This is a genomic window from Anaerofustis stercorihominis, assembly GCF_024623185.1.
Taxonomy (GTDB): Bacteria; Bacillota; Clostridia; order Eubacteriales; family Anaerofustaceae; genus Anaerofustis.
The window spans coordinates 1-57,671 of the sequence record NZ_JANJZK010000012.1 but is presented as its reverse complement, the minus strand read 5'-3'; the positions used below and the strand labels follow the sequence as shown (position 1 = coordinate 57,671).

61 protein-coding genes, 6 tRNA genes and 1 riboswitch (1 of these 68 running past the window's edge) are annotated in these 57,671 nt (G+C 32.3%); of the genes, 34 read left to right on the top strand and 33 right to left on the bottom strand.

From position 1 onward, the window contains the following. From NSA01_RS08040 to NSA01_RS08020, 5 genes are all read right to left on the bottom strand, one after another. On the bottom strand, positions 1-1,356 hold the 5' portion of the coding sequence (locus NSA01_RS08040; RefSeq protein ID WP_257480959.1) for a leucine-rich repeat protein. The gene continues 204 nt to the left of window position 1, outside the view; 1,356 of the gene's 1,560 nt are visible here — the first part of the coding sequence; it begins with the start codon at positions 1,354-1,356; its stop codon lies off the left edge, out of view. Positions 1,357-1,688: 332 nt separating this feature from the next. Continuing rightward, positions 1,689-2,339: a hypothetical protein gene (locus NSA01_RS08035; protein ID WP_257480958.1), complete on the bottom strand. Its 651-nt coding sequence runs from the start codon at positions 2,337-2,339 to the stop codon at positions 1,689-1,691. Between the two features lie 420 nt (positions 2,340-2,759). Beyond that, a complete protein-coding gene (locus NSA01_RS08030) occupies positions 2,760-3,752 on the bottom strand; it encodes a lipoate--protein ligase (protein ID WP_257480957.1) in 993 nt (330 codons plus the stop codon). A gap of 3 nt (positions 3,753-3,755) precedes the next feature. After that, on the bottom strand, positions 3,756-4,034 hold the full coding sequence (locus NSA01_RS08025; RefSeq protein ID WP_257480956.1) for a heme NO-binding domain-containing protein: 279 nt from the start codon (positions 4,032-4,034) through the stop codon (positions 3,756-3,758). Positions 4,035-4,081: 47 nt separating this feature from the next. Beyond that, entirely contained in the window at positions 4,082-4,636 is a 555-nt protein-coding gene (locus tag NSA01_RS08020; RefSeq protein WP_257480955.1) for a Sir2 family NAD-dependent protein deacetylase, read from the bottom strand. Between the two features lie 129 nt (positions 4,637-4,765). Here NSA01_RS08020 and NSA01_RS08015 point away from each other — a divergent pair, with 129 nt between their 5' ends. Further along, on the top strand, positions 4,766-5,722 hold the full coding sequence (locus NSA01_RS08015; RefSeq protein WP_257480954.1) for a Gfo/Idh/MocA family protein: 957 nt from the start codon (positions 4,766-4,768) through the stop codon (positions 5,720-5,722). A 47-nt stretch (positions 5,723-5,769) separates the two neighbouring features. Here NSA01_RS08015 and NSA01_RS08010 read toward each other — a convergent pair whose 3' ends face one another. From NSA01_RS08010 to nrdR, 4 genes are all read right to left on the bottom strand, one after another. Next, positions 5,770-6,948: a D-alanyl-D-alanine carboxypeptidase family protein gene (locus NSA01_RS08010; protein ID WP_257480953.1), complete on the bottom strand. Its 1,179-nt coding sequence runs from the start codon at positions 6,946-6,948 to the stop codon at positions 5,770-5,772. Positions 6,949-7,000: 52 nt separating this feature from the next. Continuing rightward, a complete protein-coding gene (spoIIM, locus tag NSA01_RS08005; RefSeq protein ID WP_039945052.1) occupies positions 7,001-7,633 on the bottom strand; it encodes a stage II sporulation protein M in 633 nt (210 codons plus the stop codon). A gap of 89 nt (positions 7,634-7,722) precedes the next feature. Beyond that, on the bottom strand, positions 7,723-8,262 hold the full coding sequence (locus NSA01_RS08000; RefSeq protein WP_007049789.1) for an NUDIX hydrolase: 540 nt from the start codon (positions 8,260-8,262) through the stop codon (positions 7,723-7,725). Beyond that, positions 8,262-8,726: a transcriptional regulator NrdR gene (nrdR, locus tag NSA01_RS07995; protein WP_007049790.1), complete on the bottom strand. Its 465-nt coding sequence runs from the start codon at positions 8,724-8,726 to the stop codon at positions 8,262-8,264. The genes NSA01_RS08000 and nrdR overlap by 1 nt, the downstream gene beginning before the upstream one ends. A gap of 305 nt (positions 8,727-9,031) precedes the next feature. On the opposite strand from nrdR, the gene NSA01_RS07990 reads away from it, so the two are divergent. From NSA01_RS07990 to NSA01_RS07970, 5 genes are all read left to right on the top strand, one after another. After that, the gene (locus NSA01_RS07990) at positions 9,032-9,940 is read left to right on the top strand and encodes a magnesium transporter CorA family protein (RefSeq protein ID WP_257480952.1); all 909 of its coding nucleotides are present in this window, start codon (positions 9,032-9,034) and stop codon (positions 9,938-9,940) included. Positions 9,941-9,959: 19 nt separating this feature from the next. Then, complete coding sequence (locus NSA01_RS07985) at positions 9,960-10,667, top strand: M48 family metallopeptidase (protein ID WP_257480951.1); 708 nt, start codon at positions 9,960-9,962, stop codon at positions 10,665-10,667. Positions 10,668-10,710: 43 nt separating this feature from the next. Beyond that, on the top strand, positions 10,711-11,523 hold the full coding sequence (gene proC, locus NSA01_RS07980; RefSeq protein ID WP_257480950.1) for a pyrroline-5-carboxylate reductase: 813 nt from the start codon (positions 10,711-10,713) through the stop codon (positions 11,521-11,523). Positions 11,524-11,599: 76 nt separating this feature from the next. Continuing rightward, positions 11,600-11,688: transfer RNA gene (locus NSA01_RS07975), tRNA-Ser, on the top strand. Positions 11,689-11,728: 40 nt separating this feature from the next. Next, positions 11,729-11,820, top strand: a tRNA-Ser gene (locus NSA01_RS07970). A 280-nt stretch (positions 11,821-12,100) separates the two neighbouring features. Here the strand turns inward: NSA01_RS07970 and NSA01_RS07965 are convergent. The 3 genes from NSA01_RS07965 to NSA01_RS07955 form a co-directional block, all read right to left on the bottom strand. Continuing rightward, entirely contained in the window at positions 12,101-12,745 is a 645-nt protein-coding gene (locus tag NSA01_RS07965; protein ID WP_257480949.1) for a D-Ala-D-Ala carboxypeptidase family metallohydrolase, read from the bottom strand. A gap of 120 nt (positions 12,746-12,865) precedes the next feature. Then, positions 12,866-13,711, bottom strand: a complete 846-nt coding sequence (locus NSA01_RS07960) for a DegV family protein (RefSeq protein ID WP_257480948.1) — start codon at positions 13,709-13,711, stop codon at positions 12,866-12,868. Further along, the gene (locus tag NSA01_RS07955; protein WP_257480947.1) at positions 13,712-14,170 is read right to left on the bottom strand and encodes a MarR family winged helix-turn-helix transcriptional regulator; all 459 of its coding nucleotides are present in this window, start codon (positions 14,168-14,170) and stop codon (positions 13,712-13,714) included. Positions 14,171-14,356: 186 nt separating this feature from the next. On the opposite strand from NSA01_RS07955, the gene NSA01_RS07950 reads away from it, so the two are divergent. From NSA01_RS07950 to NSA01_RS07940, 3 genes are all read left to right on the top strand, one after another. Continuing rightward, positions 14,357-15,082 carry a PspC domain-containing protein gene (locus NSA01_RS07950; RefSeq protein ID WP_257480946.1) on the top strand — a complete coding sequence of 242 codons (726 nt, stop codon included), beginning with the start codon at positions 14,357-14,359 and terminating at the stop codon, positions 15,080-15,082. Beyond that, entirely contained in the window at positions 15,075-15,410 is a 336-nt protein-coding gene (locus NSA01_RS07945; RefSeq protein WP_257480945.1) for a LiaF transmembrane domain-containing protein, read from the top strand. The genes NSA01_RS07950 and NSA01_RS07945 overlap by 8 nt, the downstream gene beginning before the upstream one ends. A 91-nt stretch (positions 15,411-15,501) precedes the next feature. Then, complete coding sequence (locus tag NSA01_RS07940) at positions 15,502-15,915, top strand: secondary thiamine-phosphate synthase enzyme YjbQ (RefSeq protein WP_257480944.1); 414 nt, start codon at positions 15,502-15,504, stop codon at positions 15,913-15,915. Positions 15,916-15,995: 80 nt separating this feature from the next. Here the strand turns inward: NSA01_RS07940 and NSA01_RS07935 are convergent, their stop codons facing one another. Further along, positions 15,996-16,376 (bottom strand): VOC family protein, encoded by a 381-nt coding sequence (locus tag NSA01_RS07935; protein ID WP_257480943.1) that lies wholly within the window; start codon positions 16,374-16,376, stop codon positions 15,996-15,998. A gap of 209 nt (positions 16,377-16,585) precedes the next feature. Here NSA01_RS07935 and NSA01_RS07930 point away from each other — a divergent pair, with 209 nt between their 5' ends. The 4 genes from NSA01_RS07930 (at position 16,586) to NSA01_RS07915 (ending at position 21,238) form a co-directional block, all read left to right on the top strand. Continuing rightward, positions 16,586-17,359, top strand: coding sequence for a ZIP family metal transporter (locus NSA01_RS07930; protein ID WP_257480942.1), 774 nt, complete (start codon positions 16,586-16,588; stop codon positions 17,357-17,359). 799 nt (positions 17,360-18,158) lie between these two features. Next, positions 18,159-19,508 carry a nucleoside triphosphate pyrophosphohydrolase gene (mazG, locus tag NSA01_RS07925; protein ID WP_257480941.1) on the top strand — a complete coding sequence of 450 codons (1,350 nt, stop codon included), beginning with the start codon at positions 18,159-18,161 and terminating at the stop codon, positions 19,506-19,508. Positions 19,509-19,583: 75 nt separating this feature from the next. Beyond that, on the top strand, positions 19,584-19,856 hold the full coding sequence (locus tag NSA01_RS07920) for an HU family DNA-binding protein (protein WP_257480940.1): 273 nt from the start codon (positions 19,584-19,586) through the stop codon (positions 19,854-19,856). A gap of 104 nt (positions 19,857-19,960) precedes the next feature. Then, positions 19,961-21,238: a hypothetical protein gene (locus NSA01_RS07915; protein ID WP_257480939.1), complete on the top strand. Its 1,278-nt coding sequence runs from the start codon at positions 19,961-19,963 to the stop codon at positions 21,236-21,238. A gap of 26 nt (positions 21,239-21,264) precedes the next feature. On the opposite strand, the gene NSA01_RS07910 is transcribed toward NSA01_RS07915, so the two are convergent. From NSA01_RS07910 to glmS, 3 genes are all read right to left on the bottom strand, one after another. Further along, positions 21,265-21,702 (bottom strand): nucleoside deaminase, encoded by a 438-nt coding sequence (locus NSA01_RS07910; RefSeq protein ID WP_257480938.1) that lies wholly within the window; start codon positions 21,700-21,702, stop codon positions 21,265-21,267. After that, positions 21,702-22,181 (bottom strand): QueT transporter family protein, encoded by a 480-nt coding sequence (locus NSA01_RS07905; protein ID WP_257480937.1) that lies wholly within the window; start codon positions 22,179-22,181, stop codon positions 21,702-21,704. The genes NSA01_RS07910 and NSA01_RS07905 overlap by 1 nt, the downstream gene beginning before the upstream one ends. Before the next feature lie 205 nt (positions 22,182-22,386). Further along, positions 22,387-24,216: a glutamine--fructose-6-phosphate transaminase (isomerizing) gene (gene glmS, locus NSA01_RS07900; protein WP_257480936.1), complete on the bottom strand. Its 1,830-nt coding sequence runs from the start codon at positions 24,214-24,216 to the stop codon at positions 22,387-22,389. Positions 24,217-24,801: 585 nt separating this feature from the next. Between glmS and NSA01_RS07895 the strand changes: the two genes are divergently transcribed. The 5 genes from NSA01_RS07895 (at position 24,802) to NSA01_RS07875 (ending at position 28,798) form a co-directional block, all read left to right on the top strand. Next, complete coding sequence (locus NSA01_RS07895) at positions 24,802-26,391, top strand: VWA domain-containing protein (RefSeq protein WP_257480935.1); 1,590 nt, start codon at positions 24,802-24,804, stop codon at positions 26,389-26,391. Positions 26,392-26,571: 180 nt separating this feature from the next. Then, entirely contained in the window at positions 26,572-27,084 is a 513-nt protein-coding gene (locus tag NSA01_RS07890; RefSeq protein WP_257480934.1) for a MarR family winged helix-turn-helix transcriptional regulator, read from the top strand. Beyond that, positions 26,993-27,979, top strand: a complete 987-nt coding sequence (locus NSA01_RS07885; RefSeq protein ID WP_257480933.1) for a cation diffusion facilitator family transporter — start codon at positions 26,993-26,995, stop codon at positions 27,977-27,979. The genes NSA01_RS07890 and NSA01_RS07885 overlap by 92 nt, the downstream gene beginning before the upstream one ends. Positions 27,980-27,989: 10 nt before the next feature. Continuing rightward, entirely contained in the window at positions 27,990-28,340 is a 351-nt protein-coding gene (locus NSA01_RS07880) for a metal-dependent transcriptional regulator (protein WP_257480932.1), read from the top strand. Between the two features lie 80 nt (positions 28,341-28,420). Beyond that, positions 28,421-28,798: a DUF4186 domain-containing protein gene (locus tag NSA01_RS07875; RefSeq protein WP_257480931.1), complete on the top strand. Its 378-nt coding sequence runs from the start codon at positions 28,421-28,423 to the stop codon at positions 28,796-28,798. Between the two features lie 75 nt (positions 28,799-28,873). On the opposite strand, the gene NSA01_RS07870 is transcribed toward NSA01_RS07875, so the two are convergent. The 7 genes from NSA01_RS07870 to NSA01_RS07840 all read right to left on the bottom strand — a co-directional run bounded on the left by NSA01_RS07870 (position 28,874) and on the right by NSA01_RS07840 (position 35,040). Next, positions 28,874-30,208, bottom strand: coding sequence for an MATE family efflux transporter (locus NSA01_RS07870; RefSeq protein WP_257480930.1), 1,335 nt, complete (start codon positions 30,206-30,208; stop codon positions 28,874-28,876). Beyond that, positions 30,205-31,062, bottom strand: a complete 858-nt coding sequence (locus NSA01_RS07865; protein ID WP_257480929.1) for a helix-turn-helix transcriptional regulator — start codon at positions 31,060-31,062, stop codon at positions 30,205-30,207. The genes NSA01_RS07870 and NSA01_RS07865 overlap by 4 nt, the downstream gene beginning before the upstream one ends. 170 nt (positions 31,063-31,232) lie before the next feature. Beyond that, positions 31,233-31,463, bottom strand: coding sequence for a KH domain-containing protein (locus NSA01_RS07860; protein WP_007051039.1), 231 nt, complete (start codon positions 31,461-31,463; stop codon positions 31,233-31,235). A 13-nt stretch (positions 31,464-31,476) separates the two neighbouring features. Then, on the bottom strand, positions 31,477-31,719 hold the full coding sequence (gene rpsP / locus NSA01_RS07855) for a 30S ribosomal protein S16 (protein WP_007051038.1): 243 nt from the start codon (positions 31,717-31,719) through the stop codon (positions 31,477-31,479). 69 nt (positions 31,720-31,788) lie between these two features. Beyond that, complete coding sequence (ffh, locus tag NSA01_RS07850; RefSeq protein WP_257480928.1) at positions 31,789-33,111, bottom strand: signal recognition particle protein; 1,323 nt, start codon at positions 33,109-33,111, stop codon at positions 31,789-31,791. 13 nt (positions 33,112-33,124) lie between these two features. Continuing rightward, positions 33,125-33,439 carry a YlxM family DNA-binding protein gene (ylxM, locus tag NSA01_RS07845; RefSeq protein WP_257480927.1) on the bottom strand — a complete coding sequence of 105 codons (315 nt, stop codon included), beginning with the start codon at positions 33,437-33,439 and terminating at the stop codon, positions 33,125-33,127. 272 nt (positions 33,440-33,711) lie between these two features. Next, positions 33,712-35,040, bottom strand: coding sequence for a RuBisCO large subunit C-terminal-like domain-containing protein (locus tag NSA01_RS07840; RefSeq protein ID WP_257480926.1), 1,329 nt, complete (start codon positions 35,038-35,040; stop codon positions 33,712-33,714). A gap of 355 nt (positions 35,041-35,395) precedes the next feature. Here NSA01_RS07840 and NSA01_RS07835 point away from each other — a divergent pair, with 355 nt between their 5' ends. From NSA01_RS07835 to NSA01_RS07805, 7 genes are all read left to right on the top strand, one after another. Continuing rightward, a complete protein-coding gene (locus NSA01_RS07835; protein ID WP_257480925.1) occupies positions 35,396-36,568 on the top strand; it encodes a polysaccharide deacetylase family protein in 1,173 nt (390 codons plus the stop codon). 96 nt (positions 36,569-36,664) lie between these two features. Then, positions 36,665-36,740 (top strand) — tRNA-Val (locus tag NSA01_RS07830). 6 nt (positions 36,741-36,746) lie between these two features. Beyond that, a tRNA-Gly gene (locus NSA01_RS07825) sits at positions 36,747-36,821 on the top strand. Positions 36,822-36,830: 9 nt separating this feature from the next. Then, positions 36,831-36,904 (top strand) — tRNA-Cys (locus tag NSA01_RS07820). A 35-nt stretch (positions 36,905-36,939) separates the two neighbouring features. Next, positions 36,940-37,028 (top strand) — tRNA-Leu (locus tag NSA01_RS07815). Between the two features lie 648 nt (positions 37,029-37,676). Continuing rightward, positions 37,677-38,396: a hypothetical protein gene (locus tag NSA01_RS07810; RefSeq protein WP_257480924.1), complete on the top strand. Its 720-nt coding sequence runs from the start codon at positions 37,677-37,679 to the stop codon at positions 38,394-38,396. A gap of 47 nt (positions 38,397-38,443) precedes the next feature. Continuing rightward, the gene (locus NSA01_RS07805) at positions 38,444-42,232 is read left to right on the top strand and encodes an InlB B-repeat-containing protein (RefSeq protein ID WP_257480923.1); all 3,789 of its coding nucleotides are present in this window, start codon (positions 38,444-38,446) and stop codon (positions 42,230-42,232) included. A gap of 53 nt (positions 42,233-42,285) precedes the next feature. Here the strand turns inward: NSA01_RS07805 and NSA01_RS07800 are convergent, their stop codons facing one another. Beyond that, entirely contained in the window at positions 42,286-43,080 is a 795-nt protein-coding gene (locus NSA01_RS07800; protein ID WP_257480922.1) for an enoyl-CoA hydratase/isomerase family protein, read from the bottom strand. A 43-nt stretch (positions 43,081-43,123) separates the two neighbouring features. Next, on the bottom strand, positions 43,124-44,476 hold the full coding sequence (locus tag NSA01_RS07795) for a butyryl-CoA:acetate CoA-transferase (RefSeq protein WP_257480921.1): 1,353 nt from the start codon (positions 44,474-44,476) through the stop codon (positions 43,124-43,126). Positions 44,477-44,641: 165 nt separating this feature from the next. On the opposite strand from NSA01_RS07795, the gene NSA01_RS07790 reads away from it, so the two are divergent. After that, positions 44,642-44,779 (top strand): hypothetical protein, encoded by a 138-nt coding sequence (locus tag NSA01_RS07790; RefSeq protein WP_257480920.1) that lies wholly within the window; start codon positions 44,642-44,644, stop codon positions 44,777-44,779. A 35-nt stretch (positions 44,780-44,814) separates the two neighbouring features. Then, positions 44,815-45,063: a hypothetical protein gene (locus NSA01_RS07785; protein ID WP_257480919.1), complete on the top strand. Its 249-nt coding sequence runs from the start codon at positions 44,815-44,817 to the stop codon at positions 45,061-45,063. An 81-nt stretch (positions 45,064-45,144) separates the two neighbouring features. On the opposite strand, the gene NSA01_RS07780 is transcribed toward NSA01_RS07785, so the two are convergent. Then, positions 45,145-45,738, bottom strand: a complete 594-nt coding sequence (locus NSA01_RS07780) for a hypothetical protein (protein WP_257480918.1) — start codon at positions 45,736-45,738, stop codon at positions 45,145-45,147. Positions 45,739-45,740: 2 nt separating this feature from the next. Continuing rightward, entirely contained in the window at positions 45,741-46,694 is a 954-nt protein-coding gene (locus NSA01_RS07775) for a 3'-5' exoribonuclease YhaM family protein (protein ID WP_257480917.1), read from the bottom strand. Positions 46,695-46,793: 99 nt separating this feature from the next. Here NSA01_RS07775 and NSA01_RS07770 point away from each other — a divergent pair, with 99 nt between their 5' ends. The 4 genes from NSA01_RS07770 (at position 46,794) to NSA01_RS07755 (ending at position 50,367) form a co-directional block, all read left to right on the top strand. Then, positions 46,794-47,795 carry a DnaD domain-containing protein gene (locus NSA01_RS07770; RefSeq protein ID WP_257480916.1) on the top strand — a complete coding sequence of 334 codons (1,002 nt, stop codon included), beginning with the start codon at positions 46,794-46,796 and terminating at the stop codon, positions 47,793-47,795. A 2-nt stretch (positions 47,796-47,797) separates the two neighbouring features. Further along, positions 47,798-48,742 carry an ATP-binding protein gene (locus NSA01_RS07765; RefSeq protein WP_257480915.1) on the top strand — a complete coding sequence of 315 codons (945 nt, stop codon included), beginning with the start codon at positions 47,798-47,800 and terminating at the stop codon, positions 48,740-48,742. A 93-nt stretch (positions 48,743-48,835) separates the two neighbouring features. Beyond that, positions 48,836-50,179, top strand: a complete 1,344-nt coding sequence (locus tag NSA01_RS07760; protein WP_257480914.1) for a butyryl-CoA:acetate CoA-transferase — start codon at positions 48,836-48,838, stop codon at positions 50,177-50,179. A gap of 8 nt (positions 50,180-50,187) precedes the next feature. After that, positions 50,188-50,367, top strand: coding sequence for a DUF6440 family protein (locus tag NSA01_RS07755; RefSeq protein WP_257480913.1), 180 nt, complete (start codon positions 50,188-50,190; stop codon positions 50,365-50,367). 22 nt (positions 50,368-50,389) lie between these two features. On the opposite strand, the gene NSA01_RS07750 is transcribed toward NSA01_RS07755, so the two are convergent. From NSA01_RS07750 to NSA01_RS07725, 6 genes are all read right to left on the bottom strand, one after another. Continuing rightward, positions 50,390-50,833 carry a helix-turn-helix domain-containing protein gene (locus tag NSA01_RS07750; RefSeq protein ID WP_257480912.1) on the bottom strand — a complete coding sequence of 148 codons (444 nt, stop codon included), beginning with the start codon at positions 50,831-50,833 and terminating at the stop codon, positions 50,390-50,392. 122 nt (positions 50,834-50,955) lie between these two features. Continuing rightward, complete coding sequence (locus tag NSA01_RS07745) at positions 50,956-51,609, bottom strand: energy-coupled thiamine transporter ThiT (RefSeq protein ID WP_257480911.1); 654 nt, start codon at positions 51,607-51,609, stop codon at positions 50,956-50,958. A gap of 37 nt (positions 51,610-51,646) precedes the next feature. Next, positions 51,647-51,745: riboswitch (TPP riboswitch) on the bottom strand. Positions 51,746-51,802: 57 nt separating this feature from the next. Continuing rightward, positions 51,803-52,048 carry a helix-hairpin-helix domain-containing protein gene (locus tag NSA01_RS07740; protein WP_257480910.1) on the bottom strand — a complete coding sequence of 82 codons (246 nt, stop codon included), beginning with the start codon at positions 52,046-52,048 and terminating at the stop codon, positions 51,803-51,805. 4 nt (positions 52,049-52,052) lie between these two features. Further along, the gene (locus NSA01_RS07735; protein ID WP_257480909.1) at positions 52,053-52,715 is read right to left on the bottom strand and encodes an isochorismatase family cysteine hydrolase; all 663 of its coding nucleotides are present in this window, start codon (positions 52,713-52,715) and stop codon (positions 52,053-52,055) included. Between the two features lie 74 nt (positions 52,716-52,789). After that, the gene (locus NSA01_RS07730; RefSeq protein WP_257480908.1) at positions 52,790-53,032 is read right to left on the bottom strand and encodes a hypothetical protein; all 243 of its coding nucleotides are present in this window, start codon (positions 53,030-53,032) and stop codon (positions 52,790-52,792) included. Positions 53,033-53,040: 8 nt separating this feature from the next. Further along, the gene (locus tag NSA01_RS07725) at positions 53,041-53,316 is read right to left on the bottom strand and encodes a NifU family protein (protein WP_257480907.1); all 276 of its coding nucleotides are present in this window, start codon (positions 53,314-53,316) and stop codon (positions 53,041-53,043) included. A 159-nt stretch (positions 53,317-53,475) separates the two neighbouring features. Between NSA01_RS07725 and NSA01_RS07720 the strand changes: the two genes are divergently transcribed. The 3 genes from NSA01_RS07720 to NSA01_RS07710 all read left to right on the top strand — a co-directional run bounded on the left by NSA01_RS07720 (position 53,476) and on the right by NSA01_RS07710 (position 57,503). Further along, positions 53,476-54,891, top strand: coding sequence for a sigma-54 interaction domain-containing protein (locus tag NSA01_RS07720; protein WP_257480906.1), 1,416 nt, complete (start codon positions 53,476-53,478; stop codon positions 54,889-54,891). A 264-nt stretch (positions 54,892-55,155) separates the two neighbouring features. Further along, complete coding sequence (locus NSA01_RS07715; RefSeq protein ID WP_257480905.1) at positions 55,156-55,530, top strand: RidA family protein; 375 nt, start codon at positions 55,156-55,158, stop codon at positions 55,528-55,530. Positions 55,531-55,979: 449 nt separating this feature from the next. Further along, a complete protein-coding gene (locus tag NSA01_RS07710) occupies positions 55,980-57,503 on the top strand; it encodes an ABC-F family ATP-binding cassette domain-containing protein (protein ID WP_257480904.1) in 1,524 nt (507 codons plus the stop codon). Positions 57,504-57,671: the final 168 nt, after the last annotated feature.

Below are 57,671 nucleotides of genomic sequence, written 5' to 3'. Positions count from 1 at the left end.
ACTTATGATAGCTGTTTTCTTTTTAGTGCTTTTTACTTTTACCGTAGGATATTTCAATTTAATTGCTTTAAAAAAGAATTTATTATTCTTTGCATATTTCTGTGTCGTTGAATTCAGTAATCCGTAAAATTTGATTTTTCCGCTGTTTCCGTAGAAGCAAAGGTCACCAAATTTGACATTAGGACTATGCACTATGACTTTTTTTAAGCTTCCTTCAGTTAAGTTTCCTTCTTCGATTTTAGCCACATTCCTGCTTACTACCAACTCCTGTAAATAAATATTGGATATAGAACCCATATATACTTTTTTTACACTATTTGGGATAGTATACTTCTTCGATCTTTTATTTGACGGATAACAAAGAAGCGTATCTTTTTCTTTGTTAAATAGAACTCCGCTTTTGGAGTAATAATTTTTAGATTTTTTTGATACCGAAATGGATCTTAAATTTTGAAACTCATTAAAAAAATGATAATATCCCTTGCCCAAATTATCAGACAAAGTAATATTTTCAAGATATTCATTACTAATAAAAGATAATTTTTTAACGGTATTAGGTATTTTATAAGACTTATCTTTTTTTGAGTTAGGATACATTATTAGGTAAGTCCTAGATTTATTATATAAGACTCCTCCATAAGACGAATAGTACTTATTAGAAGAACTTACATTTATCTTTTGAAGACTATCGAAAAAAGTAAAATAATCTTCTTCATTTTCATAAGGCAGATATTTTACGGATGATGGGATATTCAAAACTTTTATATAAAAATTATTAAAGCTTTCAATATTTTCAACTCCCGACGGAACATTAAAAGTGGTCACTTTCTTATTGAAAGCTATACCCACCAAGCTTTTCATATCTTTTGTGTATAAAACTCCGCCTTTAGATATATATCTTTGGTTACCGGAGTCTACGGTAATATTTGTAAGACCATAAAGATCACCCAATATACTAGAGTCTATATATTCTAAATTTTTAGGCAGTGAAAGACTTTTTACATATAAATCTTCCCTTTCGACTTCAAATGAGTTATCAATAAACTTTACCGGATAACCGCCTAAAGTATTTGGGATACTTATACTGTTTGAAGAACCGACATATGCAGTCACGGTAACACAGTTGTTATTCACTATATACCTAAAACCGCTTTCGATCGCAGATATATTTTTTTTACTTTCGGATTTCTTTGATTTTTCAGCTTTGATTTTCGATACTTGAGCATCTGCATTTTTTTGTATAGCCTTATTATTATAGCTTTCCTTGGCAAAAGAGCTTGTCCCTCCCATACAAGAAAAAAAGAAGGTCATGCACAAAAATAAACAGATAGCCTTCATTTTACTTAATTGTTTCATATTAAATTCCTCCTATAAAAATATGTATATATAGATTATATCACAAAGATGTAATCTTTTACATACTTTTAATAAAAAAGAAGCAGTTTATCCTACTGCTTCTTACTTTTATGCTTCCTGAGGCAAAGCTTCCTCATTTTCTTTTGTTATATCTGTTGCTTTACCGGTAGTTATTTCAGATGTTTTAGTATCATCTAAAGTATTATTCTCTTCTTTTGAAATGGAAATATATAATTCAGCTTTATCACCGGCTACTTTTTCACTTGCTTTTTCTTCATCTATACTTTCAGAAATGATCGTCTCTTTACTATGGATATCTTCTTTTACGGATTCTAAATCATCTTCCTTTGATTTTTTTTTCTTTCTGCTTTTTTCTTGGATTTTGCTTTATCATCTGTTTGTAGGATAAGCTCTCCTTCGGTTTGAGAAATCTCTTCGTTTACGATGTCCGAACTTTCTTTTTTGGGTTCATTTTTCTTTTTCTTGGTATCTGATTTTTCTTTATTTTTAAGTTCTTTATTTTCTTTTTTCTTTTCTTTATTATCTTTCTCTTTTGCTTCTTTTAAAGCTCTTTTTTCTTCTTTTTTATTTAGACGTTCCTGTTTTTTATTTTTATAAGCTTCTATTTGTTCCGCTGTAACGGAGAAATGTTTTTTTATAAGATTTTCCTCGTCTTCTTTATCGTACCCCGTATACCCTTCCAAAAGAGTATTTTTAATAAATATCCTATTATAAATAAGAGCAAAGACGATATTTGAAATGAAAGTGACGCCCAAAAATCCGTAAAGAGTACGAGACGATGTTATTATAGGTAATTTACTTACTATATAATTCAAAACGACATGGAATACGAACATTATCCCCGTCCATAAAAAGTCAGCTCTGTATAAAGGTACGAAAGGTCCGAAAATAAGCGTGGTAAAACTAAATCCCGCTTTACATACCTTTACTCTATCGTCCTCATTTTTTAGTCTGATTTTCATGTAACGTTCCTCCAACATTGTTATCCTACCTTATAATATCATAAATTTGTCATAATTTGCAGAAAAAATTGACTTTATGCTCAATAATTTAAATTTTTCTTAAAAGCTTGTTTACCTTAATGTATATGTTTAAAAATCAAAAAAATCATTATGGATAGAAAATATATATATTATTTATAAAACAAAATAATAAACTGACTATTTATTATGATTATCATTTATATAGGTTAAAACTTTATTAAATTTGATTTAACGAATAATTAAAAATTATTATTTTAATCTCTTATATAGAATTTATCATTTTCTTTATGATTTAAATTATAAAGCTTATGATATTTAATACAATATAATTTCTATTAAGAAAATATTAAATTTTAATTTATATTTTTTGCAAATAAAAAAGACTATATGACTAGCCTTTTAATCGAAGAGCAATGATATGAATTCCTCATTTTTTATATTTGTTATATAATCATCGAGCTTAATAGTTTCGAGAAGAGAGCCTATATAATCTTCTTTGTAATTAAGCCCTTTTATCTTATCTTCAAGTTCATCGGTCTCTTTGACGGAAAAATAATCCCCGCTTAATTTGATATCTTCTATAATACCGCTTTTGACATCCAGCATTACTTCGATAAGCCCGGAACTTTCAAATTTCTTTTTGTTCTTTATGGAGAATTTGGGAGAATATCCATAGTTGAATTCCCAAGTACCGTACTTGTCTTTTACCAGCTTTTCGATATTTTTATAATCTTCATCTGTAAGCCTGTATTCTTCCATATCCATTTCGCTGAATATTTCATCTAAAATAAAATCTTTGAACTGATAAATATCCATTTTTATATCCAGGACATCTTTGATATTAAGTACCCTGCTCTTGACCGATTTTATCGCCTTCGACTCTATCTTCATTTGACTGACGTTAAGAGAATTGACAAGAGCCTCCACATTTACATTAAACATCAACGTACCGTGATGAAGAACTTTATCCTTATTGAGCCCCTGAGCATTGCCGCTTATTTTTTTGCCGTCTACCAAGATATCGTTTCTTCCGCTGAGATAGGCATCTACGCCAAGTTTTTTAAGTGCATTTATGATAGGAAGAGTATATTTCTTAAAGTCGATTTCATTCTCGTCTTCTTTCTTTGTGGTTATGAAAGAAAAATTTAAATTTCCTTCATCGTGATATACCGCTCCTCCTCCGGTATTACGTCTTGCAACGATGATATCATTGTCCTTTACGTATTTGGAATTTATCTCTTCTATGGTATTTTGGTGTTTACCTACGATTATGGAAGGAGAATGTATGTAGAAAAATACGTAATCATCCTTAAAGTCATCATTGTTCATTACGTAATTTTCAAAAGCCATGTTGTAATATGGTATATTCCACCTGGTCTTTATATACTTCATATACTATAAGACCTCTCCAGAAAATAATATATTGGTATATATCTCGTCATCATATCCTTTTTTTGTGTAGATAGTGATATTGCCCAGACAAGTATCATATCTCGCAAATTTATTTATCACACCGTTTGTCTCTATCATCGTATATTTGACAAGTGCATTCAAAACATCTTCCAAAAACTCATCGTTATATTTTTCAAGCTGAACGAAGATATCCTGACTGCAGCCTAAAATACCAAGCTTTTTATTTGCCATAAAGATACCTTGTAAATAATCATCTTTCATTTTATACCTCCCCGAAAAACAATATAATAATATTCTTTCCCAAGATACTATTTTTTACTATTTAATTCTTCCAAAATTTTTCTAACGTTTTTTTGTGCGTCTTCCTGAATTTCAATGATTTTTGCTCCCCTGCTTTTTGCGACCATTCTAAGGTCCCCTGCGATAGCGGTATGCATGGAAGCACCTATCACAAGAAATACATCACCCTTTTTCATACTATCCACAAGTTCGTATGCCTTTTGATAATTCGGTGCGGGGTCTCCGTACAAGACAGGCTTATTGTAGAGTGTATAAGCTATATCCATTTCATCGTCATCCGGAAGTCCTCCGTGAAGTTCCAAAGGTTCGCTGCCTGCCAATCTATGAAGCCCGTCGATATTCATAGTTATGATAGGTATTTTGTATTCGTAAAGTGCATAATGTGCATCATTGGGTTTTGCACCGTTCATATTGTTTTTTAATTCTTTTATCGTTTCATTATATTCCTTGGGGTTGGAAATTGCAAAGGATCTGAACAATTTTTCTCTTACTTCCGGTCTTTCCATAAAAGTAGGGATATTGCTTTGCTTTGATATGCCCGCTCCCGTAAATGCTATAATCATATTTATCATTCCTTTTTATTTTTTTTATTATAACATTATAAACCCATGCCGATTTAAATTCAATTATACTTTAGTAATTTTTTAAAGTAGTGTATAATATACCTATATTTTTATTTTAGGAGAACGGTTATGATAAAATATGGGATTTTAAGTACGGCATCCATTGTTCCGAGATTTGTAAAAGGGGTAAGAGAAAGCGGAAACGGAGAAGTCACGGCGATAGCTTCGAGAGGAGAAGCGAAAGCAAAACAAAAGGCGGAAGAGTTAAACATCGAAAAATACTACGGAAGCTACGAAGAATTATATGAAGATAAGGACATCGACGTTATTTATATCGCAACGATAAACTTCCTTCATTATCAAAATATAAAAGACGCTTTGAATGCGGGAAAGCATGTAGTATGCGAAAAACCTATGGTACTAAAAAAGGAAGAAGCAATAGAGTTATTCGACCTTGCAAAGGAAAAGGGACTGTTCCTCGTTGAAGCGCAAAAAGAAATTTTCCTTCCTATAACAAACATGGTAAAGGACATAATCAAAAATAAGGAAATAGGAGATGTGGGACTGCTGGATTTTGCAACATCATTCCCGGGAGACTACAATGCGTGGACCCTTGATTTATCAAAGGGAGGCGGAGTGTTCTTCACGAATGCGGTATACTGCATAGAATACCTTGAATATATTTTCAACAAACCAATTTCATTATACTCCGGAATGAGGCTTAAAAGTGAAGAGTTCGGCGGAGATAAAGAGTGTATACTAAACTTCAAAATAGGTAACGAAGCACTGGCAACAAGCAAGATTTCGGGATATGTAAAGTTACTAAACAAGTTATTTATCTACGGCAGCGAAGGATACATAGAAATGGATAACTTCTACAGAGCGGACAAAATGACTATACACTACTACGACGACAGAGAAGAAAAAGAAGTCTCTTATCCGATGACATGTGAAATGACATATGAAGTAAAGCACTTTAACGAATGCATAGAAAAAGGAATGACAGAAAGCGATATAATGACAAAAGATATGACTTTGCACTCTGTGGAAATATTGGAAGAGATACAAAAATCTTGGAAATGTTAATATTTTTACTTAAAAAGCTCCTTTATGGAGCTTTTTTATTGAATCAATTATCTCATCATAACAAACTGCTTAAAAGTATTTCCTATAAAGTCAAATGCCCCGACTCTTTGGATATCTTCGCTCGCAATCAAATCCGAAGTGCCTATGACTTTATCGCCGTCGCTTACGGTGACCGTCCCTAGCTTATCGCCCTTTTTAACGGGAGCGTTTATCTTTTTACTATCAAGCTTTACATCGGATTTATATTCCTTATTTTCGTTCTTATTCATCAGGGTAGATATGCTGTCTTTTGCTACAACGCTTACCTTGTCTTTATTTCCCTTATTCACCTCTATATCTGCGATAACTTTATCCTTTTCAACTACATTTTCAGCCTTATATGTGCTAAAACCGTAATTTAAAAGTTTGTTTGCTTCGGCAAATCTGGTCTTTGAATCCGGTGCATGAAGTATAACTGCAATAAGCCTCAAGTCCCCTTCTTTTCCCGTTGCGGATACGCAGTGCCCCGCGTCTGTGGTATACCCCGTCTTTAGTCCGTCCACCTTGTCGTTCATCCTAAGGAGCTTATTTGTATTGCTAAGTGTCCTTTCCTTGTCGTTCTTCTTGCCTATTTTTATGGTCTTCTGCCAAGTGGAGCTTATCTTGAATATATCGGGATACTTGCATACTTCCTTGGTCATAAGAGCAATGTCATAAGCGGATGAGTAATGGTCATCTGCCGGCAGTCCGTTGGAATTTACGAAGTGAGAATTCTTCATCCCCAGTTCCTTTGCTCTGTCGTTCATCATAAGTACGAATTTTTCTATGCTTCCTCCCACGAATTCACCCATAGCCGCACATGCGTCGTTTGCGCTCTCGATGATTATGGCATTCAAAAGCTCATCCACACTTCTCATCTCCCCCTCTTCCATAAATAACTGACTTCCCCCCATTTTACTCGCATAATCGGAAATCGTCACCATATCGCTCATATTTATGGTCTTGTTATTTACCGCTTCCAAAATGAGAAGTATCGTCATTACCTTGGTGACACTGGCAAGAGGAAGTTTTTCGTCTTTGTTCTTCTCATATAAAACTTTCCCCGTTCCCACATCCATTAGTACGACCGATTTACTCTGAATATCCATATCAACTTCATTCTTACTCTCTTCCTTTGCGAATACAAAAGACGAAGATGTGAAAATGAGTGAAAATGAAAGAATTAAACTAACTATTTTTTTCAACATATCTATCCTCCTAATAAATAATTATTATGTAAATCAAAAAATATTATTTCTTTTATAAAAATGCAGACGAAAATATTACAATAAACATCGGCACGACATAGCTTTCTATATATATACCGAGGACATTAAGCAAAAATGCCATAACTATATAAATCGTATACCTTATATAAAAAGCGGAATTGTTCACCTGCTTGTAACGGCTCTTATTGTTCTTCTGGATTATGTATTTAAAGGAAGAAGCCGTGACGGAAGCAAATAATAGGGCGGCGGTCTTTATAAGGTTTTGAACTATAAGAACAGCCAGTGCAAAAAGTATCCCCTTAAGACCGAATTTATATATGAAAAACGTATTCGTAAACCCCAGCAAAAATCCGTTGTAAAACACTATGCTTATTGAATAGATAAGACTTAAAACACTAAGCCCCAGTATCCATAGAAACACATATATCTTCGCATCTCTTAATAGCGTCGATGTGAATATTTCCTTGCTGTTTATGGTGGAAGTATCTTTGGTAAGAAGAGAAAAGAAAGAATTGATATAGTTTACCAGTTCTTCTATCTGTTCGCTGCTTAGAAAATATATCGTAACTCCCCCTATCGCAATACCTAGTATGAATACGAACAGGAAAAATAAATATTTATTTTTGTTTTCTTTAAAATGATAATTAATAAATTCTCTAATCATAAATTCAACCTTTTGATTTAATAAGAACAATAAAAAAGACATGCCCTGATACTAAAGGGTATGTCCCATTCTCTGATTTATGATTAATTTTATATATTATTTTCCAAACAGTATCTCATTACACCCGCAACCGTCTTTGCATCGCGTATCTCGCCTTTTAATACACTTTCTTTAAATTCTTTGATGTCTATTTCCACTACATTCAAAAACTCATCATCATCCAAATTCTGCTTTGTCCTTTTTAAGTTAGTGGCAAGATAAACCGAGATCACTTCATCACAGTACCCTACGGCTGAGAGCATATCGAAATAATGTACCATTTTCCCCGCTTTATATCCCGTCTCTTCCTCAAGCTCTCTCACTGCGGCTTCCATCCTGCCTTCATTTCCTTTGTCCAGCTTACCGGCTGGAAGTTCAGTCGTAACATCAAATATCGCACTTCTGTACTGCTTTACGAGTACAAGCTTATTATCATTCGTTACTGCAAAAACAGCACATGAACCACAGTGTTCAAGATTATCTCTCGTTGCTTTCCTGCCGTTTGGAAGTATGACAGTATCACACCTTACATCAAATATATTTCCTTTGAACAAAGTTTCCTTTTTTACTATCTTCTCTTCTATCTCCATTATTTATTTCCTCTGTCACTTAACATAGTCTTGAGTTCATCCATAAAACTGTTCACATCTTTGAACTGTCTGTAAACCGAAGCAAATCTTACGTAAGCAACTTCATCGACGTCTTTCAGTCTCTTCATTATCTCTTCCCCTATAACAGTCGAAGAAACTTCCTTCTTAGCGATTTTTTGTATCTCGCTTTCTATATCATTTACCATATGCTCTATCTGCTCAATGGAGACCGGTCTCTTCTCGCATGATTTTATGATGCCGTTCATTAGCTTGTTTCGGTCGAAAGACTCTCTGGTACCGTTCTTCTTTACCACTATCAAAGGTATCGTCTCTACTTTTTCATACGTTGTAAATCTCTGTGCACAAGATAAACACTCTCTTCGTCTTCTTATCGCAGTATTATCATCGGTAGGTCTGGAATCTATTACTTTACTTTCTATATAACCGCAGTGTGGACATTTCATTTTTATTTCCCCTTTCGCAGCGAGTAAATATGTATACCCTATTTATAGTAAAATTATATACCAAAAAAACGAGTTTTTCAATATTTAATATGAATACATTACCTTTATTATTATGTTATAATACATATTAATTAATATGATTTTGTATTCTTATAATTATGATACGAACTCATATATTTGTTCTAAAATAAATATAAAACAATTTATTTAATTGTTATAGTAATTATTTATTATTTTTTGTTAATCATAAATAAATTAAGATTATAATATTGAATGTGATATTATAGATGTACCGAGGTGAGACGATGTATTATAAAGTAGACAATGAACTTAAAGAGATAGAAAGTTTAGATAATGTAAGTGAGAAAGACGATGTGGTGATACTGCTTACTCTCGAGCAGTGGCACGAGGCGTGCCGTGATAAAGGCATACCGACATATTATGCGGATTTTGACAATATAAACTTTTCAAAATCAGAAGTATACAGAGATGTAATAGTGGGGACTTTCTTTATCCCCAAAATGGGAAAAGATTTAAAGCAGGGGAAGTTCGGATATTATATAAAAAATCATAGGATATATTTTATCGACAGCGACAACGTTGTAAAACCCATAATAGAAAGTATAAAAGAGAAGAGAGAATGGAAAAATCCGTCCATATCACATTTTTTATACGACTTTTTGGATATACTCATAAGCGGGGATTTGGGATATCTGGAGCATTTCGAGACGAACATAAACGAAATCGAAGACAAGGTCTTAACGGGAGACTTAAAGAACTTCAATTATTTTATAGTAAATATGAAAAGACAGCTGTTGGTACTCAGCAATTACTACGACCAGCTTATAGAAATGGGTATGGTATTTGAGGAGAACGAAGAGGACATATTCATAAACGGATATAAAGGGCTTTTCAGGATATTTACAAATAAAGTCGTAAGGCTTAACGGGAAAGTAGATATGCTTATGGAATATACAAGGCATCTCAGGGATCTGTATCAGGCACAGGCGGATATAAAGCAGAACAGGACGATGCAGACCCTTACGATAATCACCGCAGTGTTCTCTCCACTTGCACTCATTGCGGGGTGGTACGGGATGAACTTTAAATATATGCCGGAGCTTGCGTGGAAGTACGGATATCCGCTGGTTATATTTTTAAGCCTTTCCGTGGTAGGATTTAGTTTTTATTTGATGAGAAAGTATTTTAAGTAAGAGGAAGTATTTTTAGTAAATGAATGATTTGGATTATAACGTAATAATAAACAGAAAAAATATAAAAAACTTATATATAAGAATAGACAAAGATTTGAATGTGGTGGTAAATGCGAATAAGGAGCTTACGACACAGGGGGTCTATAACGTACTCAGGCTCAAAGACGACTGGATAAAAAAGAGAATAGAAATAATGAAAAAGCGGTATGCTGAGGTGGATGACCTTCAGGACAAGACGATCGGTATACTGGGCAGAAGGTATAAGATAGATGTGATAAAATCCGATGAGGATAAAATAGACCTTGAAAAAGATAAATTTATCTTATATTCAAAAGAAGATGACATAGAATATCAAACTGTGCTCATAAACGATTATCTTAAAAAGACTTTTGATGATATACTGAACAAAAAGCTCATCTGTGAATGTAAACTGAGGGCGGAAGAAGTGGGTATAAGAAGGAAATTTACTTTAAGGACAAGGATAATGAAGACAAGGTTCGGAAGTTATTCCGTTAAGACGGACAGGATATGCCTAAACGTATGTCTGGTGAAATACTCCGAGGATATAATAAAAAGCGTACTGCTTCACGAAATGTGCCATATGAGGTTCAGAAATCACCAAAAGTGGTTTTATCGTACCTTATACAAAATGTGTCCCGAGTACGATAAATTTTGTGAAGAATTAAAAAGCGATTTTTTCTTTAAAGATACGTGGTTTTTGGTATAATATCATTGATGAAAGAAGAAATATATTAAAAGGAGATAGTGTTATGAACAAGATAGTGGGATTTATAGGGTTTGGAAATATGGCAAGAGCCATGGCAGGAGGGATCATTGACGGGGGTGTGGCTGATAAAAAAAATATAATCGCCAGCGCTTCCACGGATAAAACCCTTAAAAATGCACAAGATACATATGGGATAAATGTTACCATGGACAACAAGGAAGTTGCGAAAAAGAGCGACATTTTATTCCTTGCGGTAAAGCCCAATGCTTATCATATAGTAATAAACGAAATAAAGGACTGTGTAAGTGATGATACTTTGATAGTCACCATAGCGGCGGGTCAGACATTAGAAAACGTCGAAAAGATGTTTGGTAAGAAAATAAGGCTTATAAGGACCATGCCGAATACTCCCGCAATGGTAATGGAGGGAATGAGCCTTATATGTCCCGGGGAGAATGCTGATTTTGAAGATCTTGAAGACGTACTTAGGATATTCGGTAGCTTCGGTAAAAGCGAGGTCGTTGAAGAAGCCTTGATAGATACTGCGGGTAGCCTAAGCGGCTGCGGACCTGCATTTGTGTATGTATTCATAGAAGCTTTGGCGGACGCGGCGGTGGAAAGCGGAGTTAAGAGAGAAATGGCTTACAAGCTCGCTTCACAGATGGTTCTTGGGGCGGCAAAGATGGTCCTTAAAACGAAGGAACATCCCGGAAAATTAAAGGATAATGTATGTTCTCCGGGGGGAACGACCATAAAAGGAATAAATGCTCTCGAATACTCTGGATTTAGAGGTAATGTAATAGATGCACTTCTTTCGAGTATCGAAAAGTCAAAGGAAATGAGCGGGAATAAATAAAAATATTTTATAATTAAGGCTTATTATGTTGACAAAAATAATTCTATATGATAATATAGTTAAGCTTAATGAATCCCGAGAGGTACCGAAGTGGTCATAACGGGGCGGTCTTGAAAACCGTTAGGGTGCAAGCCCACGTGGGTTCGAATCCCACCCTCTCGGCCATTAAGATTAAACTGAATATCTTTTTTTTTATTCGGATTACGGAGAAGTACTCAAGTTGGCCGAAGAGGTGCCCCTGCTAAGGGTATAGGTCGTGTAAGCGGCGCGAGGGTTCAAATCCCTCCTTCTCCGCCATTATGTATTTTCACATCTTACTTATGTAAGATGTTTTTTTTATTGTTTTTTAGGGTGGTTTTATATTTTATATTTTATTTGGTATCATTTCAGACTGCATATCTAAAGACGTTTTGTTTGGTATATTATTTTGATTTTTAATGTGAAGAGTTTTACTTATTACTGTGTTTAATTATTGTATCTTTGGATTTGCATTTTGGTATGTGAGGGCGGTGCGGGGCGCGGAATCTGCTTTAGCAGGCGTATACAAACACTAAAAAAGAGCTAATCTAAGTCCTTTTTATTTATATAATAACTTCCAAGTATTTTTACCTACAATACCGTCAGCCGTAAGTCCCGATTTATTTTGAAATTTCTTTACCGCATTTTGTGTCGATGAACCAAAAATACCATCCGCCGATATTTTATATCCCTTTTTTATCAATCTATTTTGAGCTTTTTTAACATACGCTCCCCTGCTTCCCCTTGAAATAACAGGATAATAAGAAGGGTTACCTCCAAAAGTTCTTACAGAGCGATAATAATTAGTATAATAATAGAAAAACTTTGAAGGTCTGGAATCTATATGAACAAAATTCGCGTTCGGATAACAGCCTATTCCTTTTAATCCTATAGCTTCTGCATATTTTGCTATAGTTTTTACATCAACTCCACTGATATATATATCAAAAGCTCTTCCCTTTGTATGATAGCTTCCACTTGCTCCTCCTATTTTTCTGTTATAATCTACAGTCCTGTAACCTGAATTTATATGGACGGCTTTTTTAAAATGTACTCTTATTTTTTCTAACTTTTTAGCAAGATCTATATCAATAAATATCTTATCGGTTCCGTCATGGCAGGCAAATTCCTTGATTTTAAAATGAGTAGCACCGGGAACTTCATTCTCACCGTCTTTTGATTTGTAATATGTAATCACATTCATTATTTTTCCTCCTACACAGGAATATTACTTCTATTTATAGTATGAAAAAACAATTAATTGTGTTCAAAATAAAAAAGCACCCTAAGGTGCTGAATTTAAGTCAAAGAAAACTATAATTATTTATTTTTCTTCTTTTTTAATATATGCTATGCCTATAGCTCCTGGACCTGAGTAAGTACCCACAGTAGGTCCTATTGAAACAGTTTCTTTATCTTTTATATCAACATGCTCCAGCATAAAACTTTCAAAATCTTTTATTGCCTTATGAGCATGAGCATGACCGAAAGAAACCGGATATGAAGTATCTATATCGTCTTTTACTTTCTCTAACATGAATTTATAAGAAAGTTTTTTACCTCTTACTTTTCCTGACTGAACGAGTTCTCCGTCGACAGCCTCTAAAATAGGGTTAATATTAAGCATAGTCCCTACAACTCCGGTTGCCTTAGAAATCCTTCCTCCGTAAACCAAATACTTAAGTGTATTTAAACAAACATAAAGCTTTAAATTTTTTATCATATGCTCTATTTTAATAACGATTTCAGAAGCACTTTTCCCCTCATCTCTTAGCTTACATGCTTCACTAATTAATAAATAGGTTCCAAAACTGGCAATCCTCGAATCGACTAAATAAATTTTATCTTCGCTGACTTCCATTTTTGCATTGAATGCAGACTGTAGTGTTCCGCTTAATTTGGATGATACAAGGATAGCAACGACATCGTCACCCTTATCCACATATTCCTTAAATACTTTTTCAAAACTCTTTGGACTCGGCTGAGAAGTTGTAGGCATATCATCCCCTGTCAATATGAGTTTTTCGTAAAATTCTTCATTATTTATCGTAACACTATCCAAATATTCATCATCGTCAAACCTTACACTCAAAGGCACCACCGTTATATCCAGCCTTTCGATTTGCTCCTTACTTAAATCACATGTACTGTCAACAACAATCTTTACCATTTAATCTACCTTCTTTCTGCTTTTAAAGAATTTTTCCAATTCAACAACAGCTTCCATTAATATTTTTCTCTTTTCCTCAGGAAAAAAATCAAGCATCTCTTTGACCATATTTTCATGAAATTTTGCATGGTTTTCTTCAACTTGTTTACCTGCTTTAGTAGTATAAATATTTATTACTCTCTTATCATGTATATCCCTCTCTCTTAATAAATATCCTTTTTTCTCTAAACTATTTACGCTTATAGTAAGGGTTCCGGGAGTTATATCCAAAGTTTTTGCAATATTTGAAGAAGTATTGTTTCCTTTTTTTTCGTTTTTTACAACAGCTTCGATAACATGCATTTCTCTGATTGAAAGATTTTTAAATTTTCCTTTTTTTAAAGCTCCCTCTTCTACTTTTAAAATTTCATTGAAACTTTCTACCAAAAATTCATTTAATATACGTTCCTCTTTATTCATGTTCGCTCCTAGCTACTTTGACTATCAAATTACTTAAATTATACTCTGTTTTCATATTAAAATCAAATAAAGTATTTTTTGATAAAATTCTTTTTAATTTGTTTTTAATGTTTAATTAATTCATATCTTATCTTACACCTATACTATATAACATATAATAAGACAAAATAATAATTGGAGGACGTTATGAACGAAAAAAAGCTTTACAAAAGCAGAGAAGACAAATATATCGGAGGTGTATGCGGGGGGATCGGTGAATATTTTGAAATCGACTCAACTATTATCAGACTCGCAACGATCCTTTTATCATTTGCAACAAGCGGAGTATTAATCCTTATTTACATTTTACTATGTTTTTTAATCCCTTATGAACCTATAACTCCATATAACACTAATGAAAAACAATCCGCAAATTCATCTTACAATCAAAATTACCAAACAAAAAAAGATAACAATTATGAAAACCCGGTAAAAGAAAACAAGAGACAATATAATCTGGGTATTTTTCTTGTTATAATCGGTGTCGTTTTATTCTTAAGTAAGATCCTTCCGGAATTTATATCAAGATTTATAGTTCCTATAGGATTTTTAATAGCAGGTATTTTACTTATAACCTCAGCTGCACCTGCAAAAAAGAAAAAAGCTGATGATTTCAATACAAAACAAAAAGAAAATTATACTCAAGAAACTTCTGATTCAAAAGAAGACACAAATCAAAATGAAGAAACCAAATCAGAAGAAAACAAAGATGAAGAAGTAAAACTTATAGAAACTTCAGATGAAATCATATTTATGGGTACGAGTGAAGAAAACTCGGAAGACAAAAATAATCAAGACACTGAGGACTTACAAGGAGAATTTACCAAAGAAGAATTAATCAAAATGAAAGAAGAAGGTGATGATAATGAATAAAAATTTAAAAATCATCTTAGGAGTATTATTTATATTAATCGGTGCCGGATATATACTAGATTTACTTAATATACACATTATTTCATTTAATGGTTTTTTTAGATCTTTAGAATTTATATGGCCTTTATTCCTTGTTGTTATAGGTGTATATCTGCTTACATCCAGCAAAAAAGTAAGAACTATATTTATAAGTATATTTTTAGCTCTGCTTATAGCGGGAACATGTTATTTTACAGTTTCTTCTTACCACAATATATTTCATAACGATTCTACATTTAATTTTAACGATAATTACAATCACGATACGTTCAATTTCTTTGATTATTAATATAAAGACCTCTTTGAGGTCTTTTTTACTATAGACTAAAATTATAAAATACTTTATAATAGGGATTAACAATATAAAAAAGGAGTTTATTATGTTATTTGAATTTGACCTTAGGACCGACAGTGAAAATTTCCACAATATTACTTCCAAAGTAAGAGAAGCTGTAGAAAAAAGTAAAGTTAAAAATGGTATATGTACGATCTACTGTCCTCATACAACTGCGGGAATAACCATAAATGAAGCAGCAGACCCCGATGTCGTAAGGGATATGATGTTTGCACTCGATAAGTTTTTCCCTGATATGAGGGAATTCAGACATTATGAGGGAAACAGCACTGCTCATATAAAATCAAGCATAATAGGAACGAGTGAAAATATAATAATAAAAGACGGACAGTTAGTCCTCGGGACATGGCAGGGAATATATTTTACGGAGTTTGACGGACCGAGACACAGAAGATTTTTTGTAAATATAATAAATGAAAACGACGAAATAAAATTATAAAAAGAGCAGATATCTGCTCTTTTATTTTTAATTATATGATTTAAAATCTTTCAAAACTAAATTAAATTATTATTTATACACTATTTTTCTCTAATAATTTCAATATCATATCCGTCAGGATCCGTCACGAAGAAAAAGCTTGACTTATTTCCCCCAAGACCTGAAAAATCAGTAACCTTATACCCTTTTTCCTTAAGTTCTTTATGTGCAGCTTCCAAATCCTTTACGTAAAATCCAAGATGTGCAAACCCATTCCCAACTTCATATGGCTTTTCGGGGTCATAATTATAAGTAAGCTCCACTTCACATGTATCAGCCGCATCTTTCAAAAACACCAAACAAAAGTCTCCCGGATAATCTTTTCTCCTCGTCTCTTTCATTCCAAGAGCTCCAACATAAAAATCCAAACTTTTTTCAAGATCATATACCCTAAGAGAAGTATGTCCAAATCTAAAATCCATAATATCGTCCTCCTTTATTATTATAAAATTATATCACAATTAAATATTTTTAACAATTTAAAATATTACTCATATATAATATTATATATGCTACATTCATATTGACATATTTCGAACGAAAGAGTAATATTCTTATTAAGAAAACAAGGGCTTGAAGCCTTTAAATTTTACATACAGGTTAGCTAAAACTAACTTAAAAGGAGGAGATTATGAATACATTTATTGGAATAATGATACCATTTCTGGGAACAACACTTGGTGCGGCAATGGTTTATCTTATGAGAGGAGATATAAAAGCTTCTGTACAAAAAGCTCTCTTGGGATTTGCGGCAGGAGTCATGATAGCAGCTTCGGTATGGTCGCTTTTGATACCTTCAATGGATATGTCGGCTGATATGAATAAACTGGCTTTTATCCCCGCAGCTGTGGGTTTTGCACTCGGGATAATATTTCTACTTAGTTTAGACAAAATAATCCCGCATATGCATCTTGACAATGAAGTCGAAGGAGTAAGCAGTAAACTTAAAAAAACAACTATGCTGATTTTAGCCGTTACACTTCATAATATCCCCGAAGGAATGGCAGTAGGAGTGGTATTTGCAGGATTTATGACGGGCAACACAGATATAACTTTTCTCGGCGCGCTCTCTCTTTCAATAGGTATAGCAATTCAAAATTTTCCGGAAGGGGCTATAATATCTATGCCTTTAAAGAATGAAGGCATAAGCAAAACAAAATCTTTCATATATGGAACTTTATCTGGAATAGTGGAACCGATAGCTGCCTTTTTAACGATATTATTATCATCTGTTATAATCCCTTTCCTACCCTACTTATTATCCTTTGCCGCAGGAGCAATGATATATGTCATAGTAGAGGAATTGATCCCTGAAGCAAGCGAAGGCGAACATTCAAATATAGCTACGATCGGATTTGCCGTAGGATTTCTTATAATGATGATTTTAGATGTTGCACTTGGATAATATCAACCAAATATTAAATAAGAAAATAAATTAAAATATCTACTAATTAAAACGGAAAAATCGCAGTGATTGAATAAAACTTATTTACCGAGTAAAAAATTGTATATTTTATAAATAACGAAAAAATGATGTAATAAATAAAAAATATATTATGAGAATAAGAATATGATTTTAATATTAATTATATTCACTGCCTAAGAAGAATAGTTCATGATTATAATGTTATATTATTTAATATAGTATAAATTTCATGTTATAAAAAAATCAAAAATTTAAGTTATAAAAAATGATAAAATATTTGATGAGCCATAACAATACCCAGCAAGCAAAATATTACATATATAACCAGCTGATATACATATACGTACATTTGATATTCTTCCGCCAAAAGTAAATGAAAATGATGAAAAAAATCCTATATATCATAATGGTATATAGAAATAATCAAATTTAACTTCAAAAACATAAAAGCCTATAAATTACGCTATTTTAGGAGAAATCCCCTATTACGAGAAAGTAATAAAGAAAGATATAATAGAGGATACAAGAGTCCTCATAGCCGCTCACGGAAATTAGATAAGAAATTTTATAATGTAGATATAAATATTCCGTAGGGAATATCATTGGTATTTGAGTTTAATGAAAATAATAATACAACAAACCATCATTATTTAGGAGATGAAAGTATAATAAAAAAATAAATAAAGTCATAAATCGAGGATAAATAAAAGCATAAACTATTGTATCCTTAATATATTCTCTGATAAAATGTAATTATATAACTTAAAGAGGTACAATAATGAAAAAAATATTTATAGTAAATATCAATAATGTAGGAGATTTAAGTTTAAATACCTTAAATAAAATAGAAAATGCAGAAATCATATATGTAGAAAAAAATAATAAAAAGATTATATTCCCTTTTAAAAAAAGTATAGAATATATCGATATAAATAATTATGAAGAGCTGATAAATAAATTTTCAAATAAAGAAAATATTTGTTTGATATTTGATACTCTTAATAAGAATGATTTACTGGATAGTCTTATTGAGAATAAAAATATTGAAATAAATATAGACGATAACATAACAAATATATTATATAATGACTTGGACAGCTATAAAGTAATAAATGCAAATAACCCCTCTTTAGACATACCTGACTATGGAAGCATAAATATATTTATAAATATAAATGATAAAAAAGATTTAAATAGAGTAAAAGAGCATTTAATCAAATATTTTAGTAAAAAAATTGAAATTTATGTAATAAGAAAAGAAAAACTCGACAAAATAAGGTTAAAGGACTTAAATGACGGGGATGAAGCCTTATTCCCAATAACTTTAATAATCAAAAAGCAAGATTTTCTTTTAATCAAGGGAAGCCTGAATTCATTTATGGATTTAATAGCTTATCTAAGAAGCGACAAAGGCTGTCCGTGGGACAGAAAACAAACACATGAAAGCCTTAAAAAACATCTCTTGGAAGAAACGTATGAAGTAATAGATGCCATTGACAGAAATAATATAGAAGACTTAAAAGAAGAACTGGGAGATTTACTTCTCCAAATAGCGCTTCACTGTCAGATAGAGATAGAAAACAGTTCATTCGATGAAAGAGATGTTATAGACAGTATAAGTTCAAAAATAATAAGAAGACATCCTTATGTATTCGATAATACAATCTTGGAAGGCGAAGACACAAGTAAAGTATGGAATGAAGTAAAAAAAGAAGAAAAATCTTATACTAACTTTTCACAGACTATGGAAAGTGTTCCAAAAGTATTCCCCGCTTTATTATATGCAAATAAAATTCAGTCAAGAGCAAAAAATGCAAACTTCGATTTTGAAGATTACAACCAAGCACTAGATAAAATTCATGAAGAAATCAATGAATTTGAAAATGAAATAAATAATGATGAAGATAACTTATTTATGGAAGCAGGAGACTTATTATTCAGTGTTGTAAATACATTACGACTGCTGGACATAAACAGCGAAGAAGCATTAAAAGCATCAACAAATAAGTTTATTTTAAGGTTTTCGATGATGGAAAAGCTGATTGAAGTCGATAATAACGATATTACGGGCTTAAAAGCTGAAATTTTGGAAAAATATTGGGAAAAGGCTAAATTACTATTGAAATAAATATATTTTTTGGTAAAATATAATCTAGAGTTGGAAAGTTGTTAAGTCAACAAATATAAATTTGGAGGAATTATAATGAATAAATCAGAATTAGTAAGCGCTTTAAGCGAAAAAACTGGTCTTACAAAGAAAGAATGTGATAACTGTCTAGGAGCATTTATTGAAACTATTACAGAAACACTTAAAAAAGAAGACAAAGTATCTCTAGTAGGATTTGGTACTTTCGAAGTTAGAGAAAGAGCAGAAAGAAAAGGTATCAACCCTCAAACTAAAGAACAAATCACTATCCCAGCCAGCAAAGCACCAGTTTTCAAAGCAGGCAAAGCTTTAAAAGATTCTTTAAACTAATATTAAATTTATAATTTATGAAGAAAAAAAGATACCTTTATGAAGGTATTTTTTTATTGCCCTTTGTGATATAATAATTAAGTTAATGAACCGGGAGTGATATAATGCAAAAATATGATGCTATTATACTAAATTCAGACGGCAGTAAGAAATTCTTTGAAATAGGTTCCTTTTCTGCTTTTATAGAAAACGATATAACTTTTGAGGCTATCTGTGCTGGAGGGCTCGGCGTTATTAATGCGTCATTTTTAGCTATGCAGGATATTGATAATATGGTTAAATTCTGGACAATGGCTATAAATACCGATTTGTTCAAAATAACAGAATTGATTGCAAATATATATGAAGCCAACTGGTCAACATTAAATGACAGACAGTTCATAAAAGAATTTACAAAGTTTTTAGCTACAGACGAAAGACTCAATGACTTAAAATTTTCTCTTAAAAAATATATAAAAGAAGATAAAGTACGAAAATCAAATACAAATTTATTTTTAAACAGCATTAATCTAAGTACACTTGATTATGAAGTAATAAATATAAATGAAATACCTTTGGGGCAGTTCCATTCATACCTGCTGCTTTTGATTTGTTTTCCTGAAATTTCAAGGTTTATTAAAAAAAACAATTTATTTACCAATTCAAATACTGATTTAATAAATATTTTGGTAGATAACGGATATCAAAAAATTCTCTCAAGCGAAGAAACTATAGAACCTTTAAGTTTCAGAAATGTAAATGTAATAAAAAGCAGTGACTTTCTGGAAATAGAGAACAGTTATAATAGTGCTAAGATGAAAAAGCATATAAACACAGGATACTTGGATACATTAAAAGCAATAAATAAAGTAAGCGGGAAAATATATTATATTGATTATGTAAATGATATAGAATTTAATAAATTTACTTCACATCTCGGAGAAAAGTTGAGCGAGAGTAAAAATTATCTTCTTAAAATATTGCTTGAAACTAATCATTTAAATAAAAAAATAATATTAGAAAAATTAGATGATTTAATAAAATACTCGGAATTCAGAAAAGAAAAAAATCTGGAATTATCTTTGATAGAAAACCTCGGGAATATACTTGGAATAGAAAAAAATAAAAAGTATACTTTTACCGAATTTAAAAACTTAATAGAAGATATAGTTAAGAGAGAAACAGCTATACAAATAAAAAAGGTTCAGGATAAAGAAGTATTATCAAGGCTGATAAAAAGAAATGAAGATTTGGTGAATATAGACAAAGAGACTTTTATTGAATATTTCTTGATTTTAATCAGTGCAAAGCCGCAGACATATTCTAAGTTAACGCTTGTTTTTAATAAGATCAATAATAAAATGCTGCTTGGAATAGTAACTTTAATATATTTATTCAACTAAAAAAGCAAGGTGGGTACCCCTTGCTTTTATTTATTTCTTATTTGCTTAAAAAAATCTTTTAAAATCACAGAACATCTTTCTTCTTCAATGCCTCCGTAAACATCAATGCCTTTAGCTTTATTATCCTCTAATAGATTATATCTGCTCCCAAAAGCACCGTAATCCATATCCATCGCACCAAATACTACTTTATCTATTTTAGCGTTTATAATGGCTCCTGTACACATAGGACACGGCTCAAGAGTTACATATATACTGCATCCGCTTAAATTATGACTGCCAAGAATTCCCGAGGCTTCTCTTATTGCTAATATTTCGGCATGAGCTGTGGGGTCATTATCTTCTATAACCCTGTTATGAGCCTTTGATATGATTTTATCATCCTTAACTATAACAGCCCCAACGGGGACATCCTCCCCGCTTTTTAAAGCTTCTTTGACTGCTAAAAGCATATATGTATTCATTAATCCGAAAGTAAGCTCCTCAATTTTTGATTTTTTTCTATCAATAATAATAACGGAAGCCCAACAACATAAAGACTTACCGCTTGTCCTATTGATACACTTATAAATCCGGCAACAAAAGGGATCGAAGCCATTTTATACAAGATAAAGCCTACAAATAATCCATTGAATAAAATACTCGGTATTCCAACCAAATACTTATTCTTTATCTTACTTGCGGTAAAAGCCGCTAAAAGAGTAGCAATAGAACCAAAAGCTATATCTATTATCCCAAAAGGACTGGATAAGTTCGCGAGTATGCACCCTACGAATAATCCAGGGATTGCGGAAGGCGTAAAATACACCAATACATTAAGCGCTTCCGAAATTCTCACTTGGTTTTCTCCGAAAGCTATCGGAGAAATAAGCATTGTGCTCACAATGTATAAAGCCGCTATTATCGCAGCTTTAGTCAAAAATTTTACTTTACTGTTTGTCATCACATCTCCTATCCACCGCAAAAAAACTCTTTAAAATAAAGAGACTGCAGCTTGTTATTTTATATGATAATAACAGTATGACAGCCTTAGGTACCCCTAAAGGGTATATGAAATACCATGAGACACGACGTTTCATATACCAGTAAAACCAAGAGAAAAATTCTCTTGGTTTTGCCTCCCATACAAATTGTTATTATTAACTTATTTATTCAACGGTAACTGATTTTGCCAAGTTTCTTGGTTTATCAACGTCACAGTTTCTTGCAACAGCAAGGTAATATGCCAATGTTTGCAGATAAACTACTGTCGGTACGACAGTTAAGTCATCAATTACATTATCAATATACATTACCTTATTCGCTTCTTTTTCGATATTTGTATTATGTTCCTTAGCGAAGCCTACTATATATGCTCCCCTAGCAACAACTTCTTTTATATTGCTCAGCATTTTTTCAAATAGAGCATCCTGAGTACAAATAGCGATAATCAAAGTTCCTTCTTCCACTAAGGCTATAGGACCATGTTTAAGTTCACCTGCCTGATACGCTTCCGAATGAACATATGAAATCTCTTTCATCTTTAGAGAACCTTCCAAAGATAAGAAATAATCAAGTCCCCTACCTAAGAAAAATACATCATGAACTTTAAAGTGATCGTAAGCTATTTTCTTTATTTCTTCTTCTTTTGCAAGTACATTTTCCACATTCTTATCAATTTCCATCAATCCTTTGGCTACTTCCTCAAAATGTTCGTCGCTTAGATTTCCGGTCAGTTTACCAAATAATAATGCAATCAAATACATACTTACAACCTGAGTAGAATACGCTTTTGTCGAAGCAACGGCAATTTCCGGACCTGCCCATGTATAAAGAACATCACTCGCTTCTCTCGAAACAGTACTTCCTACCACATTTGTAACGGCTAAAACTCTTGCACCTTGCTTACTTGCAAGTCTCATTGCGGCTAGAGTATCCGCAGTTTCACCTGACTGTGATATTGAAATAAGAAGTGTATGTTCATCAATAATAGGATTACGATATCTGAATTCGCTTGCGATATCAACTTCTACAGGAATTCTTGCATATTTTTCTATTACATTTTTACCAACGTTACCTGCATAATAAGCGGTACCGCATGCAACTATATAAATCTTGTTGATTTTATCCAAATCTTCTTTTGTAATAGTTATATCATCGAGTTTTACTTCATGTTTTTCTTCATCTAATCTTCCTCTTAAAGTATCTCTGATAGCTCTTGGCTGTTCATGAATTTCTTTAAGCATGAAATGTTCATATCCGCCTTTTTCGGCTCCCGCAGCATCCCAGTTTACTTTAAGTATCTGTTTGCCGACCTTTTTGCCTTCTTCATCGTATATTGTAACGCTATCCTTTGTAATAACAGCAATTTCATCATCGTCAAGCAGATAAATGTCTCTTGTGTGTTTAAGTACCGCAGGGATATCGCTTGCTATGAAGTTTTCTCCTTCTCCTTTACCGATTATCAAAGGACTGTCTTTTCTGACAGCTATAAGTTCATCTGGATTATCTTTACACATTACTGCAAGAGCATAAGAACCTGAGAGTTTTTTAGTTGCTTCCTTCACTGTTGAAAGCAAATCCCCGTCATATAGCTCTTCTATTAAATGAGCTGCAACCTCAGTATCAGTATCAGAAATAAATCTATACCCTTTTTCTACCAATTCTTCTTTTAAATCTATATAGTTTTCAATTATACCGTTATGAACTATAACGATTTTACCGTTATGACTTGCATGCGGATGAGAATTTATATCAGACGGTTCTCCGTGAGTAGCCCATCTTGTATGTCCTATACCTACATGCCCTTCAACATCGTTCTTTTTAAGGCTTTCTTTTAAATTATCAAGTCTGCCTTTATGTTTTCTTATATTGATCTTTCCGTCCTCGAATACTGCAATCCCGGCTGAATCATAGCCTCTGTATTCTAATTTCGCAAGTCCGTCAACCAAAATATCGCTCGCTTTTTTATCTCCTATATAACCTACTATTCCGCACATATTATATTTTCTCCTTAAGTTTTTAATTTCTTAAAGTTTAAGCTTAATTTTGTCCCAAGGATTACTCCAAGGTTTTTTTTAGCTTTAAGGAACACTTTTATCCCAAAGGGCATCCGCCGAAAACTCGATAAACCCTTTTCCTCGTCAACCTTTTAATATATATTTAGGAATTCGGTTCGGGCGCTTTAATTATAAATTCCTATTCATTAACCTCCTTATTCTAATACATTATATCAAAAGTAAAAGAAAAGTGGAACTAAATTAATCATTTTCTAATTTTCAGAAAATTACTTTAATTTAAAAAATCAAAATATAATAAAAAACCTTTACTTTTCGTAACATAAACTTTACATATTGTGACACAGTTTTACCCCTCGAAATATTACAAAAACCAAAGAAACAAGTAATGATTATAATGAAAATAGTATTAAAAGTTTTATAAAATTAAATATATATAATTTTATCACATATGTTACAAAAAGTAAACGTTATGTAACAAACCATAGTTTAAAACTTTATTAAAAATCTTCAATATCAAAAATCATCGAGACAGGAATGCTAAAAAGTGAAAGAAGGAGATTTTTAATGAAAAAAAATTTAATATCTTTTCTATTTTCTATTATTTTTCTGCTAAGTACACAAACAAGTATATTTGCAGCAGAAAATAATTATTTGAATAAAAGCAAATCCGCCGAAGAACTAAAAAACGATAAAACAATTATAACTTTATCATTGAAAGCAAATGAAGTAAAAACTTACAGTGATGTCGTATTTGTACTTGACAAATCCACGAGTACAAATGTGAGAAACGAAGCATTAAAAATGCTGCAAGAACTAAACAAAAATGCTCAAAATCACAAGATAAAAGTAGGAATAATTATTTTTAACAAACAAGCACATAATATTTTAGAATTAACAAAATTAAATAATGATAATTTAAAAACAATCGAAGAGGCAATTAATACAAAAATTTCAAGCGGCACTAATTTAGAAGCAGGAATAAGAGCTGGCAGAAAAATGCTTGATAGTGACAATAAAGTTGAAAACAAAAATAAGCATCTTGTTATTGTCAGTGACGGCGTTACATATCTATGGTCAGATGAACCTAAAACGGTTTTTAATGAAAATAATAATACGGGTGAAGAAAATATTTATTGCGGTCCGGATATAGGTCAATTAAAGAAAAATCATAAAGATATAGAATCGTATCTGGATGAACTAAAAGACTGTAAATCATGGATGAATAAATATAAAGAAAGTTATGAAACAACAATTAAAGCTTATACAGATATATATGACGGACAAACTTTATACAGATATAACCCAGATAAAAATTATAGTAAAAAATACGTTCCGGCAGAAAATAGAGAAAATAACGGTTATAGTACTGATATTGCTATGTATACAGCAGCCGAAGAGTACAAAAAGGCAGTAAATAATGGTTATGACTGTTTTTCATATGGAAGTACAGACCAATTATCAAATCATCCATATGGACTAAACTTCATGCTTGGATTATCAAGCTTAGGTGGTATTTCAAAAAAATATGATGATAATGCAAGCGGCGTTGAAGGTATGTTTGACAATGTTAAAAGTGATATACTATATACTATTGAAAAAGGTAAGATCACCGATTTGATCGGTAAAGATTTTGATTTAATATCAAATAGCTTTAAACTATATATCGGAAATAAAGAATTAAAAAGCACTATAAACGACAAACAAGAAATATGTTTTGGTGATAAAGACAAAGATGGTATATACCCTTATGTAATTGAATATATAAACAAACCGGAAAAGTTTATATTAAGTATAAATACCCCAGTTAAAAAAACTGAAAAACTGGAACTTAAATATCAAGTAAAACTTATAAACAAATCAGATAAAGAGGGAGAACATATTGCATATACAAATGAGGAGGCTTATATAGATTATACATCTACTGACGGAAAAGAAAAACAAGAATATTTTAATAAACCGCATATTAAATATATAGTAAATAAAACAAATCCTAAAAACATTGAAAATCAAAAGAAAGAGATCATAAATAAAGAAAAAACTACTAAAACACCTCAAACGGGAGATACAAATGATAATTACATTTATTCGATCATAATGCTTATAAGTTTAGCTGGTTTAGGTAGTATTTTATACAAATTAAAAAAGAGCTTCTAAGATAAAAAAATAGTACTTAAAATAAGTGCTATTTTTTTTATATGATCAATTAATACGTTAATAATAACGTATTACAAGGTACCTTAATATTTTTCTTGACAAATCAATAAGGTACCTGTATAATCTAAATATAGAAAGGTACCTTTTAAAAATTGGTACCTGATTTTAGGAGGTAATACAATGAATAGAAATCTATATGAACAATTTTCTAAAATACAATGGTTAATGCACAGATACTACCATAAAAACATGAGCAGATTTTCAGCAGTATCAGACCCTCACAGAGGACAAGGAAGAGTTTTAAAAATGCTTCAATTAAAACCTGACATATCCCAGAAGGAATTGTCATATTTACTTGATATAAGATCACAATCTCTCGGAGAGTTATTATCAAAACTGGAAAAAGGCGGATTTATTGAAAGGACCCCGTCAGAAGAAGATAAAAGAGTTATGTTAATTCACTTAACGGAAAAAGGAAAAGAAGCGGGAGAAAATCAATTTGAAATAAATGAAATATTTTCAGATTTGAGCGAAGAAGAACAAAACAATCTGGAAGACTACCTCAACAGAATAATCAAAAGAATGGAGGCATATATAAATTATGACGAAAACGATCAAAGATCAGAAAGAAACAGAAGACACTTTGAACGTCATTTTGAAAGAAGAACAAGAAGAAACGACAGAGAAAAATAACATAACCAGAACTAATGAGGCTATTAAAACCGGTGTTATTGGCATAATCGGGAATTTGATATTATTTATATTAAAACTTGGCACATCATTTTTAAGCGGAAGCATAGCAATATTATCGGAAGGAATTGATAATTTAATCGACTGCATAAGTTCAATTACCGCGGTGATAGGCTTTTATGCTTCGGAGGTGGAAGGTGAAAAGACTCACCCATACGGTCACGGGAGAATGGAGTATATAAGCGGACTTTTTATTTCAATAATAATCATGTCAACAGGGATACTATTAATGAAAAAATCCATAACAAATTTAATCGATCCCGTAAAGCCGGATATAATCCCACTTCTGTTTATAGTAAGTATTATATCAATAATAATAAAACTCGGATTGGTATTATATACAAAAAACAAAAATAAAAGCATTGAATCATCTGCTCTAAACGCAAATATAAAAAATTATTCTTCGGACATACTAGCTACATCGGCAACTCTAATATCATTTATAATCTCCCCTTTTACAACTCTTCCCGTAGACGGGATTTTAGGGCTAATTATAAGCATAATAATATTCTACAGCGGTATTCCTGCTTTCAGTGAAAATATAATATTACTGATTGGTAAAGGAGCAAATGAAGAAGATGAGAAAAAAATAGAGAGTATAATAATGAAATATCCTATTTTCGATAAACTCAAAGATTTTGAAGTCCACGATTATGGTCCGGAACATAAAATTGCTATTATTCAAATTTCATTAAAAGAAAGTTTTGATAATAAAGAATTGAAAGACGATATAAATAAAATCAAAAATGAAATTAAGAATAAGTTTAAATTTGAACCCTATATTTATGTAGATGTAGATGAAATTATAAAAATCAAAGAAAAAACATATTTAATTTAGAGAGGGAAATATGAGAAATTCTGCATGCAGATATTTGCAAAGTATTTATAAACTTAGAATAAAAAATAATAACGTACATGCTATAGATATCGCAAAATACATGAACTATTCAAAAGCAAGTGTAAGCCGTGCAGTTAAGAACTTAAAGAAAGATGAATATATTAAAGTTGATAAAGACGGAAAAATAAATCTGACTTCTAAAGGATATGAGAAGGCAAAATCAATAGAAGATAAATATTCATTTTTCTACAATAAACTTATCGGCATGGGACTTGATACAAATATCGCTGATAGCGACGCTTCAAGTTTTGCTTATAACATCAGCTGTACGACTTTCAATAAACTAAAAGAAATTTTTTAAAAGCGATAAAAATTTCGCTTTTATTTTTTAGTGATATAATTATTATAATATTATAAATTATTAAATCTTTGGAGAAAGAAATGGATAATAAGGAATATGAAACAATGAAAATAGAAAATATTCTTGAAAGGTTATCTAAATCAAAGTTCAGGACAAGTTTTCATTTAAAAAATAAAGATATGGATTATATTGATAAAAAAGGATTAGATGTAATAAATGATCATGCAAGAGACTTTATATATAAAAGATTATCCCCTGCCGTTATACCAAATGAAGGGAAACAAACCCCGACAAAAAATCATCCTGTCTTCATTGCTCAGCATGCCACTGCCACATGCTGCAGAAAATGTTTATATAAATGGCATAAAATAGAGATGAATAAAGAACTGTCAAAAGAAGAACAAGAGTATATTGTCAAGGTCATAATGAAGTGGATAAATAGAGAATATAATTATTAAAAAATCATACTAAGTATCTTTATGAAACTTAATATGATTGAGTATGATATGAATATAAATAAATTATTTAAATTCTTAAATAGTTTTAATAAAATATATGGATATAAACATGGTAATAAACTCAGATAATGGAACTGCCAGCCAAACACCGTTTACGCCAAATAGTATGGGAAGAGTAAGTAACCCTATCGTTATAAAACAAAACGTTCTTAAGAAAGAAATCATAGCAGAAACTTTCCCATTGGATAAAGCAGTAAAGATTGCGGAAGAAAAAATATTGAACCCGCAAAATAAAAAGCTAATTGGAAAAATAAAAAATCCATTTCTTGCAATATCATATACTTCACTTCCAGCTGGAGAAAATACACTTACCAGACGATCTCCAAAAAACATAGATATCATGAAAACCAATATAGATATAAAACCAATGAAAGTAATACTGCTTTTAATCAAAGTTTTTAATCTATTATGATTTTTACTCCCGTAATTAAAACTCATAATCGGAGAAACACCCATAGAAAATCCGATAAATAAAGTGGAAAGCATAAACTGTGAATAAATAATTATAGTAATGGCAGCAACTCCATTCTCTCCGAGAAGTTTCATCATTACCAAATTAAAAAGAAACGTAGTAATGGCAGTAGCAAGCTGACTTACCATTTCCGATGAACCGTTATACAAACTTTTAAATATCATATTTATATCAAATTTAGGCTTTTCAAAATATAACGTACCCTTTGAAGTCAGAAAAAATATAATTCCTATTACGGACGGGAGCACATATCCTATACCCGTTCCAAGGGCTGAACCTTTTATCCCCATATTAAAAATCACAATGAATATATAATCCAGTATCATATTCATCATTCCTGCACTGATTGATAAAATCATACCAAATCCGGGACGCCCGGCAGTAACAATTAGAGATTGGAACAAGACTTGAAGGATACCGGCAGGGGTAAATATTAGGATTATCAATAAATAATCTTTACAGTAGCTATATAAAATTTCACTTGCCCCTAAGCTCCAAATTATTTTATCTATGAAGATTATCCCTAATATGGAAATAATTATTCCTATAGTAATTCCAAAAATCACAATAAGAGAAAGGTATTCTCTCGCTTCTTTATAATCCCCCTCCCCCATTTTCGAAGCAATGATTGCACTCGAACCTGTAGCAATCATAGTCCCTATCCCTACTACAATATTTATTATGGGACAAACTATATTTATTGAACTAAGAGCATTTGTGTTCACAAACCTCGAAACAAATATAGTATCTATAATTGTATATAGCCCCATGAAAATCATCATTATTATAGTAGGAAAAGCAAATTTCAAAAGAGAAGATAAATCAAAGTCACGAGAAAGGATATTTTCACGAGAATTGGTCATATTTTCATTACTCATAAAAGTTCCTCAAACCCTTTTCTCTTAAGTATCATTTTTTGGGTGGGATAACCAAATTCCGTCAACAAGTCACTCTCTATAAACCCTAAAGCCAACAATAACTCCCTATAACCTCTGTCCGCTTTATCACCTTCTCTAAAAGTTGTAATACTTATCATTTCTCTATTTGAACTTAAGTCATTAAATATTTTGCTGATAAATGTTATTAATATCTCTCTTTTATTATATTTAGGATGAACTGCAAGAAAATCTATATTTCCTTTTTGTATACTATAAAACATTACTGCAATAGCATTATCATTATATTTAATAATAAAAGCTTCTTTATTTTGGATGTGTTCGATAAGACTTTCCATATACTGCGCTTGCTCAAATCCCGGAAACCCGTCTACCACAAGCTTTACAAGATCCATACATTTTTCAATATCATCTTTACTTACAATGTCGATATCTTCCGGCGTAAATATCTCATATTTTAAATTTATAAAATCTTTTCCAATGAAAAACCTTAGCTGAAGAGGATAGAATGATTTTCTTTCTCTGAACTTTTTTGGAGATATTTTATACATATCTTTAAAAGCATTGGAGAAAGCCTGCTGACTTTCATACCCTGAGTTCAATGCAATTTCTATTATCGGTTTATCAGTAAACACCAGAAATTCTGCAGACTCTGTCAAACGCCTTCTGTTAATATAATCATGAATAGTTACGCCTACGATATTTGAAAATAAACGATGGAGATAATATTTAGAGTAATTCATTACTTTTGATATATCATCAATACTCAAATTTTCGTATAAGTGATTTTCAATATAATCGATGATTTCATTAATTATCTTTATTTTATTTATCATGCTCTGCCTCCTTTCTTATAAAATTTTATCAAAAATAATAATCGTAGTTTTAATGGATCTTGCTGTTTTTATAAATTTTAAATCATTCATTAGTTTAAATATTCTTTAAATAATGATTTTAACATATTTTTATTAAACAAATAAAAAAACACCGACCTGCGGTGTTTTTATTATTCTTCGATGTCTAAAACAACTCTCTTTTCTTCTTTGGTTGCAGCAGCTTTTAATACGCTTCTTATAGCTTTTGCAATTCTGCCTTGTTTACCGATAACTTTGCCCATATCGTCTTTTGACACTTTGAGCTTGATTACTGTAAGATTTTCCTTTTCAACTTGTCTTACTTCAACTTCGTCGGGATTATCTACCAAAGCCTTTGCAATCGTTTCTATTAATTCAACCATATCGGTCTCCTAACTATTTTGTGATACCATTTTGTTTGAAAAGTTTAGCAACAGTATCTGTAGGTTTAGCACCTTTGTTTAACCATTCTTTTGCTTTTTCAGCATCAATTTCTACACTTTTTTCACCTACAGGTTTATAGTGTCCAAGTAAAGCAATGCTCTTGCCGTCTCTTGCTGTTCTTTCGTCTGCTACTACTATTCTGTAGTAAGGTTGTTTTTTTGCACCCATTCTTTTTAATCTGATTTTTACTGCCATGTTTTTTCTCCTTTTATTTATACTATTATGTTTTTATATATAAAGAAATTAAATTTCTTTTTGACTGTTTTACATAAACGGAAGTTTCATTCCCGGAAATTTCATCTTACCGGAATTCAGCTGCTTCATCATCTTCTTGCTTTGTTCAAAACCTGTAAGAAGTTTATTTACATCGCTTACCTTTGTTCCGCTTCCGGCTGCTATCCTCTTTCTTCTGCTTGCATTTATTATATTGGGATTTTGTCTTTCTTTAATCGTCATAGACTGGATAATAGCTTTTTGTTTAATCAAGTCTTTTTCACTTATTGCCATACCTTTAAGCTTTCCCGCTCCCGGAAGCATTGATAACAAGCCTTCTATCCCGCCCATTTTGTTCATGCTTTCCATTTGATCCAAAAAGTCTTCCAAGGTGAAAGAATTCTTTCTCATCTTTTCTTCCATCTTTTTGGCTTCTTTTTCATCATAAATGGTTTCTGCTTTTTCTATCAAAGATAAAACATCGCCCATTCCGAGTATTCTCGAAGCTACTCTATCAGGATGAAAAGGTTCAAAGTCTTCCATTTTTTCACCAAATGCAGAAAACTTTATAGGTTTCTTGGTTATATAAGTAACACTAAGGGCTGCTCCGCCTCTTGCGTCGGAATCGAGTTTAGAAAGGATAAATCCTGTTATTTCCAGACTTTCATCAAATGCTTTTGCTGCGTCAACCGCCTGCTGACCCATCAATGAATCTATAACAAATAATGTTTCGTTTGGATTTATAGCCTTTTTGACTTTTACTGCTTCTTCCATCATTTCGCTGTCCACATGCTGTCTTCCGGCTGTATCGACGATGATTATATCCGCACCGATTTTTTTTCCGTACTCAACACCCTTTTTAGCTATCTTACCCGCATCTTTTTTATCAAGTGTAAATACTTCTATGTCGAGTCCTTCACCGAGAACTTTTAACTGGTCGACAGCTGCGGCTCTATGGATATCACATGCAACAAATACTACTTTTTTATTCTTCTTATTTTTAAAGAAGTTACCCATTTTACCGATACTTGTAGTTTTACCGCTGCCCTGAACCCCTACAACCATTATTACCGTAGGTCCGTTATCGGCAAAGGTTATATCTCTGCTTTCGCCTCCGAGCAAAGTTATAAGTTCGTTATTGACTATCTTTATTACTTGCTGTCCGGGAGTTAAAGACTTTAAGACCTCTTCTCCCATACATTTTTCTTTTAAATTATTTGCAAATGTCTTAACTACTTTGTAGTTTACATCCGCTTCCAAAAGCGACATCCTGATTTCTCTCAAAGCCGCATCTATATCTTTCTCGGTAAGCTTACCTTTTCCTCTAAGTTTCTTAAAGGTTGCCTGCAGTTTATCTCCTAAAGCTTCAAACAAGGTCTATACCTCCTTATAGGTTTTCTCTTATCTCTTTTATTAATGATAAGGACTCTTTGTCTTTACTCAATTCTTCCAATCTATTTAACAGTTCAATATTTTCTTCATATTTTTTTAGTAAATTTAATTTTTCATCGTATTCCAATATTATCTTTTCAGCTCTCTTCAAAGTATCATAAACACCTTGACGAGAAATATTTAACATACTCGCAATCTCACTGAGTGAAATATCATCATCGTAATAATATTCCAATACCTTTAATTGCTTATGTGTAAGCAGAGATGAATAAATATCTATTAAATATGACATTTTAAAATACTTTTCCATACTTCTCTCCTTATACTGACTAAGAGATTATAACAAAAGAAAAACATATTGTCAAGGGTTTTTACTTGACAATTATTATTACTTTTATAAATCGACTTAATCAAAATAAATCCCCAATACTTACCTAATTTAAATATTTTTTAAATATGGAAATACTAAAAAATTAAATCAATTAAATATGTTTAAATACAAATAAACCCCCGACTTTCGTCGGGGGCAATATTTTAATTATAATATTTAGAGGTAAACATATTTTATGTTTAGTAAAACGACTATTTTTTCATGTCGAATAAATCTTCTTTTTCACCGCATCCCCAGTCATCTAAAGCGATTTGAAGATCAGGTTTATCTTTAGCATATTCTTTTAGCGGGATTCCTGCCATTGCTCCGTCGATAGCTTGTCTAAGAGCTTTTGCACCTGCTGTAGCACCGTTTCTATGTCCGTGAACAGCTCCGCCGGCAGCGATCATAACGTCTGTACCTACTTCATAAATAGTATCAGGAACTACACCTTGGTACATTCCGCCGCTTGGTGCAGGTAAACAATCTTTGATGTTATGGAATTTCATCTTAAGATCTCTGCATGTTCTTAAGTAAGAATCTCTAAGTACAGGGATCTTACCGTAGTAGTTTGTTGTGATAGCCATATCAGCACCTGCTAATCTTGCTAATTTACCCCAAAGAAGTGCTACTGCAACACCTGTGTCAGGAGAGTAAGACTGTGCAGCAGCATAGTCAGGGTGAGACATAACTGGAATCTGAATATTTGGATCTTCAGCTAATTGTCTAAGTGCAGAGAAACCTGCAGTGTATGTATTAATCATCAACGCATTAGCACCTGCGTCAATTGCTCTGTAAGCTAGATCTTTAATTTTGAAGCTGTCTTCAGTTAAGTTAACTGTGTATAGTTTCTTTTCACCTGTTTGTTCAAATGCTCTCTTACCTGCATCTGTTATAGCCTGAACTCTTTTTTCGATAGGACACCATGCAGGATCGGCAACAAGTAATTCATCATCTTTGATTACATCGATACCGCCTAGGTATGCATCATATGCCATTATACCACCTTGTTCTGGAGTCCATCCTGTATCAGGTTTGATCATAGCACATGTAAGCGGTCTTTCAGGGATATCAAGGATATCTCTTACACCTTGGATACCGAATTTAGGACCTTGGAAGTGATCTGTATATTCTTTTGGGAATTCAAGATCCAATAATTTAAGTCTGGCAGCTGAGATATTACCTATAGCTGTTGTGAAAATCATTGGGAAGTTAGTACCTATATTTTCCCATGGGAAAGCAAGTCTAACTATCATATCTCTGTATTGGATTCCTTCAGGAAGTTCCCTGTCATAAGCAGGTGTTTCATATATACCTATTACCTTAGCGGCATGTCTTTCAACTATATCATCTGTTTCAAAAGGAACATCGATCCATGTACCTGTTGCTTGTTCCGCAGCGATTGCTTCCGCGAATTTAGCAAGGTCAAGGCTCATAACATCGTTGCCTTTTCCTCTCATGTAATATGTAGCTACGATATGTTTGCTCATATCCAAACTTTCACTACATTGGAACATCATAGGGTTATACTTTTGTTTCATTTTTAAAATCCTCCTCAAAACTTAATAATGTTTAACCATCTACCCTTATTGCAAAGACGCTGTATTTGTAAAACATAATCCTGTCTTTACGCTTATATAATAACATGGTAATTATGTTTTGTCAACTAAATAATTTATATTTTACATAAATATATAAAAAATTTATTTTGCTCCACCATTTTAACATAAAAATTAAATTTTCATTAATATTATTGTAAAATGGTTTTAATTGGCAAAATTAGTGGTAATATAGTAAAGTAAACAAAATAAATATAAATTGAAAAAATGAAAATATTAGAGCTCATTACTACATATATTAATTAATAAGAGATGATAACAGAAAGGAATAAATACATTGGCAAAAAACGAAAATAAACATAATGATGAATTTGCAAATAAAGATAAAAGTTTCAAGTTTTTTATAAAAAAGAATCGATATTACTTAATAATAATAGTACTCATAATCGGAATAATAAGCATCGTTACATTTAACGTAAAACATTTCAGCAAATATACAAATACCGAAAATAATATAGCATCTAAAGATAAAACGGAATATAAAAGCATAGATTATAAAACCGTCAAGCCAAATGAAGCCGGAGACATAATGGTGATAATGTATCATAGTATAGATAATAAAGTCAAACATTTCCCATGGCACAGAAACAAAAAAGAATTTCGTAATGACTTGGAATATATGTATAAGAACGGTTATGTTTTGATATCAATGAAAGAATACTTAAGCAACGATATAAATATCCCCGCAGGGAAAACCCCTATATTACTTACATTCGATGACGGATTAAAAAGTTGTTTTTCACTTGTTAAAAACAAGGAGGGGAAACTTGTTGTAAATAATGATACGTTGATCGGTATAATGGAAGAATTTAAATCCGAACACCCTGATTTCGGTTCGGGAGGAGTGTTATATATAACGGAAAACCCATTCGACTATGATGCTTACTACAATAATAAAACCGAAGGTGATTATAAGGATAAGTTCAGAGTCCTTACAGATTTAGGATATGAAGTAGGTAACCATACTTATCATCATTACAATATGAACAACTTAAATAAAAGGGAAATAATGGAAGAAATAGGTAAAGTAAATAATCTTGTATATAAAAACAACAATAAAACAGCCACTTCTTATCTTGCATATCCATATGGAGATAAACCTAAAGAAGAAAATTTAAAAGCAGTAAAAAACGGAGAATACAAGGGCATAAAGTATAATATGCAAAGTGCCGTGCTAGCAGCTCCCGAGCCTCCATATTTTACTAATCCCGTAAACAAGGATTTTGACCCATACTATATAAGCAGAGCAATAGCAAATAAAGGTCAGCACATGGATATGTACTGGTATTTTGATTTTTACGAAAAGCATCCTGAAAAGAAATATATATCTGACGGTGATAATACAATTTTATCGATCCCTTCTACTTATAAGAAGAATATAGACAGTGAAAAAACAAAGAGCTTCAAAACGATCTATTACGATACAAAAACATATAAAACCGTAGAATGATACTTAGTATATTTACAGTAAAAATTTATTAAAAAAATACCAAATATTACTTGACATAAACCTTTTGTTATTATATAATAAATCAGCACTGTAAGTGGTCGCATAGCTCAGCTGGGAGAGCACCTGCCTTACAAGCAGGGGGTCATAGGTTCGAGCCCTATTGCGACCACCATTTTATGCGAAAGTGGCTCAGTGGTAGAGCATCGCCTTGCCAAGGCGAGGGTCGCGAGTTCGAATCTCGTCTTTCGCTCCATTTTTTTTAGGCGGCATAGCCAAGTGGTAAGGCAAGGGTCTGCAACACCCGTATCCCCAGTTCAAATCTGGGTGCCGCCTCCATTTTAAAAGTCAATAGATTAACAAAGAGATTTTATGCCGAAGTGGCGGAACTGGCAGACGCACAGGACTTAAAATCCTGCGATCCTTACCGATCGTACCGGTTCGATTCCGGTCTTCGGCACCATCCTTTTATGTTAAGACCTTTAGGTCTTTTTTTATTATTTTTATCACACTAAATACCTCATTACTATTATATTTCTAATATTACATACAGTAATCATTTTCTCATTTTCTAACAAACATCTAACAAGCACACAAAAACTCAAATAGAGCTATTTTAAATGAATACTAAAAGAAATATACATTTTCATAAAGCACATTTTAGTTTTTTTTATTTCTCTTTATAAATCAATCAAAAAAAGAGTATATAAACTCTCTCCCCTATTTTATATCAAATTAATTTATTCTCTAATTATCAAAATATAAGAATAATTATAAGTGATAAATATAACTTAAAATGCATCAATTATAAAACAATTTTATGACTTAAAACGCTACTAAAACTATAAAATAAAGTAACAAAAGTATAAAAACAAAATAATTTGTCATTTTATTTAATATATTTTAAATATTTGTAATATAAATATAAAAACAATAGCTATATTTTATTTATATTTAATATACCATAAGTGTCGCAAAATGTATACATTTTGCGACATTATATAGTTATAACCATAAAAATAAAACTATATTTACAATTCTAAAATTATTGTTAAATAACAATAAAAGCGTTTTTTAATTTACTATTATAATTTTGCTAAGGGGGATTAAAATGAAAAAAACAGTAAAAAAATCTTTGATTGTGTTACTCATATTCTCGTTATGTTTTTATTTTGGTTTATCAAGTATATTTGCTCAGACTATAAATGAAAATAATAATGAAAATGTATCAGTCAAAACAAATCAAAGTGAAGATGATGTCGGGGAAAATACAATAACTAAGTTCGGGGACTTAGATGTAAAAGAAATCATCCTAAAAGAAAAGATACCTATTGAAAATTTAGATTTACCGGACGTAGTGGATGTTTATCTTAATAATGGGAGTAATCCAACCTCACTGGATGTATCATGGGAATGTCCGGAATATGGCAAAGAAAACACTTCTTACATATTTAAACCGATTTTTGAAGATAAGTATATATTATCTAAAGAAATAAAAGAAGAAGATATCCCAACCATAGAAGTTAAAATAAATGAAGACGTAAAAAAAGAAGAAAGCAAAAATACAAAAAATACATCTGAAAAATCAAAAAAAGTACGAAGTGCAGATAACGAATATAAAATAGGTACAAGCGGAGATTATAAAGATTTCACAGAAGCTTTAAATGCTCTTCCGGATGATAATGCAGGTGATGTTATATTCAACGTCACGGATGCTTTGTATACCGGTTATGATTATAAGACGGTGGAAATCCCAACAAATAAAGGAATAACTTCTTTAACCATAAAAACGGATCTGCCGTCAGTAAAAGTCGATGAATACGATAAGTAAGCATATTTTTAAATGGGATCAAATTTACACTTGACAGCAATATAGATATGGGATCTACCATATACGGAGGCGGTAACGGAAAAGATATATCTTCAAACGCAGATGTAACGATTAATGAAAATTCTGCCGTTACAAATATATATGGCGGAAGTAAAAATGCAGACCTAACGGGAAATACAAATATAAAAGTAAAAGGCAGAGTATATACTAATTTAGTCGGAGGATGTTTATCTTCCGCAAACGCTGACAATACCGATATAACTGCGAATATGCACGGTTCAGCAAAGATAACTATCGAGGAAACCGGTCAGGCAAGATATATTTACGGAGGAAGCATGGCGACGGTCCCTAATAGCGGAGATGTAAAACTAACAAGCACAAGCAGTGTCTCCGGTTCTGTGGATATATTTATAAAAGGACTATCTGAAGAAGTATACGGAGGTGGACATGCCGGACCTTCTTCATATGTATATAAAACAACCAACACTACATGTACAAACAGCGTCGGAGGCAATATTTCTATAATATTTACCGGAAGCGCAAAAGGTGCAAATGACAATGAAATGGAATTATATGGCGGCGGAAGAGCAATGGGAACACAATCTGACACCAATCATGCAACGCTTACGGTAAAAGGTAATATAAATATTGAAGCTATCAAAGATAATTATGCCTCAGTCTCACAGGAAAACAACCAAGCGTTTAATAGATTTTTTGGAGGCGGACAAGCACTATATTCTAACGCTGTATTAAATGTTGAAGGAAATGTAACTATAAAAAGTGCCAGGGTATGCTGGGAAAGCAGCATGGGTCTCACCGGAGGCGGATATGCCTTATGGGGAGGAACCGCAAATGTAGAGGGAAAGATAAAGCTGGATTTATACAAGATAGATAATCAAATAGCTAAATACGAAAACGTAAACCTGATAATAGGAGGAGGTTTATGTGAATATACACCGGAAGGTTCCAAATCAGAGGCTACCGTAGGAAGCACTGATATTACTATACACGAAGGAACAACATTAATAAGCGGCAGCACTACCGGTCTGAATATCATTGGAGGAGGATATACAGAACAGCCTAATGCAAATGTTGATGTAAAAGGAAGTACCGGTATAAAATTGGAAGATAACCTAAATTTCCAAAGAGGTATATGTGCCGGCGGAGTATTAAGAACATCAAGCTGTAAAAATTCTTCTGCAAATGTAGGAAGCACAAACCTAGAATTCGGAGATAATATAAACTTAGCTTCAGGGAACATAATTGGAGGAGGATATATTAATGAAGCTATAAATGCCAGTACAGATGTTAAAGAAAGTATTAATATTAAATATGGCAAAAATAATAACTTTGACGGAAAATGGTTATACGGCGGAAGCTTTATAAATGCAGGTTCGGGAAAAGCTAATATTGGAAACAATAATTCAAAAGACGCAATAGTGATAACTGCTGAAGACGGACTTAAGGCAAATCAATTTATATGTGGTGGATATATTCAAAATAATATGAATAAAAGTGAAATTAAAATAACGGGAAATATAAATACGAATTTAAAAGGAGGAAATATAAATTATTTCTTAGGAGGAGGAAGACTTTACGCTGCCAACGGTAATGTAAATATTGATGGCAATATAACTCATAATTTATCTAATTTAGATATCAAAGGTGTATATCCGGGAAGTGCTTCTTATTCCTACAATGAAAACGACCCGGGAAAAGCAAATATATCAGGTAATGTAGATACAACCATAAAAAACTCGCAAGTAAATGAAGGCATATATACCGGAGGTGTTAATTACTGCGATATAGAAAAAAATGCCAGACTAAACATAAAAGATAGTACTATTAACGCAAATATTTATGCTTTGGGTTCAAATCATAGCTCAATAAAAAATGATTCGATTATATCTCTTCTCGGTTCAACAACAAACAGTAAATATATATTCTCATACCAAAACGGCACAACATGTTCGGCAGGAAGAGTATTGGTCGAAGCAGGAAATGAAATAGAAACCAAAACCAGTACATACACAACCGGAATTTACTCTACCGATAACACAAAACAAACTAATGTAAAAATAAATAATAACGCAGAATTAACACTTACTTATACAGGCACAGACTCTCCGTACCACTTAATGAATATAAATGATATAGATATTGAAAAAGAAGGTAGTTTAATTACAAAATCTGTTCAAAATACTCCTATAAAAGGCAATTTAACAGGAAATGGAACAATAACCATACCTAGCGGAGGAAAAATAACAGGCAGTGGAAAACTTGACGGAAACTTAACATTAAACACTACAGGAACACTGGATAAAGATATAGAGTTTTTTGAATTCGATAAATCCAGTACGGGAAAAGTTAATTTCACCGACCCGGATTATAAATACTATCTCAAAAAAGAAGTCGGAAGCGATAAAGCTGTATGGATATTAAAAGAAGGAATCATAATAAATATTAACACTCCAAACAATGGAACTATAACTCCCGGCGGAAAGACAATGATAGGTAAAGGTGAACCGACGGACTTCACTTTTACTCCGGATTACGGATATCAAATAGATGATGTTAAAGTAGGCGGAGTCAGTGTCAAAAATGATATAAAAAAACATGATGATTTAAGAAGCAGTATATATACATTAACAGCAGATATTACCACATCGATAGAAGTGTCATTTAAACCTTTGGATAAAGACACAATGGAGGATATAATAAATAATCTGCCTAAAGTAGAGGAAACAACACCTCCAAAAGATGAGGAAATTGACAAGATACTTGATGCAAAACTGGATTATGAAGCCCTTAGTGAAGAAGAAAAGAAAAAAGTAGATGTAGACAGCACAGATAATCTTCATGAGAGTTTATCAAAGATCCCTCAAATAGAAGTTGAACTTGCGATCAAGATACAAACAGGAGGAAACGATATAGTAAATATAGATGAAGAGCAAAAGAAACGTTTCCTATACTCTTTAGATGAAAATGATATAAAGGAAGTAAAAGAAAATAATACGCAGCTATTAAAAATCGTCATTGAAATCAATGATATCGAAAAACCTAAAGACGAAGAACAAGAAAAAATCAATAATGTATTATCGGATCATAATATAGGAAAACATTTTATTGTAGATGTAACAAAAGAAAAATATCAAAATAAAGACGACAGTATCCCTATTGCAACAGAGAAAATTACAAAAATGCCTCAAAGTGTAGATTTAACTTTTAAAATACCTGATGAATTAAAACCAAAAGATAATTTAATCTACACATATGCTATGATACATACACATTTTGAAAATGGTACCTATAGTTCTATATTATTAAGTGATAAAGATAATATCAATGAAACCGTAACAATATCCACAAATAAATTTTCAACTTACACAATGGTATACAAAGTAAGCGGTACAAAACCTATCGTATCATATACCGTAAAATTCGATACTATGGGCGGAAGCTTTATCGAACCGCAGGAAGTAGAAGAAAATGGAGTGGTTACCATACCTAAAGATCCGACTAAAAAGAACCATAAATTTAAAGGTTGGTACATAGATAAACAATGTAGTAGACTATGGGACTTTGAAAAAGATAAGGTGACAAAAAATATAACTCTATATGCCGGCTGGAAATCATTAAGTGATAACAATCAGATAACAACAAAACCAAATGATAATAGTACAGGTACATCGGAAAACAGAAAAAACAATAATAAAAATAATATTACAACGGTAAATACAAATGATACCAATCATTTAGGTATTTGGATAGTCTTATCTATTTTTACATTGACAGGCTTGATAATATTGATACAAAAAGCAAAAAAATATAATTAATTAAAAAGACCTCTGATTTAGAGGTCTTTTTTTATGCAGTAAAAATTATTTAATCATTCACCTTTAAAATCGGCTTTTCGTTTTTCTATAAATGCACATACACCTTCTTTAAAATCTTCGGAGGCTATACATTCTCTCTGAGTAGGAACCTCGCCGTCTTTTAAATATTTTTCATAATCTGTATAGTTTGCTTCAAAAAATTGTTTTTTGAGGTTTTTATAAGCAATCAAAGGACCCTCGGTAATTTTCTTAGCCAAAGCCATTGTAGTTTCTTCAAGCTCATCTTTAGAACATACCTTGTTTACAATTCCAAGTTCCATAGCTTCTACAGCTCCCAAAGGCTTTCCGGTAGCACAAAGCTCAAATGCTTTTGCTATACCAATAGATTTACTTAATAAATAAGTCCCTCCGGTATCAGGCACCAAACCCAGATTAATGAAAGCCTGTATGAACTTAACATTATCCGCACAAACGACAAAATCTCCGGATAATGCAAGGTTTGCTCCTGCACCTGCTGCAGCACCGATAACAGATGTAATTACTATCTTGCTCATTTTCTTTATATTCAAGGATACATATCCGGCTCTCTCAATCAAATCGTCCATATTTATATCTCCGCCGGCTTTAATATTTTTATAGAAATATCCTATATCCCCTCCCGCTGAAAATGCTTTTCCTCCGCTTTTCAAAATAACAACTTTTACATTTGGATCATTTTCACATTTGTCCAGTATATCAAGCAGCTCCTCTGCCATATCCATATCTATTGCATTTAAGTTATCGGGATAATTCATTGTAATCGTAGCAATACCATCTTCCACAGTATAAATATTTTTCTTATATTCCATATTTTTTCTCTCTTTCAAATTGTTTAATAGTATATACTAATTATTAAACACGTTTATTAGTTCTGTTCCAGATATGCATTTCGTCAGCTTCTTTAATAAGTTCGTCTCTAAGGTCAGGATGAGAAACCGAAATAATTTTTTCTGCTCTTTCCCATGTTGAAGCTCCTTTGAGGTTAACTAATCCGTATTCCGTAACAAGATACTGAGTATTGGCTCTTGTAGCCGTAATTATACCTCCTTCGGTAATGCAAGGTTTTATTCTGCTCTTAAGTGAACCGTCTTTTGTAGGAACAGTGGAAGAACAGCAAATAAAGCTCTTACCGCCTTTAGATTTATATGCACCGAGAACAAAGTCGAGCTGTCCTCCGGCACCGCTTATATGACGAGTCCCCCCTGTTTCGGAAGCAACCTGTCCGAACAAGTCTACTTCAACAGTATTATTAATAGATATAAAATTATCTAAACCTGCAATCACATTGATATCATTTACATAATCTACAGGCGCCGCCATAATGCTCGGATTAGCATCCACAAAATCATAAAGCTTTTGTGTTCCTGCTCCGAAAGTAAACACCTGACGTCCTTTGTCTATACTTTTTCTCTTACCTGTTATCTTTCCTGCCATAGTTATATCAACAAATGAGTCAACATACATTTCTGTATGAACGCCAAGATCCTTTAAATCAGATTTTGCAATCAAAGAACCTACTGCATTAGGCATACCCCCTATACCAAGCTGCAAACATGCTCCGTCAGGTATCTCGGGAACAATCAATTCGGCAACGGCTTCATCTATTTCGCTTGTTTTACCTGAAGGCATTTCTGCCATAGGTCTGTTCGAACTTTCAACTACCATATCGACATCGTCAATATGTACTCCTACTTCAAAACCTCCCAGACAAACCGGCATATTTTCATTAACCTCAACAACAACGGTATCGGAAATCTCACAAAGTGCAGCCAAATGAGAGGCAGAAAGACCAAAGTTAAAGAACCCATGTTTATCCATAGGTGCGACTTGAATAAAAGCTACGTCGACATGCTTGATATTTTCCCTGTAATAACGAGGTACTTCGGAATAACGAATAGGTACATAATAACAAATTCCGGAATTAATAAGTTTCCTTTCGATCCCCGTCGTATGTATGGAATTCCAAATAAGTCTTCCGGGTGCATCTTCAAGCTTTGTTACTTCCGGCTGCCATAATGCTATCCCACCTCTGAATTTTAAATCTCTTAGAGAAGAATCTTCCTTCATCCTTTCGGCAAGAGCCTTATCCAAGTCTACAGGATGATTTGCACAAAAACTGTAATCTACCCAGTCCCCCGATTTTACTACCTTTACCGCCTCTTTTGCAGTAGTAAGCTTTTCCTTATATTTAGCTTGATAATCCATAATATACACTTCCTTTCATCAGTCGATTATCCGTTCAAAAAACATTATATTTATACTTATATATTACCTTAGAAAACGTTTTCTGTCAATGTTAAAAACAAGTCAAAATATTTACATTTATACTAAATTATCCTAAATATATAGTCTCATTTAGGAGGGGAAATCATGAAGTTAAAAAAAATCATAGCAGTACTTTTAATCGGTCTTATGGCGGTTTCTTTTGTAGCCTGCGGCGGCAGTAATACAGATAGTGATCAGCCTAAGGAAAATCCAATCACAGCAGAGGAATTAAGACAGAAATAGCAAATATAGGGATTAAAGCAACAGAGGAAGAAACAATGTTTGAACTTGTAGGTGCAAAATCGGGATATAAATTATCTGCAGACGGTAAAACACTTGAATTATATGCGTTTGATAAAGACAGTGATCAATATAAAAACGCAGAAAAAGACGGGAAACTTACAATGGAATCACTTGGAAGCGATATAACAGAAAAGGTTAAGGTTGTAAACGGATATGCAATAATCTTACCTAGTGATTTTTCTCAGTATGAAAAAGTTTTAGCACTTTTTAAAATACTGGAATAAGTATATTGCGGGGTGCGAAATCTCGCAGCTCAAGACAATCTTTCCCATAAAAGACAAAATAAAAAGACTGCATGGCAGTCTTTATTTTTTACGTTTTCCTCTTTTTTTCTTGTTTGGTGTCGGTGCATAAGCATATGCAGATTTACCCTTTTCTTTTCCGACATTAAGTCTTGAAATCCTATTTATTTCGTCCTTATCGTCATAATCTATAAACATTATTTGTGTAGCATTTAAAAACCCTGACTTAGGTTTATATTTTACGATAAGACCTTTATGTTTCTTTCTTTGTTCGATTTCATAAGAATCCATATTATCATATGTAAGTGCACCTGTCATTGTACGAACTCCCCATTCGTACATACCTCTGCCGCCTAAAACGCACATGAACAGCGAATATGTAGCAAATCCAAAATAGACACCTATAATTCCTATCAAATAGAAAAATAAGGTCTCATTTAAAAAATGCAAGAAATCCAAAACTAATATACCTGCTATGATTAAAATCAAATATAATAATTGTTGTTTAAAATCAGTGTTTTCAAGCCCCTTTGGAGCCTCATAAACCATTTTCCCCAGCTTCTTATTATTTTTAATATAACCTCCGAGCTTAATTGCAAGCATTCCGAAATATCCAATCATGAATACTACTAAAAGTGCACTCATTTGTACAGTCATAATTAATCTTCCTCCTTATTATCAAGTGTATAGTGATAAATATTTCTGTTATCAAGCATTCTTACTCTGCTTGAAAATTCATTTTCATTTGTGTTATTAAATGCAGTTTCCATTTGATTCATCCTTGAATCTAGAATATCTAAGTAATGTAGTATTTCAGCTTCGGGTATCATAGGATATTTCGGAGAACCGAATTCCGGATGATAGTGATGAGACAGTATCATATGCTTTAATAGTGAAGGGACTTCACTGTTTATACTCAATGTCCTGCTTACATTGTCTATCTCACATACACACTGAATTATATGTCCAAGCAACTGTCCGTCAGTACTGTATGACTCGACAACACCTATATCATTACACTCCATTTCTTCAGTCTTACATATATCATGTAAGATAACTCCCGCAAATACCAAATCTTTATTTAAAAATTTATATGTATCTGTAAGTTTCTTTGCATTCGTAAGCATAGTATATGTATGATACATAAGCCCGCTCTTCATAGCGTGATGAAAAGATTTTGCTGCGGGATAACTCTTAAATTTATCTTTATATTTTTCCGTAAGCGTTTTGGTAATTATTTTAATATCTTCATTTTTTATATTCTCTATTGTATCGATTATATCGTCATACATTTTATCAGAATTCAAAGGAGCTGTTTCAACGAGCTTAGCCATATCTTCATCATTTAGCTCTACCTTTTCAATACTCTCGATTTTAACCTGTGGATTAGAACCAAAACTGTCTACTTCTCCTCCGACTTTAACCGTATCTCCTACCGAAAAAACGTCTTTCATAGTAGGATCTACATTCCATAGCTTTGCAGGGATCTCTCCGCTTTTATCTTTTAATATTATATCCAAATAGTCTTTTCCGTTTCTAGCCCTACGTAAAGTGACACCTTTTAATAAGAAATTGTCAAAGACCTTATCGGAAACTTTAAGTTCATTAATCATTTTCTACCTCATAAAAATAAAATACAATAACAATATATATTCTACACTAAAGTTACAAAATATGCTATAATTGTTTTACTTTATTTTGGAGAAATTTTAATGAATAGATTTGAACTTGTAAATAATAATGATGATATCGGAGTAACAATAGTAGAGAATATGTTTATCAATCACTTTATGCCTATGGCAAGGGGGGATTATGTCAAAGTATATCTTTACGGACTAAAGTGTACTCAAAATTCTATTGAGGATATGCCTTCAAACAGAAAAATAGCAAATACTTTGGGAATGAGCGAAGCCGATGTCGTAAAAGCATTTAGATACTGGCACGAAAAACAAGTTATCACATTTATGCATACCGACAAAAGAAATTATGTGATACAATACAAAAATATTTCCACAATGATATTTACTCCGGAAAAATTCAAAAAAAATGGTTCATACTCCGAAACTATAGAATATAATGCTAAAAAACAAAATCTTTTCGAAGATTTAAGTCAGGAATTTGAAGCTCCAATGGAAGAAGGAGGACTTGGTAGACCTATTTCACATCAGGAAATGGAGATGTTTTCGGACTGGATGGAAGAATACTCTTTCAGTGCGGAAACAGTTAAATTAATAGTAAATACATGTTTGATAAAAAGAAAAATAAAACAGAGAAAATACTGGAATGCAGTCGCTATGGATTTTTATTCAAAGGGAATTAAAACATTTGATGAAGCTGCAACAGAATTTAGTAAAAGCGATAAAAGATATCAGGAATATCAGCAAATATTTAAATATCTTGGTCTTAATACCAGAGGTTCTTTTATTACAAAGCCGGAAGAAGCTTTGGTTGACAAATGGTTTGATGAATATAAATTAAACATGGAACAGATTTTAAAAGCCTGCGACGAAACAATCTCAACAAATCGTCCAAGCTTTAAATATGTAGATAAAATAATCTATAATATGTACATAAATACAGATAAAGATACAAAACCTAAACAAAATAAATATGCAAAAACACAAAATAACAGTAAAAAAGAAACTATTCAAAGTGACCTTGATTATGAATATTACAGCGAAGAAGATATTGAAAGAATGATGAGCGGAGAATAATCATGGAAGATAAAGAAATCAGTGTAAGTAATTTCAATAATAAGAGAAAAGTAAAAGAAAAAGAATTAAGTAATAAAATAGATATAATGTGTAAAAATTATCCGTCAATAAAAACTATCATTGATAAGATAAATGCTTACGGACTTTATGCATGTATGAATGATATATCAAATGAAATTTTTGAAAATAGAAATATAGAGTTAAACAATCAGCTAAAAACAGAACTTGAAAAATTAGGCTTTGATAAAGATTATTTAAGTCTCAAATATGACTGCGAAAAATGTAAAGACAGCGGTTATGTTAACAATGAGATGTGTACTTGCCTAAAAGAATATCTTAAAAAAAGAAAAAAGAAAAACAGTATTTTATTCAGAGACGGAAGTTTCGATAATTTTGATGAAAACTTATTTGACAATGACAAAAGAAAATATCAAATAACGCCGAGAGAGAATATAATAAAAAACAAAGAACAATCTCTTAAATTTATTAATACATTTGAAGATGAAAAAAATATTCTTGGATTATTAATGTCAGGTAAAGTAGGAAGCGGAAAAACATTTTTGGCAGCAGCTACGGGAAAAATGCTGTTAAATAAAGGTTACAGTGTAATTTGCCTAACGGCAAAAGAGTTTGAAGATATAATTAAAAGTTTTAATGATCCCGATTTGGAAAAAAAGAAAAAAGAAATTCTCGATGTGGATCTGCTTATTTTAGATGACCTTGGCATTGAAACGCAGAGTGATTATGTGAATAACGAAATACTTAAGTTAATAGACTATAAAATGACTTATAATAAAAAAATGATTATGACAACTAATCTTACCTTAAATGAAATAAGAGAAAAATACAAATCAAGAATATATTCAAGAATAGTAAGCAATTTTAAATATTTAAAATTTTTTGGTCCTGATATAAGGGTAACAAGCAAAATGAAAAAAAATCAGTAAAATTTTACTGATTTTCCACCTATAAACTATTGACCGAAAATGCTTATAAATGATAAAATATATTTACATTTTAATAATTGAAAGGATGTTAGTATGGATTTTAAACAAGAATACGGACAAAAATTAGTTACCGCAGCTGAGGCGGTAAAAGCAGTAAAATCTGGAGATTGGATTGACTACGGATGGACAACGACTACTCCCGTAGCATTTGATAAGGAACTTGCAAAAATATTGCCAAACCTAAAAGACTTAAATATTAGGGGTGGTATTTTAATGTGGGAACCTGAAATTTTTAAAGTAGATAATGCAAAAGAACATTTTACATGGAACTCATGGCATATGGGAGGAATAGAAAGAAAAGCTATAGCAAAAGGATTCTCATTCTATGCACCTATTCGTTACTCCGAACTTCCAAGATACTACAGAGACGGAAATACTCCCGGAGCAGATATTGCGGTTATGCAAGTTGCACCGATGGACAACCACGGATATTTTAGTTTCGGACCAAGTGCCTCACATCTAATGGCAGCATGTGAAAATGCAAAAAAAGTCATTGTTGAAGTAAATGAAAATGTACCTAGATGTCTTGGCGGTTACGAAGAAGCAATTCATATTTCCAAAGTCGACATGATAATTGAAGGAGACAATCCTCCAATGGCAGAAATGGGCGGCGGCGGTGCCGCAACGGAAGTTGATAAGACAGTAGCAAAACTTATCGTTGAAGAAATACCAAACGGAGCTTGTTTACAGCTTGGTATAGGTGGTATGCCAAATGCCGTAGGTTCTTTGATTGCTGAATCAGATTTAAAAGATTTAGGTGTTCATACAGAAATGTTTGTTGACGGTTTTGTCGATATTGCAAATGCAGGAAAAATTAACGGTTCAAAGAAAAACTTAAACAGATTCCGTCAAACATACGCTTTTGGTGCGGGAACTAATAAATTATATGATTACTTAGACAACAATCCTGAATGTATGTCTGCTCCCGTTGATTATACAAATGATGTAAGAATCATCTCTGCTCACGATAATTTCATATCTATAAATAATGCTGTAGATATTGATTTATTCGGACAAGTCAGCTCTGAAACATCAGGAACAAAACAAATAAGCGGTGCAGGCGGACAGCTTGACTTCGTTCTTGGCGCTTATCTGTCAAAAGACGGAAAGAGCTTTATCTGTTTATCTTCAACATTTAAAAATAAACAAGGCGAACTAAAATCTCGTATTCTTCCTACACTACATCCTGGTTCAGTAGTTACCGATACAAGAGCCAATACTCATTATGTAGTAACTGAATATGGTAAAGTCAACTTAAAGGGTCTTTCTACATGGCAAAAAGCAGAAGCACTCATAAGTATCGCACATCCTGATTTTAGAGATGAACTTATAAAAGACGCTGAAAACATGAACATTTGGAGAAGAAGTAATAAGTAGGTAAATAAATGAAAGAAGCAAGATTTAAAAAGACCTATTCACAAGGAACAATGACTGTAACTGAAATTTGGGTAGACAGAAATACCGGTGTGAATTATTTATATCATGTAAATGGTTATTCCGGAGGACTGACACCTTTGCTTGACAGAGAAGGAAAACCAATAATAACAGCAGTTTATGACGAATAAAAAGAACCCATATGGGTTCTTTTTATTTATTTTCTTCTTCTTTTAATTTAAGATATGCCTTATAATAAATATCTTTTAAAACTAATGTTGCATCTTCCAATGAATAATTATATTTTTTCATCGCTTCTTTAATCAAATTACTAAAGAGATCAAAATAATGATTTATATATATCTCTTTTTCATATTTATTCAAAATAGGATAAAGTTTAGACCAATCTACTTCATATCCATTCGATGTCTGCTTCATTTCAGGTACTTTAGTTTCCTCTGCTTCATCATTCAATAAGTAATCTATACTGACATTTAAGGTATCAGATAGAAGCTTAAGTTTACCTGCTTCAGGATAAGCAATATCCGATTCCCATTTGGAAATAGTTTGCCTTGAAACATCAAGGACTTCCGCCAACTGATCCTGCGTTAAGTTGATATTTTTCCTCGCTTTTGATATTTTTTCTCCTGTTTTCATATTAGCACCTCCGTTACTATTTAATTATAACATCCTTACATTTCATTTGAACCAACTTGACGTTTCTAAATGCAACTTGTAAGTGCTTTAAATATATAAAAATCAAAAAATATAATTATACTCTATGCATTAATTTTAATTCGCTCAAGTCCTTTTTTTACTGCAGGCACGGATATGATTATAACAGTCAAAAGAGCTTCCGCACCGATATATATACCATTATACACTAAAGAATATGGTAAAGCTGCCCAACCTTCCCATGCATATTCAGAAAAGAAAATCCATCCCGAAATCACCGCAAATAGATATCTGCCCAAAACTCCGATCAAATAACCCTTTAACAGTCCGTTTTTAGATTTATAAAATAGTCCCGACAAACCAAGAGAGCCAAAAGCAAATAAGTAATCCACCAATACCTGAAGGGGAAAAACTATATAAGGCTGGACTATAAATTGTAAGATACCATATGCACTTGCCGTTAAAACACCTGTGGCGGGTCCGTAAAAATAACCTGCCAAACATACAAACAGCATACTGCATAAAGTAACAGTACCTCCAAATGGGAATTCATATACTTTTAAGAATGATGCAACGGTCCCAAGAGCAATTATCATCGCACAGTACACTAACTCTTTTGTATTTTTTCTTTTTTGTTCTCTCTTCTTTGATAAAAATGTAGCTATACATAAAACCGATAAAAATAAAATGACTAAAGCTATATATCCCGCAGATTTAAGAACATATCCATTATCAGTAGAAGTTATAAAAAAAGACATAAAAAATCCTCCTTATTTTATATAAACAGGAGGGGTTTAACAAATTCTTTAGCTTCCTTACGCCGGTATTACCCGGATCAAGTAGTAAGGGTGAACAAATTGTTTTCTCAGCCTAATGGCTCCCCTAGCTTGTTTATTTAATTACTCTGATACTCTAACATTTAATAAAACAAAAGTCAAATGGGATAAATTGCTATTTATCTTTAAAATCCCACCATTTTTTATTTTCTTTGTCTTTTCCGTCATTTGCATAATACACTGCACATCTATATACATAAAGCTGACATCTGTCTATCTGAAAACCTCTTCTTTCACAGTCCCTTAAGTATATTTCTTCGGGATCTTCACCTTTTAAAGAGTTTATCGTTCTATACCCAAGTTCTATTAAATCCTTTTCCGTTTTAGCTCCAACTCCGGGAATTTTTCTAAGCTCACTCATATCTTTACCTATTGTCTTTTAAAGAATTTATTACTTTAATATTTTTACTTTCTATTTTATTTATAATACTATTATCATTAGGATTTATGGCATTTCTTATGATTTTAACATTATATCCTCTATTCTTTGCTCCGACAGCTGTTTTTAATACACAAGCTCTCGCATCCTGACCGGAGATATAAATATCCCCAATATCATTATTTACAAGAAAAGAAGATAACTCTTTATTGGTAAATGCATCCTGATTATGTTTAATAAATATATTTTCACTCTTTATATTTAGTTTATCAGCAAATTCGGTATCACCGCTTCCTTTTAAAAATCCACCGCCCATGGTGAATAAAGAAAATAGTATGTCATAATATTCAAATACATTTTTGATATAAATGATATTATAATCCAAATCCTTTGCAATTTTAATTTCTTTATTGACTCTCTTTATAAAATCATTCTTATTTTTGGAATTACACTTTTGTAAATCCAAAACGAACAAAGCACTTTCTTTTCCAACTATAGAAGTATCATTTCCTTTTGTCGGAAGTACAAATACTATTAATCTTAATAGTAAATACATTATGAACACCCAAGTGAGCCATATAGGTGTATATATTAAAAGTATCAAGAATACACATAAAGAAATCAGTTTTAAAAGCATATATTTATCCATTTTTATACCCCCGAATCATAACTAAACATATTATATCACAATATAATAAAAAAACCGATAAACTCGGCTTTATATTATAACTTAATATCTTCTAATTCTCGTTTACTTTTAATAATATATGTTTTTATATTCTTATCAATAAAACTAACATCTGCACAAGCAGAATTACAGCCGCATACGATTAAACAAATATCGACATCATTATCGTAATCATAAGTAAACTCAATATCTTTATATTTTCTTTTGAAATTATCTAACTCTCTTACCCTGTCATACCTCGGATTACATCCCCCGCAATATTTTATAAATACTTTCATAAATACCCTTAATGTTTTAAAATCTTTTTAGCAAAATCCAACAGTTCTTCACTTACTTCTTCAATTAAAATAACATCTTTTACTTCGGGGATTTCTTCCATGACGCTGCTTTTAATCAAATCTTCGTTAGTGGTTCTTGCTGCTGGGCATCCAGAACACTGACCTATTAATTGAATTCTAAGTATATTATCTTCATAACTCTTTATTACTACATCTCCCCCATGACTGTTAAGAGAAGGTCTGACTTTTTCATTAAGTACTTTTTCTATTTTATCGATCATCATACTGCCTCCGTGATAATATAACCACATTATATATTCATATCAAAATAATATCAAGTAAAAAAAGATAAAACATCATTATGACTTTTATTACCAATATTATGACAAAAATACAGTTGCATTATTGCAACAAAGGAGTTAAAATGAAACAGAGGTAAAAAAATGGGAAAGAATGATACAAATAACTTTAGTATTTTTAATAATTTGCAGGAAGCAAATGACAGGTTAGATGCTATTATAGAAAATTCATTTGACGGAATATATATAACGGACGGAAATGCAAATACAATAAAAGCGAATAAATCTTATGAGATGATAACAGGACTAAAAAAAGAAGAAGTCATCGGAAAAAATATGCTTGATTTAGTAAAAAATAATGTTATTTCCGTTTCAGGTTCATTGCTTGCCATGCAAAAAAAGAAACCTATAACACTTCAGCAGGAATTTAAAACAGGAAAAAAAGCCTTGATAACAAGCTCTCCGGTCATAGATGATAACGGAGACATAATCATGGTAGTAACCAATGTAAGAGATTTAACCGAAATATATAATTTAAAAGAAGAAATCGGAAGAAAACAAATAATAGACACAAATAGAGAACACAAATTAAGTCCGATAAATAATAATCCTACTATAGTTGACGATATCATCTGCGTTGATAAAAAATCCATAGAAGCATTAAACATTGCCGATAAAGTAGCAGGACTAGATGCAACGGTGATGTTGCTTGGAGACACAGGAGTAGGAAAAGAACTGTTTGCAAATCATATATATAAAAACAGCAACAGAAAAGATAAACCTTTTATAAAAATCAACTGCGGTGCGATATCTCCAAACCTTGTTGAAAGTGAACTTTTCGGATATGAAAAAGGTGCTTTTACGGGAGCAAATAAAAACGGAAAAGCGGGACTGTTCGAAGTCGCGGATAAAGGAACGATATTCTTGGATGAAATCGGCGAACTCCCTCTTAATATGCAAGTGAAACTTTTAAGAGTTTTGCAGGAGCAGGAAATAGAGAGAATAGGCGGAACAAAACCAATTAAAATAGATGTAAGGATAATTGCAGCAACAAATGCAGATATGGAAGATATGGTCGATAAAAAATTATTCAGAAAAGATCTTTATTACAGACTTATGGTATTCCCTATCTATATCCCCTCTCTAAGAGAAAGAAAAGAAGATATAATCCCACTAACAAACCTATTTATAAATAATTTTAATGATAAATACGGATTTAACAAGAAGTTCAGCGAAAGTGCATTGGAAAAATTAAAAAATTATGACTGGCCCGGAAATATCAGAGAACTTAGAAACATAGTTGAAAGAGGGCTGATTATTTGCAGTAAAGAAAAAGTAAATGCAAAGGATCTACCTTTAAATATATCACCTAAAAGTAACCCTTTTGAAAATATTGAACTTAATGAAACTAAAGATTTAAAAAAGTTAGTTGAAAGTATAGAACTTAAATATATAAATGAAGCATATAAAAAATATAAGAATGTAAGAGATGCAGCGGCAAGTTTGAACATGGATCCGTCTACTTTTGTAAGAAAGAGAAAGAGATATGCTCAAAAATAAAAAATAATATAATACGTTTTAACTTTAGAGTCTTGATTAAAATTTAAGACTCTTTTTTATTTAAAATTATTTATATCTGGTATTATATTTAGTCACCGTTCTCATATATCTTAATTTCATATGCTGCTACTAGATGTTCGTAAAACAGTGTCATACAGCACGATTTAATTAATAAATAAATTATCGGAAAATTATATATAAAAAATTTAATAAATAATAAAATATGATATAATAAATCCAGTTTGATTGAAAGGAAGAGATAATATGAAAACAGTATCAACAAAAAAGGCACCTCAAGCGATAGGACCTTATTCGCAGGGAATTATCGTGAACGGTATGTTATATGCATCGGGACAGATACCGATAATCCCCGAAAGCGGAGAAATTATCGAAGGGGATATAAAAGTGCAGGCTAATAGAGTATGCCAAAATATAGAAGAGATATTAAGAGAAGCGGGAAGCGGATTTGATAAAGTCATAAAGACCACATGCTTTTTAAGTGATATCGAAGATTTTGCGGATTTTAACGGAGTTTATGAAAAATACTTCATTTCAAAGCCTGCAAGGTCGTGCGTGGAAGTATCAAGACTTCCCAAAGACGTGCTTGTGGAAGTTGAAGTTATCGCGGTAGTTGAATAATTAGATTTAAAGCACCCTGTAGGGTGCTTTTTGTTTTCTTTTTTAAAGAAACAAACTTCCTAGGGGCAGAGCCCCTTAATCTTCCATTTGACAAATAACAAAACCTCTGCTATCATGAGCTTAGTAAAAAAGGAGAAAGTCATGAACTTTTACGAAACAGACAAAATCACCAGAAAACTCAGCTCTGTGCAATTTAACGATGAACGTTGTGCAGAGCATAAAATATTCATCGGGAAGTAATAACAGTAAAATGAACCTTTAAAAGGATTTATTTTATTGCTCTCTTCCCGATAAAAGATTTAGGCTATGGGCAGCGTTACGGTCCGTAGCCTTTTGTTTTATATTTAAAACGGAAGGCAGATACCGCCTTCTTTTTTATTTGAATTTTATTTTATTCATTTATGAAGGCGAAGAATAAAAATAAATAAAAAATCAGCGAGGAAAACAAAATGAGTTTATTATATATAGAAAATCTTTTTCATTCATATTCGGATACGGTTTTATTCAAAGGTGCGGATATGACGCTAAATAAGGGCGAACATATGGGTATAGTAGGTCAGAACGGTGCGGGTAAAAGCACCTTTATAAAAATATGCACGGGACTTACCGTCCCCGACGAAGGCAGGGTCGTGTGGGACAAAAAGATAAAAGTCGGATATCTTGACCAGTACGCAAAAATAGACGATGAGATAACAATAAAGGACTTCCTGAAATCTTCATTTGAAGAATTATACATCATGGAAGACAAAATGAACGAATTATACATAAAATCCGCGGAGGGTGATTTTGATGCACTGGAAAAGGCGGGTAGATATCAGGAAAGGCTGGAGAGAGAAGATTTTTACGAAATAGATACGAAAATCAAACAGATCTCTACGGGGCTCGGACTTGATGCAATAGGTCTTAACAGAAAGATAAGGAATTTAAGCGGAGGTCAAAGGGCTAAAGTAATCCTTTCAAAGCTCCTTCTTCAAAAGCCCGACGTCCTCCTCTTGGACGAACCCACCAACTTTTTAGATAAAGAACATGTAGCATGGCTCAGTGAATACCTTAAAAATCTGGATAACGCATTTATGGTGGTCTCCCACGACCATACCTTCTTGGAAAATATATCCAACAGGATATGTGATATAGATAACGGGAAGATAAACAAATACTACGGGACATACTCCGAGTTTCTCAAAAAGAAAGAAATGCTCAGAGAGGACTACATCAGAAAATACAACGCTCAGCAAAGAGAAATCAAGAAGACCGAGGAATTCATAAGAAGGAACATTGCGGGAAGAAAGACTAGGATGGCTAAGGGCAGACGTAAACAGCTGGAGAGGATGGATAAAATGGAAGCCTTGGACACAAGAGAAATAAATCCCGTCTTCGACTTAAAAAGCCTTCCTCTGAATAACACCGAACAGCTTAGCGTAAATAACCTTAAAGTTGGATATGACTACCCTGTATTAAAAGACATAAACCTATCCGTAAAAGGAGGAGAGAAGGTGGTTATAACAGGCTTCAACGGCATAGGAAAATCCACCTTATTAAAGACCCTTACGGGAAATATCGAAAAGCTGGGCGGAGGATTTGAATTTTCCCCTCAGGTCATCATCGGATACTACGAACAGGACCTCACTTGGGAAGACGATAAAATGACGCCTCTTGAAATAGTTTCAGACAGCTTCAGAAAGCTTTCCGAAAAGGAAATACGACGTCATCTTTCAAGATGCGGAATTAGCTTCAAACATTCCAATCAGGAAATAGCTTCCTTAAGCGGCGGAGAGCAGGCAAAAGTAAAGATGTGTCTGCTTACATTAAGCCCATGCAATTTCCTCATTATGGACGAACCTACCAATCATCTGGACAAAAACGCCAAAGAAGCACTCAAAAAAGCACTTCTCACCTTTAAAGGAAGCGTAATACTTGTCTCCCACGAAGAGGAGTTTTATAAGGGGTTCTTTAACAAAATAATTCATTTATAATAGGTTTCGACCCTAAAACCCTATGCAGGGCACTGCCCTACAACCCACATAAGGGGCTCTGCCCCTAATACCCCGATACTCTGTAGGGTTCCACCCTACAACCCGCCATTCTGCAAGGCTCCGCCTTACAATCCACATAAGGGGCTCTGCCCCTTATACCCCGGCACT

What these genes read in the sequence shown, in the direction of transcription:
- NSA01_RS07790 (WP_257480920.1), top strand. Translation starts at nt 44,642, where the DNA reads ATGAAGTTAAAAAAAATCATAGCAGTACTTTTAATCGGTCTTATGGCG.
- NSA01_RS07785 (WP_257480919.1), top strand. Translation starts at nt 44,815, where the DNA reads ATGTTTGAACTTGTAGGTGCAAAATCGGGATATAAATTATCTGCAGAC.
- NSA01_RS07755 (WP_257480913.1), top strand. Translation starts at nt 50,188, where the DNA reads ATGAAAGAAGCAAGATTTAAAAAGACCTATTCACAAGGAACAATGACT.
- NSA01_RS08030 (WP_257480957.1), bottom strand. Translation starts at nt 3,752, where the DNA reads ATGAAGTATATAAAGACCAGGTGGAATATACCATATTACAACATGGCT.
- NSA01_RS07710 (WP_257480904.1), top strand. Translation starts at nt 55,980, where the DNA reads ATGAGTTTATTATATATAGAAAATCTTTTTCATTCATATTCGGATACG.
- NSA01_RS08035 (WP_257480958.1), bottom strand. Translation starts at nt 2,339, where the DNA reads ATGAAAATCAGACTAAAAAATGAGGACGATAGAGTAAAGGTATGTAAA.
- NSA01_RS07950 (WP_257480946.1), top strand. Translation starts at nt 14,357, where the DNA reads ATGAACGAAAAAAAGCTTTACAAAAGCAGAGAAGACAAATATATCGGA.
- ylxM (WP_257480927.1), bottom strand. Translation starts at nt 33,439, where the DNA reads ATGGAAAAGTATTTTAAAATGTCATATTTAATAGATATTTATTCATCT.
- rpsP (WP_007051038.1), bottom strand. Translation starts at nt 31,719, where the DNA reads ATGGCAGTAAAAATCAGATTAAAAAGAATGGGTGCAAAAAAACAACCT.
- NSA01_RS07875 (WP_257480931.1), top strand. Translation starts at nt 28,421, where the DNA reads ATGGATAATAAGGAATATGAAACAATGAAAATAGAAAATATTCTTGAA.
- NSA01_RS07840 (WP_257480926.1), bottom strand. Translation starts at nt 35,040, where the DNA reads ATGAAACAAAAGTATAACCCTATGATGTTCCAATGTAGTGAAAGTTTG.
- NSA01_RS07940 (WP_257480944.1), top strand. Translation starts at nt 15,502, where the DNA reads ATGTTATTTGAATTTGACCTTAGGACCGACAGTGAAAATTTCCACAAT.
- NSA01_RS07780 (WP_257480918.1), bottom strand. Translation starts at nt 45,738, where the DNA reads ATGACTGTACAAATGAGTGCACTTTTAGTAGTATTCATGATTGGATAT.
- NSA01_RS07775 (WP_257480917.1), bottom strand. Translation starts at nt 46,694, where the DNA reads ATGATTAATGAACTTAAAGTTTCCGATAAGGTCTTTGACAATTTCTTA.
- NSA01_RS07920 (WP_257480940.1), top strand. Translation starts at nt 19,584, where the DNA reads ATGAATAAATCAGAATTAGTAAGCGCTTTAAGCGAAAAAACTGGTCTT.
- NSA01_RS07905 (WP_257480937.1), bottom strand. Translation starts at nt 22,181, where the DNA reads ATGACAAACAGTAAAGTAAAATTTTTGACTAAAGCTGCGATAATAGCG.
- NSA01_RS07760 (WP_257480914.1), top strand. Translation starts at nt 48,836, where the DNA reads ATGGATTTTAAACAAGAATACGGACAAAAATTAGTTACCGCAGCTGAG.
- NSA01_RS08025 (WP_257480956.1), bottom strand. Translation starts at nt 4,034, where the DNA reads ATGAAAGATGATTATTTACAAGGTATCTTTATGGCAAATAAAAAGCTT.
- NSA01_RS07730 (WP_257480908.1), bottom strand. Translation starts at nt 53,032, where the DNA reads ATGAAAGTATTTATAAAATATTGCGGGGGATGTAATCCGAGGTATGAC.
- NSA01_RS07960 (WP_257480948.1), bottom strand. Translation starts at nt 13,711, where the DNA reads ATGGTAAAGATTGTTGTTGACAGTACATGTGATTTAAGTAAGGAGCAA.
- NSA01_RS07880 (WP_257480932.1), top strand. Translation starts at nt 27,990, where the DNA reads ATGAGAAATTCTGCATGCAGATATTTGCAAAGTATTTATAAACTTAGA.
- NSA01_RS07725 (WP_257480907.1), bottom strand. Translation starts at nt 53,316, where the DNA reads ATGATGATCGATAAAATAGAAAAAGTACTTAATGAAAAAGTCAGACCT.
- NSA01_RS07750 (WP_257480912.1), bottom strand. Translation starts at nt 50,833, where the DNA reads ATGAAAACAGGAGAAAAAATATCAAAAGCGAGGAAAAATATCAACTTA.
- NSA01_RS07895 (WP_257480935.1), top strand. Translation starts at nt 24,802, where the DNA reads ATGAAAAAAAATTTAATATCTTTTCTATTTTCTATTATTTTTCTGCTA.
- NSA01_RS07955 (WP_257480947.1), bottom strand. Translation starts at nt 14,170, where the DNA reads ATGAATAAAGAGGAACGTATATTAAATGAATTTTTGGTAGAAAGTTTC.
- NSA01_RS08020 (WP_257480955.1), bottom strand. Translation starts at nt 4,636, where the DNA reads ATGATTATAGCATTTACGGGAGCGGGCATATCAAAGCAAAGCAATATC.
- NSA01_RS08010 (WP_257480953.1), bottom strand. Translation starts at nt 6,948, where the DNA reads ATGTTGAAAAAAATAGTTAGTTTAATTCTTTCATTTTCACTCATTTTC.
- NSA01_RS07865 (WP_257480929.1), bottom strand. Translation starts at nt 31,062, where the DNA reads ATGATAAATAAAATAAAGATAATTAATGAAATCATCGATTATATTGAA.
- NSA01_RS07765 (WP_257480915.1), top strand. Translation starts at nt 47,798, where the DNA reads ATGGAAGATAAAGAAATCAGTGTAAGTAATTTCAATAATAAGAGAAAA.
- NSA01_RS07930 (WP_257480942.1), top strand. Translation starts at nt 16,586, where the DNA reads ATGAATACATTTATTGGAATAATGATACCATTTCTGGGAACAACACTT.
- NSA01_RS07735 (WP_257480909.1), bottom strand. Translation starts at nt 52,715, where the DNA reads ATGGATAAATATATGCTTTTAAAACTGATTTCTTTATGTGTATTCTTG.
- NSA01_RS07885 (WP_257480933.1), top strand. Translation starts at nt 26,993, where the DNA reads ATGACGAAAACGATCAAAGATCAGAAAGAAACAGAAGACACTTTGAAC.
- NSA01_RS07915 (WP_257480939.1), top strand. Translation starts at nt 19,961, where the DNA reads ATGCAAAAATATGATGCTATTATACTAAATTCAGACGGCAGTAAGAAA.
- spoIIM (WP_039945052.1), bottom strand. Translation starts at nt 7,633, where the DNA reads ATGATTAGAGAATTTATTAATTATCATTTTAAAGAAAACAAAAATAAA.
- NSA01_RS07800 (WP_257480922.1), bottom strand. Translation starts at nt 43,080, where the DNA reads ATGGAATATAAGAAAAATATTTATACTGTGGAAGATGGTATTGCTACG.
- NSA01_RS07945 (WP_257480945.1), top strand. Translation starts at nt 15,075, where the DNA reads ATGAATAAAAATTTAAAAATCATCTTAGGAGTATTATTTATATTAATC.
- NSA01_RS07985 (WP_257480951.1), top strand. Translation starts at nt 9,960, where the DNA reads ATGAATGATTTGGATTATAACGTAATAATAAACAGAAAAAATATAAAA.
- NSA01_RS07965 (WP_257480949.1), bottom strand. Translation starts at nt 12,745, where the DNA reads ATGAATGTGATTACATATTACAAATCAAAAGACGGTGAGAATGAAGTT.
- NSA01_RS07805 (WP_257480923.1), top strand. Translation starts at nt 38,444, where the DNA reads ATGGGATCTACCATATACGGAGGCGGTAACGGAAAAGATATATCTTCA.
- NSA01_RS07910 (WP_257480938.1), bottom strand. Translation starts at nt 21,702, where the DNA reads ATGAATACATATATGCTTTTAGCAGTCAAAGAAGCTTTAAAAAGCGGG.
- nrdR (WP_007049790.1), bottom strand. Translation starts at nt 8,726, where the DNA reads ATGAAATGTCCACACTGCGGTTATATAGAAAGTAAAGTAATAGATTCC.
- mazG (WP_257480941.1), top strand. Translation starts at nt 18,159, where the DNA reads ATGAAAAAAATATTTATAGTAAATATCAATAATGTAGGAGATTTAAGT.
- NSA01_RS07860 (WP_007051039.1), bottom strand. Translation starts at nt 31,463, where the DNA reads ATGGTTGAATTAATAGAAACGATTGCAAAGGCTTTGGTAGATAATCCC.
- glmS (WP_257480936.1), bottom strand. Translation starts at nt 24,216, where the DNA reads ATGTGCGGAATAGTAGGTTATATAGGAGATAAAAAAGCGAGCGATATT.
- NSA01_RS07935 (WP_257480943.1), bottom strand. Translation starts at nt 16,376, where the DNA reads ATGGATTTTAGATTTGGACATACTTCTCTTAGGGTATATGATCTTGAA.
- NSA01_RS07795 (WP_257480921.1), bottom strand. Translation starts at nt 44,476, where the DNA reads ATGGATTATCAAGCTAAATATAAGGAAAAGCTTACTACTGCAAAAGAG.
- NSA01_RS07745 (WP_257480911.1), bottom strand. Translation starts at nt 51,609, where the DNA reads ATGTCTTTTTTTATAACTTCTACTGATAATGGATATGTTCTTAAATCT.
- NSA01_RS07740 (WP_257480910.1), bottom strand. Translation starts at nt 52,048, where the DNA reads ATGAGTGAGCTTAGAAAAATTCCCGGAGTTGGAGCTAAAACGGAAAAG.
- NSA01_RS07890 (WP_257480934.1), top strand. Translation starts at nt 26,572, where the DNA reads ATGAATAGAAATCTATATGAACAATTTTCTAAAATACAATGGTTAATG.
- NSA01_RS08000 (WP_007049789.1), bottom strand. Translation starts at nt 8,262, where the DNA reads ATGGAGATAGAAGAGAAGATAGTAAAAAAGGAAACTTTGTTCAAAGGA.
- NSA01_RS07720 (WP_257480906.1), top strand. Translation starts at nt 53,476, where the DNA reads ATGGGAAAGAATGATACAAATAACTTTAGTATTTTTAATAATTTGCAG.
- NSA01_RS07715 (WP_257480905.1), top strand. Translation starts at nt 55,156, where the DNA reads ATGAAAACAGTATCAACAAAAAAGGCACCTCAAGCGATAGGACCTTAT.
- NSA01_RS07810 (WP_257480924.1), top strand. Translation starts at nt 37,677, where the DNA reads ATGAAAAAAACAGTAAAAAAATCTTTGATTGTGTTACTCATATTCTCG.
- NSA01_RS07770 (WP_257480916.1), top strand. Translation starts at nt 46,794, where the DNA reads ATGAATAGATTTGAACTTGTAAATAATAATGATGATATCGGAGTAACA.
- NSA01_RS07870 (WP_257480930.1), bottom strand. Translation starts at nt 30,208, where the DNA reads ATGAGTAATGAAAATATGACCAATTCTCGTGAAAATATCCTTTCTCGT.
- NSA01_RS08015 (WP_257480954.1), top strand. Translation starts at nt 4,766, where the DNA reads ATGATAAAATATGGGATTTTAAGTACGGCATCCATTGTTCCGAGATTT.
- proC (WP_257480950.1), top strand. Translation starts at nt 10,711, where the DNA reads ATGAACAAGATAGTGGGATTTATAGGGTTTGGAAATATGGCAAGAGCC.
- NSA01_RS07990 (WP_257480952.1), top strand. Translation starts at nt 9,032, where the DNA reads ATGTATTATAAAGTAGACAATGAACTTAAAGAGATAGAAAGTTTAGAT.